Here is a 56201-nt window from a genome sequence, read left to right on the forward strand (position 1 = left end):
CGCATTTCGGTGCGAGCCAATGACTTCGGCACCACCCTATGAACGAAACTAGCGAAAGCAGCTCATGAACGTTTCACCCCTGATTTGGGGCATTACCATTGTGGTTATTTTGGCCCTTCTGGCCTTTGACTACTTCTTCCACATTCGCAAGGCGCATATTCCCACGTTGAAGGAAGCTGCCATCTGGTCGTCGATTTACGTCGGCTTGGCTGTTGTCTTCGGCATCGCTATGTTTGCGTTTGGCGGTGCCACCATGGGTGGCGAGTACTTCGCCGGCTACATCACCGAAAAAGCGCTGAGCGTTGATAACTTGTTTGTCTTCCTGGTCATCATGGCCAGCTTCAAGGTTCCGCGTGAGGACCAGCAGAAGGTTCTGCTGTTCGGCATTGTTTTTGCGCTGATTGCCCGCACGGGCTTCATCTTTGCCGGTGCCGCGCTGATCAACACCTGGTCCTGGATGTTCTACATCTTCGGCATCATCTTGCTGGTCACTGCCGGTAACTTGCTCAAGGGCGAGGACAGCGGCGATGACGATGCTGACAACTTCATCATCAAGTTGGCCAAGCGTTTCTTCAACACTTCCGAGCACTACGACGGCGACAAGCTGGTCACGAAGATTGATGGCAAGAAGGTCCTGACCCCGATGCTGCTGGTCATGGTGGCCATTGGTGGCACCGACCTGCTGTTCGCACTGGATTCCATCCCGGCCATCTTCGGCCTGACCCAGAACGTGTACATCGTGTTCACAGCCACCGCGTTCTCCCTGATGGGCCTGCGCCAGCTGTACTTCCTGCTCGATGGCCTGCTGGACCGTTTGATCTACCTCTCTTACGGCCTGGCTGCGATCCTGGCGTTCATTGGTGTGAAGCTGGTCCTGCACGCTTTGCATGAGAACAACTTGCCGTTCATCAACGGTGGCGAGCATGTCCCGGTCTTTGAGATCTCCACGGGCTTGTCCCTGACGGTCATCATCGGTGTCCTGGTGGTCACGGTTGTGGCCTCCTTGGTGAGCAAGTCCGGCAAGGCGCAGACGGTGCTGAACAATGCCCGTCGCCACGCTGTCAGCTACCTTGACCTGGATTACACCGCAGACAAGGGCGAGCGTGAGCGCGTGTACAACCTGCTCATGGAAGAGGAAAAGGCCATCGCGGTTCTGGAAACCAAGTACCGCGACAAGCACCCGGAATCTGAGGAGATTCTGGAGCAGATCGCCGAAGCGCACCAGGCCCACGCGGACCACCTGAGCGCGTAGTTCGCAACAAAGGGTCTCGCTCCCCACGCCCTCCCAAACGGCGGCTCGCAAGCGAGCCGCCGTTTGGGTCCCTCGGGCGCGTGGGCCCAGGCTCGACCAGCGAGGTCTCGACGGGCTCGACCAGCGGTGGTCGAGCCTGTCGAGACCCTCTTTGCTTAATAGGGGATTGCCAGGAGATCTTCCGGGCACCCGGGGCCGGGCCGGATTTCACTTCCGGAGCGGATCGGATATGCTGGTCAAAGCGTAGGGGAGTATCCCGCAGCGCTGAATCCGTCAACACGTGGGGCAATGAAGCCCCGCCGGGTTCGGTGTACGGCTGTTTTTTCAGCCGGTGGAGAGACTTGCGGCGATAGTCGCTGCCCTCCTACCGAAAGTCTGAATCATGACTGTTTCCCCCCTGATCTGGGGCATTACCATTGTGGTTATTTTGGCCCTTTTGGCCTTTGACTACTTCTTCCACATTCGCAAGGCGCATATTCCCACGTTGAAGGAAGCGGCCGTTTGGTCCTCCATTTATGTGGGTCTGGCTGTTGTGTTTGGCATCGTGGTGTTTGTGTTTGGCGGTGCCACCATGGGTGGCGAGTACTTCGCCGGGTACATCACCGAAAAGGCGCTGAGCGTTGATAACTTGTTTGTGTTCCTGGTCATCATGGCCAGCTTCAAGGTTCCGCGTGAGGACCAGCAGAAGGTTCTGCTGTTCGGCATTGTTTTTGCGCTGATTGCCCGCACGGGCTTCATCTTTGCCGGTGCCGCGTTGATCAACACCTGGTCCTGGATGTTCTACATCTTCGGCATCATCTTGCTGGTCACTGCCGGGAACTTGCTCAAGGGTGAGGACAGTGGCGGGGACGATGCTGACAACTTCATCATCAAGTTGGCCAAGCGTTTCTTCAACACCTCCGAGCACTACGACGGCGACAAGCTGGTCACGAAGATTGATGGCAAGAAGGTCCTGACCCCGATGCTGCTGGTCATGGTGGCCATTGGTGGCACCGACCTGCTGTTCGCACTGGATTCCATCCCGGCCATCTTCGGCCTGACCCAGAACGTGTACATCGTGTTCACGGCCACCGCGTTCTCCCTGATGGGCCTGCGCCAGCTGTACTTCCTGCTCGATGGCCTGCTGGACCGTTTGATCTACCTCTCTTACGGCCTGGCTGCGATCCTGGCGTTCATTGGTGTGAAGCTGGTCCTGCACGCTTTGCATGAGAACAACTTGCCGTTCATCAACGGTGGCGAGCATGTCCCGGTGTTTGAGATTTCCACGGGCTTGTCCCTGACGGTCATCATCGGTGTCCTGGTGGTCACGGTTGTGGCCTCCTTGGTGAGCAAGTCCGGCAAGGCGCAGACGGTGCTGAACAATGCCCGCCGCCACGCGGTGAGCTACCTGGACCTGGACTACACCGCTGACAAGGGCGAGCGTGAGCGCGTGTACGGGATGCTGATGGTGGAGGAGAAGACGATCTCGGCCATGGAGACCAAGTACCGTGACAAGCACCCGGAGTCCGAGGAGATCCTGGAGCAGATCGCACAAGCGCACCAGGCCCACAAGGACCACCTGGGCGCGTAAAAGGTCTCGACAAGCTCGACCAGCGAGGTCTCGACGGGCTCGACCAGCGGTGGTCGAGCCTGTCGAGACCCTCTTTGCTTAATAGGGGATTGCTAGGAGATCTTCCGCGCACCCGGCGCGGGGGAGACGGCGAAGATGTCCGGGGCGGTGAAGCCGGCGTCGGCAAAGGCGGCCAGCACGGCTGCACCCACGGCAGCCTGGCTGGCCACCGGGATGAGGGCAATGGCGGAACCGCCAAAGCCGCCGCCGGTCATGCGGGCACCCAGCGCGCCATGGGCCAGTGCCGTGTCCACGGCCAGGTCCAGCTCGGGGCAGGAGATTTCAAAGTCGTCGCGCATGGAGGCGTGGCTTGCGGTGAGCAGCCCGCCAATGGCGGCCGGGCCGGCGTCGTCCAGCACCGCAACGGTGTCCAGGACGCGCTGGTTCTCGGTCACAATGTGGCGGACCCGGCGGAACGTCTCCTCATCCAGCAGGCCGGCCGCCTCGGGGAGACCCGCTGCATCGACGTCGCGCAGCGAGGCAACGCCCAGCACCTCGGCGCCCAGTTCGCAGGACGCGCGGCGGGCCGCATAGCCGCCCGTGGCGTGCGCGTGGGTGACCTTGGTGTCCACCACCAGGATCAGCAGCCCGGCGGCAGCCAGGTCCAGGGGCACAAGCTTCGATTCCTGTGTGCGGCAGTCCAGGAAGACTGCGTGGCCGTCGGTGGACAGCAGTGAGGCGGACTGGTCCAGGATGCCTGTCGGCGCGCCCACTACCTCGTTCTCGGCACGCTGGCCCACAAGCACCAGCTCGTTCAGGCTCAGCCCTGCACCCTGAAGTTCGTTGAAGGCCGTGGCCACGGCGCACTCAATGGCCGCCGAGGAGGACAGGCCGGCGCCGGAGGGCACGGTTGAGTGCAGGTACAGGTCAAAGCCGCCGATCTCGACGCCCATTTGGCGCAACACCCACACGACGCCCAGCGGGTAGGCCGTCCAGCCGGACATGGTGTCCTGCGAGAGCCCGTCCAGGTCCACGGTCACCACACCCTGGTCGCCGAAGCTGGAGACCAGCCGGGCCGTGCTGCCTTCGCGGCGGCGGATGGCCACGGCGGCGGCCCGGTCAATGGCGAACGGCAGCACAAAGCCCTCGTTGTAGTCCGTGTGCTCACCGATAAGGTTCACGCGACCGGGTGCCGCCCAGACGCCGTCGGGCGTTTCGCCAAAGGTCTTCTCGAAGGAGGCGGCTACGAAGGCCGGGTCAAGGGAGGCGCTCATGCCTGTCCTGCTTTCATTCGTGCAGCGACCTGGCGCAGCATGGCGGCCGTCTGCTCGGGGGTGGTGTCGTTGATGAAGGCGCCCATGGCCGCCTCGGAACCGGCCAGGAACTTCAGCTTGTCCGCGGCGCGGCGCGGGCTGGTCAGCTCCAGGTGGAAGCGGCCGGCAGGGCGCAGCAGCGCATCCAGCGGGGCCTGGTGCCAGGCGGCGATGTACGGGGTGGGGGTGTCGTAAATGTTGTCCAGGGTGCGCAGGATGTCCAGGTACATGACGGACAGTTCGTCGCGCTCGGCGTCGTTCAGGGCGGCGAAGTCCGGAACATGGCGGTGCGGTGCCAGGTGGATTTCCAGCGGCATGTGCGCGGCGAAGGGCACATAGGCGCTGAAGTGCTCGCCCTGGGCCACCATGCGCTCACCTGACTCGGACTCCCGGGCCACGATGCTGCCCATGAGGGTTTCGCGGCCGTCGTGGGCGTCGTAGAAGCTGCGCGCCGCCGTGGCCATGACCTGGCTGCGCGGGGGCACATAGGAGTAGGCGTAGATCTGCCCGTGCGGGTGGTGCAGCGTCACGCCAATGTCCTGGCCGCGATTCTCGAACGGGAACACCTGCTTGACGCCGGGAAGTGCACTGAGCGCCTCGGTCCTGTGCGCCCAGGCGTCAATGACGGTGCGTGCGCGCTCCGTGGACAGCCCGCCGAATGAACCTGTGTGCTCGGGGGTGAACGCCACAACCTCGCAGCGGCCAAACGCGCGGCCCTTGGTGCCCCATGCCGGCGACTCCGGGATGGATCCGGTGGCCGGGCCCAGCGAGGGGAAGCGGTTCTCAAACACCGCCACGTCATAGGCGGAGTCGGGGATTTCCGAGAGGTTGCTGCCAGTGGTGGGGCACAGCGGGCACTGGTCCGCCGGGGGCAGGTAGGTGCGGCTCTGGCGGTGTGCGGCAATGGCAACCCAGTCGCCGGTCAGGGCGTCGAAGCGAAGCTCGCCCGTGTTTTCTTCCGAGCGCGGGTCCAGCGGGCGCGTGTCCGCGGCCGTGTGGGCCTTGGCCGTGCCGCCGTCGTCGAAGTAAATGAGTTCCCGGCCGTCGGCCAGGAGGGTGCTGGTGGCTTTGGTCATGAAGTCTTCCTGTTGGCAATGTTGGCGTCGGATTCCGCGTGGAAGGCGGTCTCCTGCTGGGCCGGTGCCTTGATGAAATGCGGCACGCGGGAGGCGAACAGCTCGCCGGTTGGGGTCTTGATGGAATCGTCAGTGATGATGGTGTCCACCGCGGACAGGGGGGCAATGGAGGCCAGCGAACGGACCTGGAACTTGGTGCTGTCGGCGAGGATGACCAGGCGGGTTGTGGCCTGGACAAACGCGGCGTTGGTTTCGGCCTCGAGCGCGTTGGGGCTCGTGAGTCCCCGCTCGGCGTCGATCCCGTGCACGCCCATGAAGCACACATCTGTGTTGAGGTGGCCCAGGACCAGGCGCGCCACGGGGCCAACGAGTGCCTCCGAGGGTGTGCGCTCCCCGCCCGTGACGATGACCTTCAAATCCGAGGTGCCCTGCTGCAGGTACAGCAGCTCGGCCACCTTCAGGGAGTTGGTGACCACTGTCAGCCCGCGCAGCCGGTCCAGCTCGGGTGCCAGGCGCACGGCCAGCTGGTAGGTGGTGGTGCCGCCCGTCATGGCAAGTGTCATGCCCGGCTGGATAAGTGCAAGGGCCTGTGCGGCGATGGCCAGCTTGTCCTCAAGCTGCTTGTCCGCGTTGAGCAGGAATCCCGGCTCAAGCGCGCTCAGCCGCGCCAGGCGCATGGCGCCGCCGTGGATCTTGCGCGCCAGCCCGCCCTGGTCGAGTGCCTCAATGTCGCGGCGGATGGTCATTTCACTGACATTGAGCGATGATGCAATGTCAGCCACACGCACGGCCTCGTGGAGTTGAAGTTCCTTCAGGATGCGTGCCTGGCGTTCCGGTGCCAACATGGTGGACCCCTGTTCTGGGCGATGGGTTGAAGCAGCTTAAAAGTAACAGTTTCAAACAAAATATTACATTGGGGCTTTCGCGTTTGTCGCCATGTGACGCGCGGCACGGCCTATTTTACGTTCGTGGCAATGTACCCTTGCCCCATGACAAATCCCACCGGGCTTCCCGGCGCACCGGCCACCGGCACCCAGTTCACCCTGCGACGCGGCGACGCCACGGCCGTTGTCACGTCCCTCGCGGCAGGCCTGCGCCACTACGACCGCGGCGGCGTGGAGCTCGTGGAGGGCTACCCCCTGGACGCCATCGCCCCGGGCGCCGCGGGCATCACGCTGGCCCCCTTTGCCAACCGCGTGGACGGCGGGCTGTGGGAGCTTGAGGGCAAGCCGCAGCAGCTGGACATCACGGAGGTGCCGCGCAACAACGCCATCCACGGCCTGCTGCGCAACACCGGCTACCACGCCCTCGAAAGCAGCGAAGAGCATGTGCTCCTCGAGGCCGTCATCCACCCCCAGCACGGCTACCCCTTCCTGGCACGCCACCAGGTCCGCTACGAACTCGGCGCCGACGGTGAACTGCGCGTTGCCCAGACCCTCATCAACGACTCCGCCCGCCCCGCCCCCTTCGTGCTGGGCGCCCACCCCTACTTCACCATTGGCGGGGTGGCCCCGGAGGATCTGGCCATCACGCTCAACGCCGGGCAATACCTGACGGCCAATGAACGCATGATTCCCACCGGCACTGTCCCGGTCACCGGCAAGTTCGACCTCCGCTCCGGCCGCCCCGTGCCCGAGTCCCTCATGGACACGGCGTTCACGGCCCTGGTGACGGACGACGGCGTGGCCCGGCACACGCTGTCGGCCCCCGACGGGCGCAGCGTGGGACTGTGGCACGACGGCAGCGTCAGCTTTGTCCACGTCTACATCACCGATGACTTCCCGGGCCGTTCCCTGGCCGTCGCCATGGAGCCCATGACCGGTCCGGCCAACGCCTTCAACTCAGGCGAGGGCCTGCGCTGGCTGGCACCGGGGGAGAGCTTCACCATGAACTGGGGCATCGACAGCGAAGGCATCTAGGCGGACCGCCGGTGCCGCCCGCGGCCCCACGCGGAAAATGGACTCCGTTTAACGTATTTTTGCCACATGGGGAATTATTGTCTCTATGACGCCAGAGCAGCAGCGCCACGAGCGCGAAGTCCTGAATGATTCTTCAGTGGTGCCATATGGCATGAGGGTTGCCGGCGCCTGGTCGTGGCGCGTGGCGATCGTCCTCGTTGTCTCGGCCATGCTGATCTGGCTGCTGGCCAAGGTCAGCATCCTCATTGTCCCCATCATGATCGCCACGATCCTGGCCACGCTGCTGCGGCCAGTGGTCAAAAAGCTCAAGTCGCTCGGCGTGCCGCAGGGGCTCAGTGTTGCAGCGGCCGAAGGCGGCCTCATCCTCCTGGTGGCCGGTGCCCTGGTCCTGGTGGGCCGCCAGCTGGTGGTCGGCTTCAGCGACCTGAGCGAACAGGCCATCACGGGCCTGATCCAAATCCAGAACTGGCTCAATGACGGCCCGTTCGGCCTGAGCAACGACCAGGTCACCAAGTACCTCAACGAGGCACTCACCGCCCTGCAGAACAACACCGGCACCATTCTCTCCAGCGCCCTGGGCATCGGCACCAGCGTCACCCACTTCGGCGTCGGCCTGCTGCTGACCCTGTTCATCCTGCTGTTCTTCCTGCTCGAGGGCCAGGACATCTGGGCGTTTGTGGTCAAGTTCTTCCCGCGTCGCGCCCGCCCCGCCGTGGACGGTGCCGCCCGCCGCGGCTGGACCTCGCTGGGCAACTACGCCCGCGTGCAGATCCTCGTGGCCGCCGTGGACGCCATCGGCATTGGCGCCGGCGCCGCCATCATCCAGGTCCCGCTGGCCCTGCCGCTGGGCGTGCTGGTGTTCGTGGGCTCGTTCATCCCCGTGGTGGGTGCGCTGGTCACCGGCGCCGTGGCCGTCCTGCTGGCCCTGGTTGCCAACGGCTGGGTCAACGCGCTGATCATGCTCGGCATCGTCCTGCTGGTCCAGCAGCTCGAAAGCCACCTGCTCCAGCCCTTCATCATGGGCCGCGCCGTGTCCCTCCACCCGGTCGCCGTGATCCTGGCCGTGGCCGCCGGCTCCGGCGTTGCCGGCATCCTCGGCGCCCTGTTCGCCGTCCCCATGCTGGCCGTGGCCAACTCCTTCATCCGCTACATTGCCGCCCGCGGCTGGGAGAACGATCCCGGCCTGCCGGACATTTATGGGCTGTCCCCTGCCACGCCCGACGCCGGGCCCGTCACGGACCCGGGTGCCGCCCAGCCCGGCGGGGACGGACAGCCGGGCCCCGGCGTCGAAAGTTAACTTCCCCTGACGGGGCGCGCACGCCGTGCCCTGCAAGTTTTGTTCCGCAGCAGTTCCCAGAGAAAGAGAAATGAACCGTGAACGCAACCAGCGATCTCCCCGTGACCCTTGCCGATGTTGAACAGGCCCGGGAACTGCTGCAGGAGATTATTGCGCTCACGCCCATTGAGAGTTCGCGGGCGCTGGGGCGCACCACCGGCTCCGAGGTCTTTTTCAAGTGCGAAAACCTGCAGCGTGCGGGCTCGTTCAAGGTCCGTGGCGCCTATGTGCGCATGGCCCGGTTGACGGCCGAGGAGCGCTCCCGCGGCGTGGTGGCGGCCTCGGCCGGAAACCACGCGCAGGGTGTTGCCGTGGCGGCCAAGGCGCTGGGCATCAAGGCCCGCATCTACATGCCCGTCGGCGTGGCCCTGCCCAAGCTGGCCGCGACGCGCGGGCACGGCGCCGAGGTGGTGCTGCACGGCTACAACGTTGACGAGTCCCTGGCCGAGGCCGAGCGCTACGCCAACGAATCCGGCGCCGTGTTTGTCCACCCCTTCGACAACGTGGACGTGGTGGCCGGGCAGGGCACCATCGGCCTGGAAATCCTGGACCAGGTCCCCAATGTGGACACCATCATCATGGGTGTCGGCGGCGGCGGACTGCTGGCCGGGGTGGCCGTGGCCGTCAAGGCCCGGGCCAAGGAACTGGGCCGCGAGATCCGCGTCATTGGCGTGCAGGCGGAAAACGCCGCAGCCTACCCGCCCTCGCTGGCCGCCGATGCCCTGGTGCCGCTGAAAAAGGTCTCCACCATGGCCGACGGCATCGCCGTGGGCCGGCCCGGACAGCTGCCGTTCTCGATCATCCGCGAACTCGTTGACGACGTTGTCACCGTCAGCGAGGACTCGCTGGCACGGGCCCTGATCTTCCTGCTGGAACGCGCCAAGATGGTGGTGGAGCCTGCCGGTGCCGTGGGCGTTGCGGCGCTCATGGAAGGCAAGATTGAGAACCCCGGCACCACCGCCGTGATCCTCTCCGGCGGCAACATTGACCCCATGCTCATGCTCAAGGTCATCCAGCGCGGCCTCTCGGCAGCGGGGCGTTTCATGACAGTGCGCATCATGCTCAACGACCGCCCCGGCTCCCTGGCCACCATCTCACGCATCATTGCCGAGAACGACGCCAACGTCACCGGCGTGGACCACACCCGCGTGGGCGGCTCCATCTCCATGGGCGACGTCTCCATCACGGTAAACCTGGAAACCAAGGGCCACGAGCACTGCGAACAGGTCCTCACGGCCCTGCGCGCCGAGGGCTTCCAGCCCATCGTGGTCCACTAGCCACCACCCGGCGGGGCGCTTCCCAGAAGCTGCCCCGCCGTGGATACTTTATGAGGGCCAATCCAGGCCCGCCACAACTGCACAGGGGGACTGCATCACCATGCGTACTGCTTTAAGGAATCTTCGGCGCGCAGGGGCCTGCCTGGCCGTTGCCACCTTGCTGGCCTCGTTGGCCGGGGTGGCGGCGCTGCCGGCGGCCGCCGACCCGGGCCAGGTCCCCGCCATCACCGACCCGTTCGAAGGCGCGGTGTTCCACGACGTTCCGAATATTTCGGGCACGGGCGAACCGGGCACCACTGCCTCGATTGCCGACGGCAACGGCACCCCCGTGTGCTCGGCACCCATTGACGACTTCGGCTACTTCCAGTGCACGGGCACGGAACTGCTTCCCGCCGGGCCGAACGAGCTGACAGTCACCGCCACCACGCCCGACGGCGCCAGCACGGTGGGCAACACGGTCCAGGTCACGGCCGAGTACTCCATCCAGGTGGGCTACCCGCAGGCTGGCGCGCTCGTCTCCGCACGACAGGCGTTTTCAGGCACGGCGCTGCCCGGCGTTCAGGTGCAAATGGTCGCGGCGGGCGGCACCGCCGTCTGCACCACGGTTTCCGATGACTGGGGCGACTTCCAGTGCATTCCGTCCGAGGCCCTTCCGGAGGGGCCGCTGACCCTGGCCCCGTCCATGACTGTGGTGGCGGGGTCCGTGGTGGTGGGCGCAGCCACGTCATGGACGGTCATTGCCGACCCGGTCATCACCAGCCCGGCCAACGGTGCCGTGGTGGGCGACCTGCCCGTATTTTCCGGCACGGCCCACCCGGGCACCGATATTTCCATCAATCACGGACGCAGCGGCCTGGCACTTTGCACCGCAAAGGTGGGTGCCGATGGCACGTTCAGCTGCCCCATGGCACGGAAGTTGTTCGTGGGCAGCCTTGAAGTTTTCCCGGAAACCTCACTCGACGGCGTCGGCTCCGTAATGGGCACAGTCACCACCCTCGCCGTGCAGGTCACCCCTGTCATCGTGCGGCCCGCCACCGGCGGATTTGCCGCGGCCCTGGCGGTCATTGAAGGCACGGCCGGCGCGTTCAGCACCGTTGCCGTGGTGGACGGCAACGGCACAACAGTGTGCACCGCCAAGGCAGACGCCAACGGGGCCTTTGGCTGCGTCGCCACCGCGGCGCTCAGCGCAGGCAAGCACACCCTGACACCCGTGCAGACAAGCTTTGACGGCGTTCCCGTCCGGGGCGCCGCCGTCCACGTCACTGTGCCCGGCACTGTTCCCGGGGAGGTTGTGCCGACAACGCCGGCCACCACGGCACCCGCCGCAACGCAGACACCCGTTGCCACTGTGAATGCCGCGGGCGGAGCAACGCAGCAGCTGGCCAACACGGGCGTGGCCAGCACGGCCCTGCCCGTTGCCGTTGCGGCACTCTTGCTGCTCCTGGGCGGCGCGGCGCTGGCACCAGGCTTCCGGCGTCGTACGCACGGATAAATAGCTCCGAAGGCACAAAAAAGGCCGGGTTTCCAATGGAAACCCGGCCTTTTTGCAGCCCGGAAAGGGGCAGGCGCCTTAGCCCTGGTACGGCTTGGCGGAGATGATCTCCACCGGGATTTCGCGGCCGTTGGGTGCCTGGTAGCTGAGCTTGTCGCCCACCTTGGAACCCATGATGGCGGCACCGAGTGCCGAACGCTCGCTGTAGACCTCAAGGTCTCCGGCGCCAACTTCGCGGCTGCCGAGCAGGAAGGTGGTCTCGTCTCCTGCGATGGTCGCAACCACCACCATGCCCTGCTCCACAATGCCGTCGTCGGCCGGGGCGTCGCCCACGCGGGCGTAGCGCAGCATTTCACTGAGCTGGCGGATGCGGGCCTCGATCTTGCCCTGCTCATCCTTGGCGGCGTGGTAGCCGCCGTTTTCCTTCAAGTCGCCTTCCTGGCGGGCTTGTTCAATCTTGCTGACAATTTCGGCGCGGCCGGGGCCGGAGAGCTGGGTCAGCTCGGCCTGGAGGCGGTCGAACGCTTCCTGGGTCAGCCATGCAGAGGGGGGCGCACTGTTGGTGGTAGCCACGTAGTTCTCCTTGAATGTACAAAAGCAAAGGCCCCGCAGCAGGTGGTCCAGTGGAGTCCGGGGCCCGCACCCTTGTGAACAAGGGCACATGTGGCGCCGGGGATTCCATGGGCCCACCAAGCGGGGCAAATGGTAATAGATGACAGTTTAGTCAATAAGGCGGATAAACCCAAGAATGCGGGTTGCCCGTGTTACGGGGACGGCACGATCCAGCAGTTTTCCACCACGCCTGTCACAGCCAGGGAATCCGTGCGGATCTCGCCGCGGACAGTGGTGGTGCGGCCGTTCTCGCTGCCGGCCTCCTTGCCGTTGGGGCCCACCGTGATGACATTCCAGCCCACCACGGCATAGGCCTCGTTCATGGCCTTCACGGCGCACCTCGCCGTGGCCTCGGGGGCCTTCGTCACAGCCAGGTCAACCGTGGTCATGGTGGCATCCACCACGTTGTAGCTGAGGATTTTCTGGCTGACGCCCGTGTTGCCGCCCACAATGGTCCACAGGATCCAGGTCAGGGACAGCACGGCTGCCACCGCCAGGAGAATTTTCTGCGTTTTTTTGGACACTGCCCGCTTGGGTGTGCCGTAACGATTGGCTAGGCTGGTAGCTGCTGGAGAATCAGAATTTGTCACTGCATCCACTTGTGTCTGTGCCGCGCATGCCGCGGTCTGGCCGCCCCATGGCGGAGGCGTTGGACTCAACGACAAGTTTAGCGTTTATTTGGCCATTGTCTTTTTGCCCGTTCCACAGCAGTTGCAAAGAATTGAAGGTAGCCCGTGAACACCAGCAAGAGCCCCGCAGGCGGAAAGCTGCGACTTTTGGCGGTCCATGCCCACCCCGACGACGAGGCCAGCAAGGGCGCCGCAACGATGGCCTCCTACGCCGCCGCCGGCGTCGAGGTGATGGTTGCCACATGCACGGGCGGGGAACGCGGAGACATCCAGAACCCGGCCCTTATCAACGCACCCCACCCCGCCCGTGACATGGGCGGTGCCCGGCGCCTGGAAATGGCCAAGGCCGCAGAGATACTGGGCATCCAACAGCAATGGCTGGGCTTCACCGACTCCGGCCTGCCCGAGGGCGAGCCGCTGCCCCCGCTGCCGGCGAACTGCTTTGCCCTCAAGCCGCTGGAGATTGCCGCGGCACCCCTGGTGCGCCTGGTGCGCCGCTTCCGCCCGCACGTGATCATCTCCTATGACGAAAACGGCGGCTACCCGCACCCGGACCACATCATGGCCCACAAGGTGGCCGTCGAGGCCTTCCATGCGGCCGGGGACCCGGAAAAGTACCCCGGCACGGGGGAGGCATGGGAGCCGTCCAAGCTGTACTACGACCGCGCCTTCAACCCGCAGCGTTTCCGCGCCCTGCACTTTGCCCTTGAGGAGGCCGGGCTCGCCTCGCCCTACGCCGAGCGCCTCGCCGCCTGGCTTGAGGCCGACAGCGAGGGCCACACCCCCGTGGCCGGCCCGCACGCCACCACCACGCAGATTGACTGTGGCGACTACTTTGAAACCCGCGACGACGCCCTGCGCGCCCACGCAACCCAGGTGGACCCCGAAGGATTCTTCTTCGCCGTGAGCCCGCACATGCAGCGCAAGGTGTGGCCGTGGGAGGACTATTCCCTCATTGAGTCCAGGGTGCCCACCACGCTCCCAGAGAACGACCTGTTTGCTGGCTTACGATAGTCAGTGGACGTTTTCTGGCCGGCACCATGCCGGCCGGTGATGAAACGAAAGACGAATTGTGCACACTTTGATTTTGCTGGCCGCCACCGACCCCGCGATTCCGCCGCAGCCGGGCCTGCGCCCGGGGCTGACGGAGGACCAGATCACCCCCGGCCTGCTCGGCTTCATCATCACCTTCAGCATTGTGGTGGTCATGTTCTTTTTGATCCGCGACATGGTCAAGCGCATCCGCCGTGTCCGCTACCGGGCCCAGGTGGAGGAAGAGCATGCCGGCACCCCGAGCGAATACATGGGCATCCCGATCATGTCCGAGACTGCCATGAAGAACGCCGCGTACACGTTCGACGACGCCCCGTCCGTTCCCGCGCAATCGCCGGCGCCCGCCGGGGACGCCGAAGCTCCTGGCGCGCCGGACGCCAAGTAGCACCCTGCCATGAACAGGCTGGCGGGGGAACCGAGCGCGTACCTCCGCCAGCATGCCCACAACCCCGTCAACTGGCAGCCGTTTGACGACGCCGCCTTCGCCGAGGCGGCCGAACGCGGCGTCCCCATTTTTCTGTCGGTGGGGTACGCCGCGTGCCACTGGTGCCACGTCATGGCCGGGGAATCCTTTGAGGACCCGGCCATTGGCGCGTTCCTGAACGAGCACTTCGTCCCCATCAAGGTGGACCGCGAGGAACGCCCCGACGTGGACGATGCCTATATGGCGGCCACCCAGGCCCTGAGCGGCCAGGGCGGCTGGCCCATGAGTGTCTTTCTGACCCCCGACGGCCGCGCCTTCTACGCCGGAACATACTTCCCGCCCGCGCCCGCCCCGGGGCAGCCCTCCTTCCGGCAGGTCCTGGAGGCCGTCGGGGAGGCCTGGACCCTGCGCCGTGGCGAGGTGGAGGACACGGCCAACGCCCTCGCGGATGCCCTGTCCAAGCCCATGTGGCAGCTGCACACGGACGCCGCCGTCGAGCCCGCCGTGGAGCCGGGCGTGGAGCAGGGCCCGGACCTTGCCGCCGCGGCGCAGCAGGCCGTCTCCGCCCTGGCCCGGGCGGAGGACCCCGTCCACGGCGGATTCGGCACGGCGCCGAAGTTCCCGCCCACCCCGGCCCTGGAATTCCTGCTGCGCCATGCCGCCTCGGACGCCCCCACTGCGGGGATTGCCCACGGGCTGGCCGGCCGGACACTGGGCGCCATGGTGCGATCGGCCCTGTTTGACCGTCTGGGCGGCGGCTTTGCCCGCTACAGTGTCACGGCCGACTGGTCAGAGCCGCACTACGAGAAAATGCTGTACGACAACGCCGGCCTGCTGCAGGTTCTGGTGCACTGGATCCGGCTCACGGGGCAGGATGCCGCCGCTGCCCTTTCGCCGGACGACGGCGTTGCCTCCCCGGGCGGGCCCGCGCCGCTGGGTGCCGAGGAGGCAAGGGAGGCCGTGGCCGCCACGGTTGCGTGGCTGCTGGCCGAGTTGCGCCTGCCCGGTGGCGCCTTCGCCTCCTCCCTGGACGCGGACACAGTGGTCGACGGCGTGCACCACGAGGGTGCCAGCTACACCTGGACACTGGATCAACTCGTAGCTGCGGCTCAGGATGTGGCCGGTGACGGGCCGCAGGCACAGGCCCAGGAGCTGGGCGCAGCCGTGGCCAGCTTCATGGGCGTCGCCGGCCACCCGCCCCGGCCGCTGCATGCGGCACGTCCGCTGACGGCAGCCGAGCGTGGGCAATGGGATCGCATAGAACCTGCCCTGCTGCGGAGGCGGGCGGCCCGGGCCATGCCGGCCCGCGATGACAAGGTGGTGGCCGGCTGGAACGGCATGCTCATGGCGGCCCTGGCCGAGGCCGGGACGGTCCTGGCGGAGCCCGCCTGGGTGGCGGCCGCCGTCGAACTGGGCAACTATATCCACACTGTTCACTGGGACGGCCAGCTGCGGCGCGTCTCTCATGCGGGCCGCGCCCGCGGCATCAAGGGGCTGCTGGAGGACTACGCGGCCTGCGCCAACGGCTACCTGGCACTGTATGCAGCCACGGGCGAGCGCCGCTGGCTTGATTTTGCCGGGGAGCTCATCGACGCCATGGAACGGGATTTCATTGCCGGCGGGACGGTGTTCAACCACGGGGCGCACGCCGATGCTGCCTCAGGCGGTGCCCTGGGTGCCGGTGCCCGGGCCGGTTCACGCTTTGCCGACCCCTTCGACAACGCAACCGCCGGGGGAGCGGCGCTGCTTGCCGCGGCGTTCACCTCATGGGCCGGGTACACGGGATCGGGCCGCCACCGCAGAATCGTTGCGGGCATGCTGGCCACGTTGCCGGATCTCGCACTCAGGGCACCGCGCTCGGCCGGCGGGATGCTGGCCGTGGCCGAGGCCCTCGCGGCGGGCCCGCTGGAGGTCGCCGTCGTGGGAGCGGCGGGTCCGGAGCGGGAGGCCCTGCTGGAAGTTGTCCGGGCCTCGGCCTCGCCGGGCATGGTGGTTGCCGTGTGGGACGGCGAAGGTTCCCCGCCCGCGCCGCTGCTGGAGGGCCGCGGCATGTCCGGGCGGCCGGCGGGATCCCCGCCCGTGCTGGCCCACGTGTGCCGCAACATGGTGTGCGCCCGCCCCGTCTCCGCTCCGGAGGAATTGCGGCAGCTCCTGGACCGGCCCGGCCGCGGCCTCCACGGAAGCTCCACCCCCGTCGGTTAGATTGTTTGAGTGCACTTCTCCGTCCGGGGACTTGTGGGGGAATCCGGAAGGAATCAGCAATGCGAATTTTGCGACGTGTAGTTTTTCCAATCATCTGGCTGTTGATCTTCAGCATCATTGCCGCGGCGCTGGTCAAGCTAGCCTTCATTGACGGGCTGGCGGATGAGGGCCAGCTGCCCGAGCCGCAGGCCAGGGTCCAGGCACCGGTCATCGAGGCCGGACGCGCCACGGTCACCAACACCGTGGACTTGGCCGGCACCGTCCAGAGCGACCCCGCCGTTCCGGTCCGTGCCACCGCCGCCGGCAAGGTGGTGTTCTTCTTCGTCGAAAAGGGTGCAACCGTCGGTGCCGGCGCGCCGCTCTTCCAGGTCCGCAGTGAGGTGGCGCCCGACCCCGCCGCCCAGGCCCCCGCCCCCGCGTCCGGCGCGGATGGCGAAGACGCCGCCCCGCCCGCCGCTCCCGCCCCGGTCTATGCCTTCACCGACGTCCTGGCACCCGCCGCGGGCACCCTGGACACGCTCTCGGTGTTGCTGAACCAGGAGGTCGGCGTGGGGGACCAGGCCGGGACCATCGCCCCGGGCACCTTCTCCATCACGGGCTCGCTCAGCACGGCCCAGCAGTTCCGGCTCATGGGCAAGCCCGCCACGGCCACCGGCTCCATCGCCAACGGGCCCGCACCCTTCGCCTGCCAGGACGTCCAGTTGAGCAACAAGACCGCGACCGAAGGCACAGGAACGGGCGCCGCCGCCATCCCGGGCGGCCCGGGCGGCCCCGCGCCGGCCGAGACCGGCACCGGCCAGGTCAGCTGTGCAGTTCCGGCGGGCACCACAGTCTTCCCCGGGCTGGGGGCCACCATCACCCTCACCGCCGGCGAGGCCAAGGACGTAGTCACCCTTCCACTGACGGCCGTCAAGGGCTCCGTGCAGAACGGCGTTGTCTGGATCCCGTCGGCCGACGGCGCCGGCGTGCCCGAGGAACGCAAGGTCCTGCTGGGCCTGAACGACGGCAATGTCGTGGAGATTGTTTCCGGCCTGGACGAGGGCCAGCAGGTGCTGGAGTTCGTCCCCGGCGTTGACGCCCCCATGCCCGACGGGCAGATGGCCGGCTTCGGCCCGATGGGCGGCTGAGCATGACAATCTTCCCCAGTGACGAAGGCGACGGCGACAACAGCGACGTGGTCCCCGGCGTCGACCCTGCCACCGCGCCCCTGGTCGACCTGCAAAACGTGACCCGCACGGTGATCCTGCCCGACGACGAGGAGCTGCACATCCTGCGCGGTGTGGACCTGCAGGTGCGGGTGGGCGACCACACGGCCATTGTGGGCCGCTCCGGCTGTGGCAAGTCAACGCTGCTGAACATCCTGGGCCTTCTGGACGTGCCCAGCAGCGGACACATGAGCTTCGAGGGAACCCCCGTGGCGAAGCTGGGCAACAACGCCCGGGCACGGCTGCGCGGCTCCAGCATCGGCTTCGTGTTCCAGCAGTTCAACCTGCTGCCCGGGCGCACGGCCCTGGAGAATGTGGTGACACCGCTGATGTACGGCACCGCCAGGGAATTTTGGCGGCGCAACCAGATCGGCATGGACATGCTTGACCGGGTGGGCCTGTCCGCCCGGGCAGGCACGCAGCCGCACATGCTTTCCGGCGGCGAGCAGCAGCGCGTGGCCATAGCCCGTGCGCTGGTGCGCCGCCCCCGGCTGATCCTGGCCGATGAACCCACCGGCGCCCTGGACGTGGATACCGGGCAGGCCGTCATGGACCTGCTGGATGCCATTGCCACCGAATCTGGTGCGGCCCTGGTGACCATCACGCACGACCTCAACGTGGCGGCCCGCGCACGCAGCCGCTACCGGCTCGACGCCGGCGTGCTCACGCCCGCCGCGGCCCTCGCGGAGGTGGGCGCATGACCGCGTTCATTTCCACCATGGTCGAGGCCTGGTCGGAACTGCGCATCCACAAGACCCGTGTGCTGCTGGCCCTCATTGGGGTGGCCCTGTCCGTTGCCGTGCTCACCACTGTGGTGGGGGTGGGCAACCTGGCCCGCGAGGGAATGCGCGCGGATTCCGAGCGCAACGGCGGCCGCGAGGCCACACTGACCCTTACCGCATCCGCCGATCCCGGCAGCGCCGTGGCCCCCGACGAGGCCAAGACCAGGCGCGTCCTGGACGCCACGGTTGAACGCTACGGCTTCACGCACTACTCGCGCCTGGTGCGTGCCCAGGGCCGCTTCCAGTTCCCGGGCGGTGTGCAAAACGTGGAACTCACGGTGGTGGACCCGCCCTACGGCACCATCCACCGGGTGGACGTCACCCAAGGTGGGTGGTTCGCACCGGACGACGCCGAGCGGCTGGCTCCCGCCGTCGTCGTCAACGAGGCGTTTTACTCCGCCGCCGGACGGCCAAGCCTGGCCACGAACCCGCAGACCACCATCCTGGGATCCACCGCTGCCACAGCCGTGGTCATCGGGGTCATGCCCGACCAGTACCCGGGGGCGATGCCGCAGGCGTTCATCCTCACCGAGGCGGCCGCGGCCGCGGGCATTGGCGCCGATGCCTCCATGGGCCAGGGGCAGGAAATGCGCATCTGGGTGCCGGCGGGCATGGCCGAGGAGCTCGTGCAAAAGCTCAACGCCGACCTGACCCAGCAGCTGCCAGGGGCATATGTGGGGGTGTACCGCAGCGACTTCGCCGCCTATGGGGACCCGTTTGCCATGGTGCAGCTGATGGTCTCCGGCATTGCGGCGTTGATCCTGCTGCTGGGGGCCGTGGGGCTGCTGAACATTTCCATGGTCACCGTGCGGTACCGAGTGCGCGAGATCGGCATCCGGCGCAGCTTTGGCGCCACCTCGGGGCGGATTTTCACCGGCGTCATGATGGAGTCCGTCGTGGCCACCACCGTGGCCGGCGCCCTGGGCGTCATGCTGGCCGTGGCCATCGTGAAGAACCCGTGGGTGGAATCAAAGGTGGCGCCAAGCCTCGACGCCTACCCGGCGTTCCCCGTCGAGGCGGCGCTGCTGGGGCTGGGCGCAGCTGTTGTGGTGGGTGCGCTGGCAGGTGCCATTCCGGCGCTCGTGGCCATCCGGGTCAAGGTCATCGACGCGATCCGCTTCTAACCTCTCCGCCCTCCCCACGCTCCGACGCGGCATCACTTGATGTCCATTTTTCACCGACGCGGCATCACTTGATGTCTGTTTTTTTGCAAACGCTCCATCACCTAATGGCCGTTTTTCGGGGACGCTGCATCACCTAATGGCCGTTTTTCGCGGACGCCTAGTCAAACGGCGGTGGGCCCACAATTTCGATACCGCCGTTGAGCCGTCCGGACTCCATGACCTTGTCGAAATCAACCACGCCGGCGTCGGGCGCGTCCATGGGAATGCTGGCCCCCAGGTAGAACCCCTGCGCATTTCCGGGAGTCTGGAAGCACAGGATGCTGGTGTCCTCGGCCAGTGCCTTGAAGGCGTGCGGCACCCCGCGCAGGGCGACGGCCAGCCCGCCTGCCGCCACCGGCCGTTCAGCGCCGTCGATGTTCATCAGGATTTCGCCGGAGAGGACGAACAACGTTTCGTCCGTCTCCGGATGGATGTGCATGGGTGTCACCTTGCCGCGTTCCATGTCGTCACGGTTGATCAAGAACGCCCCGCCGGTTTCCTCGGCCTTGGCCAGCCACGTGTGGACGCCGCCGCCATAGAACCACCGCCGCTCACCCTCCCCGTTCTGGCGGATGAATGACTGGCCCTGCTTCTTCGTGTCCATGGGACTCGCCTCGTTGTTGAACAAACAGCTTTATGGGACTAATGTCTCATAACAAGACTGCGGTATCATGAGTGTCATGTCAAGGCCTTATATGGAACTCGGACGCAGCGGCCAGAAGCTTCGAACCTTCAACGCCCTGGTTGAGGCGGCCCGGGGAATGGTCGCGGACGGAAAAACCCCAACCGTGGACGATGCCGCACTAGCCGCCGGCGTCGCACGGAGCACGGCATACCGCTATTTTCCCGGCCAGCGCGAGCTGTTGGCTGCGGCCCATCCTGAAACGGGACTGACCTCCATGCTGCCGGAGAACCCGGGTGACAATCCGGCGCAACGGCTGGACGCCGTCGTGGTCAAGTTCATCGGCATGATCATGGAAACGGAAGTCCAGCAACGCACCATGCTGAAACTCTCGCTTGATCCCGAGCTCCCGGGCAACGATCTGCCGTTGCGGCAAGGCCGGGCCATACCGTGGATCACGGAGGCGCTCGAGCCGCTGGCCGGCAAGCTTGGGGACGCGGAAATCCGCCGGCTGGTGCTGGCGATTCGCAGCGCCATCGGCATCGAGTCGCTGGTGTGGCTGACGGACATTGGCGCCTTGTCCCGGGACGAGGCATTTGCGTCCATGCGGTGGAGCGCCCAGGCCTTGCTCCGCCATGCGCTTGAGGCAGGTCCTCCTGCCTATTGATGTGCTGCGGGATGTTTGTGGAGCCTGCCGCGGCTTGGGGGCTGGCTCCGCCGGGCCGGTCAGGCGAAGACCACCAGCACCACGGCGAGGAAGTGGATGGCGAAGCCCGCCACGGTGAGCGCGTGGAACAACTCGTGGAAGCCGAAGTGCCGGTGGCTGAAGTTGGGCTTCTTGATCCCGTAAATGACGGCGCCGGCAATGTACATGGCCCCGCCCAGGCAGATGAGCACGGTGGGCAGGGCCCCGGCGGCCCAGAAATCCGGCAGGAAGAACAGGGCCGTGATGCCCAGCAGCACGTAAATGGGCACGTACAGCCACCGGGGTGCGCCCACCCACAGGACCCGGAACACCACCCCGGCAACGGCGCCAACCCAGATCATCCACAGCAGCAGGGTCGCGGTGGGGCGCGGCAGCATCAGGTAAGACAGGGGCGTGTAGGAGCCGGCAATGACCAGCATGATGTTGCTGTGGTCCAGCCGCTTGAGCAGGGCCCTGGACTTGGGCTGCCAGTTCCCGCGGTGATACAGCGCGCTTGTGCCAAATAGCAGCACGCCCGTGACCACGTAGATGGCACAGGCAATCTTGGCGCCTGTGCCCGGGGCAAGTGCCACCAGGATGGTCCCCGCAACGAGAACCAGCGGTGCGGTTCCGGCGTGCAGCCAGCCGCGCCAGGTGGGCTTGAGTTCCGTGCCGGGAAGGGTGCTCATGGGAAAAGCATAGCGCGGCCGCCGGCTAAGTTACTGTCCAGTAGCGGCAATGGGTGGTTGCCTTGATGAGTTTTTGCGGGCCGGGCGGGTACTCTGTAAGCAGCAAGATTCGCAAGGCCGCAGGGCCATGATTCGCAAAGGTCCGGTGCACTTTCTATGCGGTTGTCCACCGCGTCCATGCGGATGCCCAAGGTTCTCTACAACTTTTATGAGCGCCGATTGGCCAGGGCCCTGGACCTGGGCAGCGTTCCCGGCCACATCGGCGTCATGGTGGACGGCAACCGCCGCTGGGCCAAGCAGTTCAACGCCCCCACGAGCGAGGGCCACCAGGCCGGCGCCGACAAGATCCTGGAATTCCTGGGCTGGTGCCAGGACCTGGGCATCAAGGTCGTCACGCTCTACATGCTCTCCACCGACAACATGAGCCGCTCCGCCGAAGAGCTGGACGAACTCATGGGAATCATCGCCAACACCCTTGACCTGCTGGACGCCGACGCCGACATCAGCGTCCACGCCATGGGGGCGCCGGAGCTGCTGCCTGACTACCTGGCCGCCCGGCTGTCCTCGCTCACGGCCCGCACCCCGGCCAAGGAGCGCATCCACGTGAACATGGCCATCGGCTACGGTGGCCGGCGGGAAATTGTCGACGCCGTCCGCGAGCTCATGCACGACGCCGACGCCGCCGGGCGCAGCATGGCCGAGGTTGCGGACTCCCTGACGGTCGATGACATCTCCAAGTTCCTGTACACCCGCGGCCAGCCCGATCCGGACCTGGTGATCCGCACTTCCGGCGAACAGCGCCTCTCCGGCTTCCTCATGTGGCAAAGCGCCTACAGCGAGTTCTACTTCTGCGAGGCCCTGTGGCCGGCCTTCCGCAAGATCGACTTCCTGCGCGCCCTGCGCGACTACGCGGGCCGCAGCCGCCGCTTCGGCAGCTGACGCCGTCCGGCTTGCCGCCCCAAGCGTTTGCCGAAAATTAACTTCCATCAAGGCGTTTCTAACGCTTTTGACGATTTTCGCGGCGTAGCTTGGAGTCAACGGAGGGCAACTCCGCCCGACGTACCGACTGGAATTCCGGACGCAGCGATGGTCCGGAAGGGCTGGAGCGAAACGTGGTTGAAACCATGAACCTTGGGCAGCATTCGCACGACTCGCACACCGCAACAAAATTGCGCACCTATGTCATTGACACCTCTGTCCTGCTGTCGGACCCGCGGGCGGTCACCCGCTTCGCCGAGCACCATGTGGTGGTGCCGATCGTTGTGGTCTCGGAGCTGGAGGGCAAACGCCACGACCCCGAGCTGGGCTACTTTGCCCGTACCGCCCTGAGGCTCCTGGACGAGATGCGCGAGCGCCACGGCGGCCTGGCCACCCCGGTTCCCTTGGGGAACGACGGCGGGACGTTCCGTGTGGAGCTCAACCACGTTTCTCTGGAGGTGCTTCCGGCGGGCATGCGCGGCATGGACAACGACTCACGCATCCTGGCCGTTGCGCGGAACCTCGCCAACGAGGGACACAATGTCACGGTGGTGTCCAAGGATGTGCCGATGCGGGTCAAGGCCTCTGCCCTGGGCCTGGCGGCGGAGGAGTACCGCAACGAACTCGTCCAGGATTCGGGCTGGACCGGTGTGGACGAGGTGGAGGCCACCGAGGCCGAGATGACGGCGCTGTACAACCACGAACCCGTGCCGATCCCCGACGCCGCCGTGCTGCCCGTGAACACCTCGCTTGTCATCACCAGCAACCGCGGCTCGGCCCTGGGCCGCGTGGGGGAGGACCAGCAGGTGCGCCTGGTGCGCGGCGACAGGGAGGCATTTGGCCTGCACGGGCGCTCGGCCGAGCAGCGCCTGGCCCTTGACCTGCTGATGGACCCGGACGTCGGCATTGTGTCCCTGGGCGGACGGGCCGGAACGGGCAAGAGCGCGCTGGCCCTGTGCGCCGGTCTTGAGGCCGTGCTGGAGCGCAATGAACACCGCAAGGTGGTGGTGTTCCGTCCCCTCTACGCCGTGGGCGGGCAGGAGCTGGGGTACCTGCCCGGCTCCGAGAGCGAGAAGATGAACCCGTGGGCCCAGGCCGTCTTTGACACGCTGGGCTCGGTGGTCTCCGACACCCTCATGGACGAGATCATGGAGCGCGGGCTGCTGGAGGTCCTGCCGCTGACCCACATTCGTGGCCGATCCCTGCACGATTCCTTCGTGATCGTGGATGAGGCCCAGTCACTGGAGAAGAACGTGCTGCTGACGGTCATGAGCCGCATCGGCCAGCGCTCCAAGATTGTCCTGACCCACGACGTCGCCCAGCGCGACAACCTCCGGGTGGGCCGCCACGACGGGATCGTGGCCGTGGTGGAGACGCTCAAGGGGCATCCGCTGTTCGGCCACGTGACGCTGACACGCTCCGAGCGTTCCCCGATTGCCGCGCTCGTCTCGGAAATGCTGGAGCGCGCCGAAATCTAGTCCGTGAGAGTGCAGTTGATGCCGTTGTCCCAGTGGGATAACGGCATCAGCTGCGATCTCGGCGGGCAGGTTCAGGCGTTGGGGCCCAGCTCCCACGGGATGTGGGCCCGCACGTCGGTCAGGCCCATGCTGACCTCCTCAAAGAGATCGTCAAGCATGTACTCATCAAGGCCCAGAAGCACCATGGAGTGCCCTGTGCCTGCTGTGTCCCCGTCCAGGGATTGCGAGGCCACGCAGATGCCCGTCCCAAGGTCTATGCGCACGATGGTGCGCCCGAGGAACAGCAACGGGGCGTCGGCAAACACGGGCCGGTAGCTGGGGTTGGGGCTCAGCACCGCCTGCACGGCGGACCGGCCATGGTGCATCACGCTGGTGATGTCCTCAATCTCGGCCACATTGGCAAAGGGCGCCTCCAGCGGCACGGGGCGGTCGCCCGCCAGTTCCACGGGGTCCAGGGCGGCGGCCGCCCGGCCGGAGCCGTAGGAGGGCTCGCCATAGAGTGCTTCGGGGCGGCGGACCACAAAGCCGTCCCCGTCCTTCACGGGGTTGACCAGGGCGGGCTGCAATAGCCACGGCTTGCGGCTGCCGCTGATGAACAGGGAATCCCGGGACTCGTTGATGTGGGTGGTGCTGGCCAGCAGGGCCCCTTCCTGGGTTTCCACGCGCAGGGCGCCGGGGCGCCGCACCCAGCAGTTCAGCGGGGGATCGGCCGCCGCAGGCCCCGGAACCATCCGGTGCAGCTCAAACCTGACGCTCTGCCAGCGCCATGGGGAAGAGCGGCACAGGTGCCTGAAGGAGTCGATGGGGAAGGATGCGGCGCTCATAGCCACAGCATAGACCCGCCCAGGGAGTAGCATCACGCTATGGTGGCACGCCTTCTGGATCTGTGGGACGCCAGCGCGGTGGCGCTGTCCTGCGCCCTGGCCGCCTGCCTGTACCTGCTCTGGCTGGCCGTGCAGTTGAGCATCATTGACATCCGCACCCACACCCTGCCCCGGCGCCTGGTCCTGCCGGCCTACCCCATCGCCGGATCCCTGCTGCTGGCCGCCGCGCTCGCGGGCGGCACCCCGCTCCATGCGCTCAATGCCGCCGGCGGGGCCCTCTCCATGGCCGGTCTGTATTGGCTGCTATGGGCGGTCTACCCGTCTGGCATGGGTTTTGGCGACGTCAGGCTGGCCGGAGTGCTGGGCCTGTTCCTGGGATACCTGGGCTGGCAGCACGTCCTGCTGGGCGCCGCGGGCGGCTTTGTGGCCGGCGGGCTGTGGGGCATCGTGCTAATTGCCAGCCGCCGCGGCACCGCCAAGTCGGCCATCCCGTTTGGTCCGGCCATGCTTGCCGGCGCCCTCGGCACCATGCTGTTGCTGCCCGCCGCCTGACCGTGGCCCTACTGCGGCGCCACGCTGTAGCGGTGCTCCGGCCGCCCCGTGGCGCCGTACTTCAGCGAGATGGCGACGGCGCCGTCGTCCGCCAGGGAGGACAGGTAGCGCTGGGCCGTGGTCCGGGAAATTCCGACGGCGGACGCCACCTCCGCTGTCGACTGGCCCTCCCGCGCGGCCAGGGCGGCCAGGACCGCCGACTCCGTGGCAGAGGCAGCCTTGGGCCCCGCGGCCGCGGCGCCGGGATGCAGTGCCTGCCAGGCCGTCTCGAGGCGGTCCTGGCCCAGGCTTCCGGTCTCCGCCAGCAGCCGCCGGTACCTGGCGTAGCCACGCAGCCGCGATTCCAGCAGCCCTGCGGCGAAGGGCTTGATGAGGTAGGCCAGGGCGCCGTGGCGCAGTGCCATGCGCACCGTTTCGGGGTCCGATGCGGCGCTGAGCATCATGGCGTCAGCGTCGATGCGCCGCAGCAGGTCCAGGCCGGACGCATCCGGCAGGTAGACATCCAGCAGGACCAGGTCCGGCCGTTCGGCGTCGATGACCTTCAGGCCCTGGGCGGCCGTCGGCGCAGGCGGCAGGGCCCGGAAGCCCGGAACGGCGTCGACAAAGCCGGCGTGCAGCCGCCCCACATGGAAGTCGTCCTCAACGATCAGGACGCTGAAATCACCGGTCACGGGTTCTCCTTGGAAGTGTGCAGGGGCGCCAGGACGCCGGGAAGACGGGCGCAGAAGACGGCGCCGTGGGTTTGGGGTGAACCGTCGTCGGCCACCCACACGTCCCCGCCGCGGCGGCGGGCCAGGTGCCGGATGAGTGCCAGGCCCACGCCCTGGCCGGAGGCAACGTCGGGGCCGCCGGGGCTGGGAGCGGTTGAGTAGCCGGCTGCGAAGATCGCCTCGCTCGCCTGGGAGCCGGGGGATGGGACCTGCAGGCCGTCGCCGGAATCGGCCACCACCAGGTGCAGGGTGCCGCCGGAGCCGGTGAGCTCGTCGAGCAGTTCCACCTCGACCCACTTGTTCTCCGATGCCCCGGCCACGGCGGCGCTGATGGCGTTGTCCATGAGGTTGCCCAGCACCGCCGTGACATCCTGGGGGTCGGTGATGTGCCCGCGGACCAGGGTTTCGGCGCCGATCCGGACCTCCACGCCGCGCTCATGGGCCTCGATGCTCTTGGCGCCAATGAAAGCCTCAAGGTATGGATCCGTGAGCAGGGCAAGATCCCTGGCCGGGTACTGCAGCGGGCCTCCTGCCATGATCTCCCCGATGTAGCCGCGGGCCTCGGTGGGCCGGCCAATGTCCAGCAGGCCTGCAACGGTGTGGAGCCGGTTGGCGAACTCGTGCCGCTGCGCCCGCAGTGCTGTGCCCAGTGCGTTGACGGCGTCGAGCTGGCGGGTCAGTGCCTGCACCTCGGTGCGGTCCCGAACCATGATGACCCGGCCCAGGCCGCGGCCGCTGGCGCCGAGCCGCACGGGGCGGGCCGTCACAATGACCACCCGTCCGTCGAGCACATGCTCGGCCGGCCCGTACCCGTCGCCTGAGGCACCGGACGCGCGGGAACCAGGGGAATCACTGGAGGCACCGGCCGCAGCGGCGGCGTCGGCAAGAAACGCGGGCAGCCCGCTCGTGGCGAGCGGCAGCCCGCCAAAAGCGCCCTTGGATTCGGGGGCCAGCAGCCGCCGGGCGCCGTCGTTGAAGACGGTGATGGTTCCTGCCTCGGACACGCCGATGACGCCTTCGTCCACTCCGCGCAGCACAGCCTCCTGGTCCTGTGCCAGCCCGGAGATCTCCTCCGGTTCCAGCCCCAGCGTGAGCTTGCGCAGCCGGGCGCCCATGATGGCCGAGGCAAGTGCGCCGAGGGCCAGCGACAGCCCGGCAACCAGGGCAACGGGAGGCAGGTTGCGCAGCAGCCCGGCCAGGAGGTCGTCGGTGGAGAAGCCCACGCCCACCTCACCGACCACAACTGAGTCGGACCCCGGTGCAAAAACCGGCACCTTGGCCCGCACCGAGCGCCCCAGGGTCCCGTGCTCCTGGGACGTCACTTCGCCCCCGCCCAGCGCCACCGAGGGATCGGTCGACACCATTTGCCCCAGCAGGGCCGGGTTCGGGTGCGCCAGCCGCAGCCCGGCGTCGTCGGTCACCAGGACATACAGGGCATCGGTGCGGACCCGGACGGCTTCCGCATACTGCTGCAGCGGGCCGCCGGCGAGGCTCGCCGGGGTCAGCGCCGATTCGGGCCCGGCAGCCAGCGCCGCCGTCTCATGCCGCACGTCCTCGGAGGAAGCCACCGTGCGCGCCACGGACAGGGCGCGGGCCTCGGCCTGTTCGCCGAGCCACTGGTACGTGAGCGCGGCAAAGGTTCCGGCGGAGATGAGGACCACGGCCGCCACCACGGCCAACTGCAGCAGCAGCACGCGGGTGGCGAAGCGCAGCCTGGGGCCGGAACGTGCCTGCTTCAACGAAGGTCTCCTCTGCTTCCGGCCCTGCGGCCGGGGCGCCCGGTTGGCCATGGGCCGGGGCAATGTCCCGCCGCGAAAACGGTGGGTTTTATGGGCTAAACGTATTCAACGGGCAGTACTTGGGTCAAGTGGACTAAACCCGGCCCGTGATCCAGATCACTATAAGTTCATCGGTAGGGCCACGACTGCGGCCGTTGTACAAAGGAGTTCACATGTTGGTAATCCTCGGATTCGCCATGATAGCGGTGTTCATGGCGCTCATCATGACAAAGAAATTGACGCCCGTCGTGGCGCTCATCGTAGTCCCCACCATCTTCGGCCTGTTCGCCGGCGCCGGTCTGGGCATTGGCGACATGGTCATGGACTCGATGAAGAGCCTGACCTCAACGGCCGCACTGCTCATGTTCGCAATTGTCTTCTTCGGCATGATGATCGATGTTGGCCTGTTCGACCCACTGGTCAAGCTCATCCTGCGCACGCTCGGCAACGACCCCGCCAAGGTGGTTGTGGGCACGGCAGTGCTGGCCGCCGTCGTGTCCCTGGACGGCGACGGCTCCACCACCTTCATCCTGACCACGGCGGCCATGCTGCCCATCTACCTGCGCCTGGGCATGAGCCCTGTGGTCCTGACGTGCGTGGCCGGCCTGGCCAACGGCACCATGAACATCCTGCCGTGGGGCGGCCCCACCGCCCGCGCCGCCGCAGCGCTGAAGGTCACACCCAGCGAGGTGTTTGTCCCCATGATCCCCTCGCTCATCGCCGGCATGATCGTCATCTTCTTCTTCGCCTGGCACCTTGGCATCCGCGAACGCCGCCGCCTGGCCCTGGCCGGCAGCCTGTGGAGCGGCAATTCCACGCACGACGCCGGCAGCCCGGAAGGCGGCAGCGGCAGCAAGGCTGCGGCCGGCAATGCGACGGGCGGAAAGGGTTCCGCAGGCACCACCACCCTGCTGACCGTGGAGAAGCCGCGCTCTGCAGCGCAGGAACGCTTCGACGCCCAGGTCCTCGCCGTGGCGAACCAGGATGCGGCGGCGGTCAACACCTCGCTGGCCGACTCGCAGTTGGACCCCAACCGGGACACGCTGCGGCCCAAGTTGTTCTGGTTCAACCTGGCCCTGACAGTGACGCTCATGGTGGTCTTGGTCATGGACATCCTGCCCCTGCCGTACGTGTTCATGGTGGGCTCCGCGATTGCCCTGGTGGTCAACTTCCCCAGGGTCAAGGACCAGGCCAAGGCGCTGGTGTCCCACGCCGGCAGCATCGTGGCCGTGGTCTCCATGGTCATGGCTGCGGCCGTCCTGACCGGCGTGCTGAGCGGCACCGGCATGGTGGATGCCATGGCGGCCTGGCTGGTCAGCGTCATCCCCACCTCCATGGGCCCCTACATGGCAGTCATCACAGGACTGCTGAGCATCCCCATGACGTTCTTCATGAGCAACGACGCCTTCTACTTCGGCGTGCTGCCCGTGCTCAGCGAGACCGCGGCCCACTTCGGCATCGACCCGGCGGCCATGGCCCGGGCCTCCATCGCCGGCCAGCCCGTCCACATGCAGAGCCCCCTGGTGCCGGCCATCCTGCTGCTGGTCTCGCTGTCCCGCGTGGACCTGGGCGACCACCACAAGAAGGTCCTCTGGCGAGCACTCGTGGTGTCGCTCGTGATGCTGGCCGTGGCCATCGGCATCGGCGTCATCCCCTTCGGCTGATCCGGTGTCCTGACGCTAGGCTGGCACCATGGGATCACCGGAATTCATTCTCAAGCTCCGTGAAAAGATCGGCCACGACCCCCTGTGGCTGCCCGGCGTACGCGGCGTGGTGGTGGACGACGCCGGACGCGTGCTGCTGGGTGAACGCTCCGACACCGGCGGCTGGGCGCTCATCACCGGCATCCTGGAGCCGGGGGAGGAGCCCGGGCCCGGCCTGCTGCGCGAAATCTTCGAGGAGACGGCCGTGGTGGCCAGGATCGAGCATCTGCTGGGCGTCTATGCCGTGGGACCTGTGACGTTCCCCAACGGCGATGTCTGCGACTTCCTGAATGTGGAGTTCATTGCCCGCCACGTGAGCGGCACGGCCCGCGTGAACGACGACGAATCCCTCGCTGTGGGCTGGTTCGCCATCGACGAGTTGCCGCCGCTGCGCCCCGGCCACCTCGAATGTATCCAGCGCGCCCTCGCGTACAACGGTGAGGCCGGCTTCCAGCACTAGCGTTGCCTCTTCGAGTCAGCAGCTATGGCTGTACTCGGAGCGCCAATACAGCCACAGCTGCTGACTCGAGGAGTGGCGTCGGTCCGCCCAACGCAAAAGGCGCGTGCCGCCGTCGTACATGAAATCAGTACGACGGCGGCACGCGCCTTTCTTGCGAACCTTACGGCTGGTCCGGGGTGTCCTTCGTGGCAAGGAGCGTGTCCGTACCTTCGGCCACGGGGGCGGCCGCGGCGGTCTTGCCCGCAGCTCGCTCGGCCTCGAGGCGCTCGGCCTCCTCGCCGCCCACGGCCTCGCCGCGGGCCACCATGCCGGAGGTGTCAGAGAGCGGGATGACCTTCATGAAGATGGCCAACACCAGGGCAATGACCATGAACGGGATGAGGTACCAGAACACCGGTGCCAGCGAGTTGGCGTAGGCGTTGATGATGCCGTCCTGGATGGCCTGCGGGAGCTGGTGCAGCGCCTGCGGGTCCAGGGAAGACATGGCACTGCCGGCCTGCTCGGGGGTGGCGCCGCCGGCTGTGAAGACGTCCTTGAGGGACTCGGCCAGGCGGGTGGTGAACATGGCACCGAACACGGCCACACCCAGGGCCGAACCCACTTCGCGGAAGTAGTTGTTGGTGCTGGTTGCGGTTCCCAGCTGCGCCGGCGGAACCGAGTTCTGCACAACAATCACAACGATCTGCATGATCAGGCCCAGGCCGGCACCGAACACAAACAGCTGGGCGCAGATGACCCAGATGGGGGTTTCGGCGGACAGGGTTGTCATCCACAGCATGGCAATGATGGTCAGGATGGAACCGGCAATGGGAAACGCCTTGTACTTGCCGGTCTTGGTCATGCGGATACCTGACCAGATGGACGTGCCCATCAGGCCCACCATCATGGGCAGCATGAGCAGGCCGGACTCGGCGGCGGAGGTCCCGGAGGACATCTGCAGGAACGTGGGAACGAACGCCAGGGCGGCGAACATGCCCATGCCCAGCACAAAGCCGATCGCTGTGGAGTTCAGGAAGATCGGGTTCTTGAACAGGCTCAGCGGGATGATCGGGTCTGCGGCGCGGCTCTCGGTGAAGATGAACAGTGCAACCGCGGCGATCAGGCCCGCACCCCAGGTCCAGGTGACCATGGAGGTCCAGCCGTCGGTCTTGCCGCCAAAGTCGGTGAAGAAGATCAGGCAGGTGGTGGCGATGGACAGGAAGACCACGCCCATGATGTCGATCTTCTTCTCGGCCTTCTTGGAGGGCAGCGTCAGGGTGAAGAAGGCGATGATGAAGGCGGCAATGCCGATGGGGATGTTGATGTAGAAAGCCCATTCCCACGTCAGGTGGTCAACAAAGTAACCGCCCAGCAGCGGGCCGGCAACGGCGGCAAGGCCGAAGATGGCGCCCAGCGGGCCCATGTACTTGCCGCGGTCCTTGGCGGGAACAATGTCGGCGATGATGGCCTGCGAGAGGATCATTAAGCCGCCGCCGCCCAGGCCCTGGATGGCGCGGAAGATCACGAAGCCCCAGAAGTCAGTGGCGAACGCGCAGCCAATGGAGGCGAGCGTAAAGATGGCAATGGCGGCCAGGAACAAGTTCCGGCGGCCCAGCACGTCACCGAACTTGCCGTAGATGGGCATCACGATGGTGGTGGCCAACAGGTAGGCCGTGGTGATCCAGGTCTGGTGCTCCACGCCGCCGAGCTTTCCCACGATGGTGGGCATGGCGGTGGAGACAATGGTTTGGTCGAGGCTCGAGAGCAGCATTCCGGCGATCAGCGCGGAGAAGATGATCCAGATCCTCTTTTGGGTCAGCAGGAGCGGTTCGCCTGCCTTGAGTGCGGTACTCATGATGTCCCTTCGAAGGTCATGTGCGAAAAGGTGAAAAGTTGTTGGGCCGTGCGCAGGTTTGCCGCCAGCAGCTCGGGGTAGCCGGCGATGTTGTCCTCGGAGAAGAAGGCCTTGCTGGCGCGTTGTGAACAAGTGCCAAAGAGTGCCGCCGCCATGAGGGCCACGGGATCATCGGCGGCAAGCTGCTCACGCTGGGCAATGAGGTCGGCGAACTCGCGCTCGCGCTCGTGGGCGCTGCCCATCATTTTCATCATGACGGCCGGCTCCTTCTTCATGGCCGCGATGAGCTGGTGGATGTGCTCGCGGGTGAAGTTCATTTGCTCCGCCATGGCGCAGGTGAGCCTGAACAGGTCCTCCAGCAGGGTGGTGGTCACACCGGCGGGGCCGCGCTCGGCACCCTCCGCGCCGGCGAGGAACGCTGCCATGGCCTCGGCCGGGAACTCGTCCAGCAGGTGGCCGATGATGGCATCTTCCTTGGACGGAAAGTAGTTGAAAAAGGTGCGGCGCGAGACCCCCACGTCCTCGCACAGCTGCTCGATCGTGAAGCCGTTCAGGCCCTGCTCGGCCGTGAGCACCCGGGCCCGCGCGGTAATGGCGGAACGGGTTGCCTCACGCTTGCGGGCACGCAGCCCCTGGGGCCGGCAGAAATTTGCACTCTCAGTCACAAAGTAAAAGTTTGCACTATGTATCCCAAAGTGCAAAATGTTTTGGGAGTGGAATTAATCACATAAGGCACCTCCGCGGGTGGTCGCGGAAGGCTGTTAAAGCGGAATGCCCGGGCCTCGACAGGCTCGGCCACCGGTGGTCGTGCCTGTCGAGGCCCGGGCATTCTTGCTGGTGTTACTTGGGTGCGACAGTCATGGCCATGACGTCCAGGCCCGAATCCAGCTGCTCCATGGTCAGTTCGCCGCGGTCAACGAAGCCCAGGGCCAGGACGGCTTCACGGATGGTGAGGCCTTCCTTGATGGCGTGCTTGGCGATCTTCGCGGCGTTCTCGTAGCCGATGTACTTGTTCAGCGGCGTGACGATGGACGGGGAAGCCTCGGCCAGGAAGCGGGCGCGCTCCACGTTTGCGGTCAGGCCGTCGATCATCTTGTCGGCCATGACGCGGGAGGTGTTGGCCAGCAGGCGGATGGACTGCAGCAGGTTCGAGGCCATGACCGGGATGCCCACGTTCAGCTCAAACGCGCCGTTGGTGGAGGACAGGGCAATCGTGGTGTCGTTGCCGATGACCTGTGCGGCAACCATGATGGCGGCCTCGCAGATGACAGGGTTGACCTTGCCGGGCATGATCGAGGAGCCGGGCTGCAGGTCGGGGATGTTGATTTCGCCCAGGCCCGTGTTGGGGCCGGAGCCCAACCAGCGCAGATCGTTGTTGATCTTCATGATGGAGTAGGCGATGTTGCGCAGCTGGCCGGATGCCTCGATGAGGCCGTCGCGGTTGGCCTGGGCCTCGAAGTGGTTGCGGGCCTCGGTCAGCGGCAGGCCGGTGTCGGCGGCGAGCAGTGCGATCACGCGCTGCGGGAAGCCGGCGGGGGTGTTGATGCCCGTGCCAACAGCGGTGCCGCCCAAGGGGACCTCGGCCACGCGGGGGAGTGCGGACTCGACGCGCTCAATGCCGTAGCGGATCTGGGCTGCGTAGCCGCCAAATTCCTGGCCGAGCGTGACGGGGGTGGCATCCATCAAGTGGGTGCGGCCGGACTTCACAACGGTGGCGAATTCGGCTTCCTTGCGCTCCAGCGACTCGGCCAGGTGGGCCAGTGCGGGGACGAGGTCGTTGATCAGGGCCGAGGTGGCTGCAACGTGGACGGAGGTGGGGAACACGTCGTTGGAGGACTGCGAGGCGTTGACGTGGTCGTTGGGGTGGACCACCTTTTCGGAGCCGGCAGCCACCAGGGCGCGGTTCGCCAGGGTCGCCAGGACCTCGTTCATGTTCATGTTGGAGGACGTGCCGGAACCGGTCTGGAACACGTCAATCGGGAAGTCGCCGTCGAACGAGCCTGCGGCAACCTGGTCGGCTGCACCCTCGATTGCGCGGGCCAGCTCAGCGTCGAGCACACCCAGTTCGGCGTTCGTGGTGGCGGCGGCCTTCTTGATGCGGGCCAGCGCTGCAATGTGGGCCGTTTCCAGCGTCATGCCGGAAATCGGGAAGTTTTCAACGGCGCGCTGGGTCTGCGCGCTGTACAGGGCGTTGGCCGGAACCCGGACCTCGCCCATGGTGTCGTGTTCAATGCGGAATTCTTGTGCGGAGGCCGCGGCAGTTTCAGTCATGCCTACACCATATCGCCGCGGCCCCTGCAGCTAAAAACCGCGGGTCAGCGTCCCAGGGAGCCGTTGCTGTAGACGAGGTCGGCGCTGCCGTCGGAGAGACGGTAGGTCAGGCCCACCACGGCGGTGCGCTGGCGGGCCACGGCGTCGGCGATGATGGGGGAGTTTTCCACCAGGCGCGCGGCCGTCTGCTTGACGTGCTCCTCCACCATGGCGTTGACGTCGCTGTCCTTGTCCTTGCGCAGGCTGGCCAGCACTGACGGAGTGATGCGTTCCACGAGGTCCCGGACAAAACCGGCCGGCATCTCGCCGGTGGCCACTGCGCCCTTGGTGGCGGTCACGGCGCCGCAGTTGTCGTGCCCCAGGACAACGATGAGCGGCACCTTCAGGTACTCCACGCCGTACTCGAGCGAGCCCAGTGCGGTGTTGTCCAGGACGTGTCCGGCGGTGCGGACCACGAAGGCGTCGCCCAAGCCCAGGTCAAAGATGATCTCGGCGGCCAGGCGCGAGTCGGAGCAGCCAAAGATCATGACGAACGGGTTCTGGGCCGACATCAGCGAGGTGCGTCGGGCGGAATCCTGGTTCGGGTGGGATGAGGTGCCCTCGACAAAGCGGGCATTGCCCTCCATGAGCTTCGCCCAGGCCTCGGGAGGGGAGCTGGGCAAGTCCACGACCACGCCGGTGCTGCTGCTGTCTTCTTCACCGCTCATTATTTGCTGTCCTTCGCTGTGCTGCTTGGCCCGGTGCTTGCTTCCCCCGCGCCGTTCCCGGCGTCAAGGTGCCTGGTGGATTCGGTGGCAAGGACGTCAAAATCCTTGAAGTCGGCGGCACCGGTCAAAACAATGGTGGTGTCGCCGCTGGTGAGCACCAGGCTGCGGTCACCCTTAGGTCTATCACGGAGTTCCCACTCGTGGCCGTCCACGGTGCGGGTGCCCGTCACGGGGGCGTCATGCGCCTGGTCCGAAATCCAGGTGGGATTGGCGGTGATGGACTGGCGCAGCGCAATGAAAGTGTTGCTTGAGGTTACGTAGCCAACGTCCCAGAACGCCACGCCGTCGGCGCCAGCCGGGTTCCAGCGCGCATAGTTGGCCGACCAGCCCTTGGGCATGGGCGCTACGGGGTCAAAGCCGGCCGTGTCGGCTGCGTGGCCGGCCACGGCGGCAACGTCCACAGTGTGGCGGTAGGCATCGGCCTTGGGCTCGGGGTTCAGCCACACGATGGTCACCACAATGGCCACGGTGGAGAACATGGCCAGCAGCATGCCGATCACGGAGGCGTTGGCGCGCTTGGCCGCCCCGGCGGCAATGACGGGCTTGACGGGAGGGGTGGAACTGGATTCACTCACCCTCCCATCTTCCCAGATCCCGGAGGCCAAGCCGCCATCGGGGCCCGGACGTGGCGCAGCTCACGGTGGCCCGTGCCGCCGGGTCGCCTATGATTGGCCCTGTAGGCAATAACACGGCAGGCTGCGCACCGTCGCGCACCACAAATTCTGCGCCTACCCGAACAATGGGGTTTTTACGTGGCTGAAAAAGCATCACAAGCTGACTATTCGCAATTGTCGCGCTCTCTCGCCGTGGGCGACAGTGAGCCGGACCGCAACCTGGCCCTTGAGCTGGTGCGTGTCACGGAAGCCGCGGCCATTGCCGGCGGCCACTGGGTAGGTTTCGGCGAGAAAAACCTGGCCGACGGCGCGGCCGTTGACGCCATGCGCTCCCTCCTTTCCACCGTCCACTTCAACGGCGTGGTTGTCATTGGCGAGGGCGAAAAGGATGAAGCCCCCATGCTGTTCAACGGCGAGGTTGTGGGCGACGGCTCCGGCCCCGAGTGCGACGTTGCCGTTGACCCGATCGACGGCACCCGCCTGACCGCCATGGGCATCAACAACGCCCTGGCCGTGCTGGCCGTGGCCGAACGCGGCACCATGTTCGACCCTTCCGCAGTGTTCTACATGGAAAAGCTCGTCACGGGCCCCGAGGCCGCCGACATGGTCGACCTGCGCCTGCCCGTCAAGCAGAACCTGCACCTCATCGCCAAGGCCAAGGGCGTGAAGGTCAACCAGCTCACCGTCATGGTCCTGGACCGCGACCGCCACACCAAGCTCATCGGCGAAATCCGCGAGGCCGGCGCCCGCACCAAGATCATTCTCGACGGCGACGTGGCCGGCGCCATTGCCGCCGCCCGCTCCGGCACCGGCGTGGACGCGCTCATGGGCATCGGCGGCACGCCCGAGGGCATTGTCGCGGCCTGCGCCATCAAGACACTGGGCGGCGTCATCCAGGGCCGTCTCTGGCCCACCTCCGATGAGGAAAAGCAGAAGGCGATCGACGCCGGGCACGACCTTGACCGCGTGCTGTCCACCAACGACCTCGTCACGAGCGACAACTGCTACTTCGCCGCCACCGGCATCACCGACGGTGATTTGCTGCGCGGCGTGCGCTACGACAAGGGCCGGGTCATGACCCAATCAATCGTGATGCGCTCCAAGTCCGGCACCATCCGCTTCGTGGACGGCGAGCACCAGGCAGCCAAGTGGGAGACGTACGCCCGCCGCAACTAGGTACGCCGGTGGCCGCCTGTCCCCGGTGGTCGAGTCTGTCGCCGGTGGTCGAGCCTGTCGAGACCCGGCAGCCGGTAGGGTTGAAGCATGACTTTGAGTGTTGTGCCTTGCCATGTCCGTGACGAGTGGGATGCCGCCGTTGATTCGCAGCAGGGGCATCCCATGCAGCTGTGGGGCTGGGGCGAGACGAAGGCCGCGCACAACTGGCGCGTGGACCGGGTGCTCGTGAAGGACGGCGACCGGCTGGTGGGCTCGGCCCAGCTGCTGCTGCGCCCCCTGCCCTTCCCGTTCCGCTCCCTGGCGTACCTCGCAAGGGGACCCCAGGCAGAGGCGGGCCGGGAGAACGAGGTGCTGGACGCCGTCGGCCGCTATGTGAAGACCACCCACAAGTCCGTTGCGCTCACCGCCGAGCCGGACTGGGACGAGGGCTCCGTGGCCGTGGCAACCCTGCCGGCCACGGGCTGGACGCGCAGCGCCTCCACAATCCTGATCCCTCGCACGCTCATCCTGGACTTGACCCGCAGCGAGGATGAGCTGCTGGGTGCCATGTCCAAGAAGACGCGCCAGTACATCCGCAAATCCAGCCGCGAGGCCCTGGAATACCGCGCGGTGACTGCGGCCGAGCTTCCGCAGGTCATGGCCGTGTACAAGGACACCGCCGAGCGCGCCGATTTCGGCATCCACCAGGACGGCTACTACGCCGACATCCTGGCGAACCTTGGCACTGCCTCGCCCATCTACGGCGCGTTCGAGGGCGACAAGCTCGTCTCGTTCCTGTGGCTGGCAGCCAGCGGGTCCACGGCGTTTGAGCTTTATGGCGGCATGACGGAGCAGGGCAGCGTGCTGCGTGCCAACTTCTCGCTGAAGTGGCTGGCCATCTGTGAGATGAAGGCCCGCGGCATCACGCGCTACGACTTCAATGGGCTGCTCAATGACGGCGTCTCCAAGTTCAAGTTCGGCTTTGCCGACCACGAGAACATGCTGGCCGGAACCTGGGACCTGGGCCTGTCCCCGCTGTACCCCGTGTTTGCCAAGGCGCTGCCGCTGGCCCGCCGCTCGCTGCGCAAGGTCAAGGGCCTGCTCAAGCGCTGACTTCCGCGAGTCCGCAGCACTTGACGCTTTGAAACGTCTAAGCGTCAAGTGCTGCGGGTTCGGCGTCAGTCGAAGTCCTTGCGGGTGTTCAGGAGCCCACCCATCGAGCGTCCCGCAAGGTTCTGCGGGTCCGGCCAGCCGCCCAGCTTCAGTGCCCGGGCAATCTTGGTCACGACCACTTGTTCCCCCGCACGGATGTCTTCGTTGTTGATCAGTACTTGGTGCCAACCCAAGGACCTGGTGATGTAGTCCCTGTCGTGGTCCTTGGCTTGCTGGGCCGCGGTGAAATGGTGCAGGCCGTCATACTCGGCACACGTCCTGTATTTCTCGTTGGCCAGGTCTGGCCCCACCTTGCCCCTGCCGGCGGCGTCCCGGATCTCCACGTTGTGTTCAAAGTCCGGCAACGGGGAGCGGACAATGATGAGCCGCAGCATCGTTTCGCGGGCGGAATCCGAGCCCACCCTTGCCAGGTCCAGGGCGGCCCGCAGTTTTCGCACTCCCCGGCTGCCGGAATGCTTGGCCACGTAGGCGCGGAGCTCGTCCATGGGAACCCACGGGTGGATCTGCCGTCCAAAGGAACGGTGGTGTTCGCTCACCAGCTGGTCCGCGATCGCCACCAGCTCGTCTACGGTCAGCACGGGGGCAATGTCCAGCAGCGTCCGGAGCTTGGAGGTGGCAGGGACGCCGTCGCAGACCACCACGTCAGCGGGGTCAAGGGCCAGCTCATGTCCCCGGACGTCGTTTCTGCGGGGAGAGTCCTGGCCCGCAGGCCTCGCCACATCGAAAGGGCCATGCTGCAACCGGGCCGGAAGGTAAAAGCCGTGGATCCGGGCCGCGGTCAGGTGGCTTATGACGCCATTCGGTGTCACCTCCGCGAGCGTCCGGCAACAGTCCAGGAGTCCCGGTTCAATGTCCCGGGGCACCCGGATGCCCCGGCTGGGGATCCAGAGATCAGATGCCCGGGTGCGGCGCTCGGAAACCCCGTTCCGCAGGGCCGACTCCAACGCAAAGGGAACCCCGGAGATGGGTGGTGGCAGCGGCTTGGGCCTTCTCATGCCTCCATTAGGGCAGGATTCGCGGCGCCCGGAGGCTGGGATTGGCTGTTTTGGGCGAATCTGTGGACAACAGTTTTCAGTATCCACAGTCCAGGGGGTTCGGTGCCGCCCGTGAACGCAACGCGAGTCCGCAGCTCATGACGCATTGAATGGTGAAAGCGTCATGTGCTGCGGTCTCGGCGTACCCAAGGCTGCCAGGGGCTGGACCCGAGGAGATGGCCGAAGCGGTTAGCCGGCCACCGTCACGGCGAAGACCACTGCGGGCCCGTCGGAGTGGGCCGCGTCGACGTGCGGGTGCACCATGACGGGGTTCTCGGCGGCGGGGACAAACACTGATCCGCCGCGGGAGAGGGCCATGTCGCCACGGGGGGAGTCCAGCAGCACGGAACCGGACACTGCCAGGACCAGCAGCGGCCCGTTCTGCACCAGGGGCACGGGATCGGAATCCGCGGAGATTTCCACGCGCTGCAGAGAGAATTCCGCGAACGGCGGCTCCCACATGTGCTGGTCAAGGTCGGTGGTGCGGGTGGGCACCACGGGCACGCCGCTCGGGGCAAAGTCAACGGTTTCCAGGAGTTCCGGCACGTCAACGTGCTTGCCAGTCAGGCCGCCGCGCATCACGTTGTCCGAGGACGCCATGACCTCCAGGCCCAGGCCCTTCAGGTAGGCGTGGATGTTGCCGGCCGGCAGGTAGATTGATTCGCCCGGCTGCAGCGAGACACGGTTCAGCAGCAGCGAGACCAGCACACCGGCGTCGCCCGGGTACTGCGCGGCAAGGTCAACCACGGTTTCCAGGGACGACAATGCGTTGGCGGGCAGCCCTGAAGCTGCAGAAGCAACGGCGGCGCCGCCATCGGCCAGTGCCGAGGCGGCCAGCTCCACGAGGGCAGTGGTTTCGTCTCCGCCGCCCAGCAGAGCCTCAAAGGCGCGGCGCACCACCATGGGCTCTGCCATGCGGGAGTTCAACGCCATTTCCACGGCGCCCAGCAGCGCGGGGACCTCGGCACCGGAGGCGGCAATGGCGGTGCCCACGGCCCGGAACAGTGCGGCCGACTCCGCGCACGGGCGGAAGCCGCACAGTGCCTCGAACGGCGTCAGGGCCAGGATCATCTCAGGCTTGTGGTTCGCATCCTTGTAGTTGCGGTGCGCGGCGTCGCGGGGGACACCGGCGGCTTCCTCGTCGGCAAACCGCTCGCGGGCGCGCTCCAGCGTGGGGTGCACCTGCAGGGACAGCGCCTTGTCGGCGGCGAGCAGCTTGGCCAGGAACGGCAGTTTCGCCCCGAACGCGGCATGCACGCCACTGCCCAGGGTGGATTCCGGGTGCTCGGCAATGAGGCGGTCCAGCGGCATGGGGCCGTCCGGCGTCGCGGCGACTGAGGGAGAGTCCGGGTGCGCGCCCATCCACAGCTCCGCCTCGGGGCCGCCACTGGGTTCCTTGCCCAACAGCTCGGCAATGGCGGTGCTGGACCCCCAGGGGTAGTCGCGCATGACGTTGGTGAGTGCAAACATGTGGGGATTCTCCTGGTCCAGGCAAGCGGGTTTGCATCCCAGCCTATCCATAAAAATCCCCGCCGGGTGGCAGTTGCGCCTATCCGGGGGAGCACGTCCCGTTGTTGTCCAAAAGGGCTGTGAGCATGGCGTCGTCGCCGTTGATGGCGAGCTGCTGGAGGTAGTCCGCGGTGATCTGCGGACCGGCCGACGGCGTCTGCTCGGCGGGTGCCTCCGGGGCCGGCACCGGTGCCGCTGGTGCCTCGGGTGCGGGAGCCTGCGGAGCGGCACCTGTGCCCGGGTCCGCGGGGGCGGGGGCCGGGGTGGTCGCGGCCGGTGCGGCAGGAGCCGGGTTGAGCAGCGCCTTGACGCGCTGGTGCACCGCATCGAAGTCGGGGTAGGTGGAGAATTCCGTGGGGAAGTCCGGCGGGCCAATGGTCAGGCGCGCAAGCGGGTGGCCCTTGGATTTCAGCGCCAGGGACACAAAGCTGCCCAGCTGGCCGGCGGGCAGGTCGGATTCAATGACCTTGGAACCGGCGTCGGCAATGGCATTGAACTTGGTCAGCACGGTGGCCGGGTCCATCTGGGCCAGCATGGCGGCCTGGATGCACTGCTGGCGCTGGCTGCGGTTGTATTCCAGCACCCACTGCCGGGAGCGGGCGTACCAAAGCGCGTGGTAGCCATCCAGCGTCTGCACGCCGGGGGCGATCCAGCCCGTGGGCGGCAGGTGGTCGCCGGTGCCGTTGACGTCGTCGCCGCTGATGGGCACCCAGCCGCCAACGTTGACCTTGACCCCGCCCAGGGCGTCGATGAGCGTGGAGAAGCCGGCCATGTCCACCAGGACGTAGCCCTGGATTTTCAGGCCCAGGATGCCGCCAGCGGCGTCCATCATGGCCGCGGCCCCCACGTCGGGAGCACCGGGGTACAGGCCCGGGTGGTTGTTCGTGACGTCCGTGTACAGGAAGTTGATGATGCAGTCGTCCCCGCAGTTGTAGCCGTCGGGGTACACGCCCCACAGCGGCGAATTGGGGGAGAACGGCGCGTTCTGCAGGTTGCGCGGGATGCTGATGGTTGCGGCGGCGCCTGTCTTGGCATCGACGCTGACCACGATGATCGAGTCAGGGCGCCGGCCGCTGCGGTCCTCGCCGGCGTCACCGCCCATGACCAGGAAGTTGTAGCGGCCATCCACGGGCTTCATGTCCGGGCCGGCCTGGAAGATGGAGGTGATGGCGTTGCGCCCGGAATTGATCAGGAACGCCCCGTAGCCCAATGTGCCGCTGGTCAGCACCATGAGCACCACAAGCGCCCCGCCCACCATGCCGCGCATGCCCGGCGCCAGCAGGCCCGGGCGGATGATGCGCAGCGTGTTCAGGAACATGACGGCCCAGCCCACGGCGGCGGCCACCATGGCCACGATGACCAGCAGCGAGGTGACGGGGTTGGTGAACAGGTTCAGCAGGGTTTCGCGCTGCACCAGGGCAAGCACGACGGCGGCAATCACCAGTGCCCACACCGTGAAGGTCACGCGCAGGGCCAGCCGGCCAAGGCGCTTGTTCCCGGCCACCACCTGGGCGGAACCGGGCAGGACGAGGGTCAGCAGCAAAAGGAACCAGGCCCGCTTTGAGCGCACGGGGGCCGACGCCGATTCGGGGTACCGGACCGGGTTGGTCAACACTGGCGGGCGGTTGGAGGCCCTGGACACCTTGGGGCTGCTGAAGCTCATGCTGTTGGGATCACGCCCCTGCCGGGCCGGAACCGGGCCGGGCAACGGCCAGCGGGTACTGTGCCCCCGCGGCGGCGCGCAGCGCCGCACCCTTGGCGGAGGCCTGGTCGTTCAGGGACTGGGCAAATTCGGCCAGCTGGGCCGCAAGCGAGGCGGCCAGCTCGTCGGTGCCGGAGGCCAGCATGCGCACGGCCAGCAGTCCTGCGTTGCGGGCCCCGCCGATCGAGACGGTGGCGACGGGGACGCCGGCGGGCATCTGCACGATCGACAGCAGGGAGTCCATGCCGTCCAGGGTCTTCAGCGGCACGGGCACGCCCACCACGGGCAGCGTGGTGACGGAGGCGAGCATGCCGGGCAGGTGGGCGGCGCCGCCGGCCCCGGCAATGATGACGCGGATGCCGCGGGCGGCAGCGTTCTGGCCGTAGGCAATCATCTCGGTGGGCATGCGGTGCGCGGAGACAACATCGGTCTCAAACGGGATGCCGAATTCGCTCAGGGCGGCGGCGGCCAGCTCCATGACGGGCCAGTCCGAGTCCGAGCCCATGACGATGCCGACAAGCGGGGTGGTGCTGTTCATAGGATTTATGCTCCGTCTTTGATGATGTTGGCCGCGGTGGTGGCGCGGGCGCGCACGGCGGCGACGTCGTCGTTCGGGGAACCGATCACGTTGACGTGGCCGATCTTGCGGCCCGGGCGCACGGACTTGCCGTAGCTGTGCACCTTGGCGGTGGGCTCGGCTGCCAGGGCGGCGGGGTAGGCGCTGAACAGGTCCTGGTTGGCGCCGCCCAGGAAGTTCTTCATGACCACGATCGAGCCCAGCGCGGACGTGGCGCCCAGCGGCAGGTCCAGGACGGCGCGCAGGTGCTGCTCGAACTGGCCGGTGACCGACCCGTCCATGGTCCAGTGGCCCGTGTTGTGCGGGCGCATGGCCAGCTCGTTGATGAGGAAGCCGGGGGCGCGTCCGGGGGTCTCGAAGAGCTCGGCGGCCATGACGCCTGTGACGCCGAGTTCATTGGCGATCCGCAGGGCGGCGGCCTCGGCGGCAGCCTCGACCTCGGTCGGCAGGCCCGGTGCCGGGGCGATGACCTCGTCGCAAACGCCATCCACCTGGACGGACTCGGCCACGGGCCAGGCGCGCGCCTCGCCGGAGGGGGTGCGGGCCACGAGGGCGGAGAGTTCACGCGAGAACGCGACCATTTCCTCCACGAGCAGCGGGCTCATGGCCTCAAACCAGTCGGCTGCGGCGTCGGCGTCGGCGGCGGAGCGCAGCACCTTGACACCCTTGCCGTCGTAGCCGCCACGCGGCATTTTCAACACCACGGGCCAGCCGTGGGTGTCGCCAAAGGCAGCAATTTCCGCCGGGGAGGAAACAGCGGCCCAGGCCGGGTTGGGCAGGCCCAGGCGCTCAATGGCCGCTCGCATCACGAGCTTGTCCTGGGCGTTGACCAGGGCGTCCGGGCGCGGCTGGACGTTGACGCCCTCGGCGATGAGCGCCTGCAGGTGCCCGTTCGGGACGTGTTCGTGGTCGAAGGTCAGGACGTCAACGCCGCGGGCAAAGCTGCGCAGTGTCTCCAGGTCCTTGTAGTCGCCCACGGGTGCCGTGGCCACCACGGGCACGGCACACACATCGGGGGCTTCCGCCAAAACACGCAATTCAAAACCAAGGGCCACGGCTGCGGGGGCCATCATGCGGGCCAGCTGTCCGCCGCCCACCACACCGATTACAGGAAAAGTCACAGTCCCCAGAGTACCGAATGACTCGCCGGTTCTTGGCTTTTGGGCCTGCTTCACCGGCTGTTAACCGGCAAGTGTGGGCCAATTCCCAGCGTGCAGGGCCTGTTCCCGTGCGGTCTGGGACGCCAAAGGGCTTAGAATTTCCTAGAGCCTGCAGCGTGATTCATCCGTTTCTGGCCGGACGCCGACGGAGGACCATGTACCAAAAAACAGTTGACCGCATCAAGGGCCTGATGGGCCTTTTTTGGCGTGAAGTCGCCAAGTTCGGCGTCGTGGGCGGTGCTGCCTTCGTCATTGACACCGGCATTTACCTGTGGCTTTTGGGCGGCAGCATGGGCGGGCACCCGACCAAGGCAAAGATCATCTCCGCCGCCGTGGCCACCATCTTCTCCTGGCTGGCCAACCGCTACTGGACGTTCCGCCACCGCCGCCAGGCCAACATGCTCCGCGAAGTGCTGCTGTTCATCGTCATGAACGGCGTCGGCATGGGCATTGCCGCCGCGTGTGTGTACATCTCCCACTGGGTGCTCGGCTTCGAATCCACCACGGCCGACTTCATCTCAGGCTCCGTGGTGGGCCTGGTCCTGGGCACCGTCTTCCGCTTCTTCGCCTACCGCTTCTGGGTCTTCACCGATGAGCTCGACGCCGAACCCGGCTTTGAGCAGGACCACAAGCTCATCGAGGCCGACCACAGCCGCTAGCCGGTGATGTTTTCGGTGCTGCGCAGGTGTTCGCTGGCTTCCACGCCCTCACCGAGCAGCACCACGGAGCCGCCGCCCGCCCACGTTGCCAGTGCCACGGGCACGACGGCGTCCCAACCGTGACGCACCTCAAGCAGCATCCGCCGGGGTGCTTCGGGCGCGGGCGCCTGGGCCAACAGCTCCGCATAGCTCGTGTCCTTGCCGCCGTGGCTCCAGGCCGTGTCGGCGGGGGAGGGTTCTGCGTCCGGGAAGAAAACGTCTGCATGCGAGCGGACGTCCCCGGAGTAGTCAAGGGTGCGCGGCGGCAGTTCGCCCATCCACCGCATGGCCAGGGCCGGCAGTGCCACGGCAACCACCAGCGGGGCCGGCTTGGCCGCAGCCGCGCGTTCCCAGGCTGCTGCCGGATCAGAGGTGGCAACGATGTCGGCGGAAGCCCCCACGGCGGTCTCGCCCGTCACGGCCGTTGCGCCCACGCCCCAGCTGGCCAGCAGCCACACGAGCGAACGCCAGTGCAGCGGCAGGTCGACGGCAACCACAGTGCCGGGTTCGCCGTCGAGCTCGTCCACCAGGTAGTTGGCGGTCTTGGCCACCCAGTTCTCCAGGACGCGGCCGGAGAATTCCACGCGCTCGGAATCCGGCCCGTACCAGGTCAGCCTCGGCGAGGTGGCCTCGCGGGTGCGGAAGGCATTGAACAATTCTGCGGGGGTGCTGGGGAGCTGGTCCATGCGCCCATCTTTCCACGTCCGCTCCGGGGCCGCACCGGTACCACTGTCCATCGAATGGAGCAATTGCGGTCCGTGATGTGACGTCCGCTACATGAATGTGTCTGAACAATGCACAAATTCTCAGGAAACACCCAGATCCACGCGGAATCCGGTGATTTAGGAGCTTCGATGGCGAAAATAGGCGGCTGTATTGGTATGTAGTTGCCGGGCGTGGCGTGCAGGATGTTCCCGGTCGGCACTGGTTATCATTCAGCGCCGCTTGACGCGGGAGACTTACATGGATGTAATTAGACCCACGAACCGCCGCGAACGGCACTGCAGCAACCGCACATGGGGGTCCCGGTTCACGGGGTCAGTGCCAGCGGCAACATTCAGGAGGACAGTTATGGGGCAAGCGCGTCTGAGTGTGACAGAGGTCCAGGGCAATGCAACGGCAGCAGCATCCACGCCGGGCGCAGCGCAGGGGACAGAATCAATGGCGGCACAGGCTGCCGCCGCCTACCATTCACGTGGGGTTCCCACTGACTGGTATGTGGACCCGGCAGATCCCGGGGCCGCCGCGTTCCACGAACGCGAAAGCCGCAAGTCCCTGGAGGACGCCGCAACGGCATTTTTGGAATTGCACCAGGACGACGAGCCTGCGGCACTGCATCCCCAGGACGTTGAAACAGGCACCAGCCAGGCCATCTGGATTGGACTGGGCACCGCGCCTGATGATTTCTCCGACGAAGGTGAACTAGGCTGGCAGACTGATGCGCTGTGCGCGCAGACCGATCCCGAGGCGTTCTTCCCCGAAAAGGGCGGGTCCACCCGGGATGCAAAAAAGGTCTGCGGTGCGTGCAACGTCAAGGCTCAGTGCCTTGAGTACGCTCTCGCCAATGACGAGCGGTTTGGAATCTGGGGCGGCCTGTCCGAGCGTGAACGCCGGCGGCTGCGGAAGCGAGCGGTCTAATTCTTGAAGCAGTAAAGGTCACGGCCGTTCTGGTTGCCCACAACGGCGGTGCCTATCTCCCCACGGTCTTGGCCGCACTGGCCGCACAAACCCGGCCGGCCGACCAGGTGGTGGCCGCCGACGCAGCCTCCACGGACAATTCGGGGGAGCTGCTGCGCCAGAATCTGGGCGAGCGCAACGTCATTTCGCTGGAGGGCCGCAAGGGCTACGGCGCCGCCGTGGACGCCGTGCTGGCCCACCAGGGCCGCTTGGCACTGTCGGGACGCCAGAGTGCGGCTGCGCCGGCAGCCCCTGGCGGCCGGGCCCGCTCCGGCGGTGTGGCTGTGCTCGAGGACGAGCGCCCCGGCAACAATGAATGGATTTGGCTGCTGCACGACGACGCCGCACCCGCGCCGGACGCACTGCAGAGATTGCTGGAGGCCACCGAGCGTGCCACCACGGCCACGGTGGTTGGCTGCAAGCAGCTGGACTGGGACCACCGCCGCCGCCTGGTGGACGTGGGCCTGTGGGCCAACAAGTCATTTGACCGTTTCACCCTGGTGGGCCTGGACGAGCAGGACCAGGGCCAATACGACCACAAGTCCGACGTGTTTGCCGTCAACACGGCCGGCATGCTGGTGCGCCGGGACGTTTTTGAAAAGCTGGGCGGACTTGACCCCGCACTCCCGGGCCCCGGCGACGACCTGGACTTTTGCGCCCGCGTCCGCCTGACCGGTGACCGGGTGGTTGTGGTTCCGGACGCCCACATGTTCCACGTGGCGCACCGGCCCGACACCCTCGGCTCGGCCGCGGCCGCCCGCAAGTCCGCCATCTTCCTGCGCCTGAAGCACGCCCCCGCCTGGGCCGTGCCGCTGCTGGCCGCGGGAACCTTCCTGGCCTCCTTCTACTGGCTCATCGCCGGATTTGTGCTCAAGGCCCCGGGCCACGCCATCCGCATGTTTGCCGCCACCATGGCCGGCCTTCTGCGACCCGCCGCGCTGGCCCGCAGCCGCAGGGCGCTGGCCGCCCAGCGCACCATGCCCCGCTCCGTCCACAAGGGTGTCCTGGTGGACAACCGCACGGCCCGGGCACACCTGAAGATGCTGCGTGAATCAGTGGGGCCGGACACCGAGGCCCCGCAGGAAATTCCGGCCGGACCCTCCATCCTGGAACCCACTGGTGAAACCCACCAGGAAACCGTCACGCCGCTGGCCCTGGGCCGCACCGCTCCCATTGTCAGTGCACTGGGGCTCGTTGCCCTGCTGGCCATTCTCTCCCTCGTGGCACTGGGCCGATTCATGGGTGTGCCTGCGCTGACCGGAGGGGCCCTGCTTCCCGTGTCGGAACAGCTTGACGGCATCTGGCGGCACGCCACCGACTGGTGGGTCTCCCTCGGTTCCGGCCTGCCCGGACGCGGCAACCCCTTCAATTTTGTGCTGGCCCTGCTGGCATCGGCCGGCGGCAACGGCTCAATCTCCGTGCTGTGGCTCGTGTTGCTGGCGCTGCCGTTGTCAGGCTTCACGGCCTGGCTCGCAGCCGGCGCCTTCACCCGGCAGCGCTGGACGCGCATTGTGGCCGGCCTGGCCTGGGCCGGCGCCCCCGCACTCCTGGTGGCCATGGGACAGGGCCGTGTCGGCGCACTCCTGGCGCACGTGCTCATCCCCGTGGTGGTCCTGGGACTGGTGCGGGCCGTGGGTGGCGCCGTGGGCGCCGAGGCTGCGGCCGCGGTGGTTCCCGGCGCACCAGCCCCGGCGGCCGGCGTCGCCAAGCTGGGCCGACCGGGCGTTGACGGCAACTCCTCCTGGACGGCTGCTGCCGCGGCCGGCCTGGCCTTGGCTGTCGTGACAGCCGCGGCGCCAAGCCTGCTGCCCGTTGCGGTGGTCGGCATCCTGGCCACCGCCCTGCTCATGGGCCGCCGAGGCCGGACCGTGTGGTGGGCGCTGGTGCCCCCGCTGGCCCTGTTCATGCCGTTCGCACTCTCCGCCTGGAACAACCCGCGGGCCCTGCTGGCCGATCCCGGCCTGCCCCTGGCCTCCAACGCCGGCCCCGCCTGGCAGCAGCTGCTGGGCTTCCCGGAGCAGGTTTCCGCTACCGAGGGCCTGCTGGGCTTGGGCCCCGTGCTCTCCGCACCGTGGTGGACCTGGGTGGCCGTGCTGCTCATCGGTGTGCCCGTGGTTGCCGCCGCCGTCGTGGCGCTGGTGCTCCCGCTGCGCCGCGCCGCCACCGTGCGCGCCATGTGGCTCACGGCCCTGCTGGCCCTGGCCGGCGCCTGGGCCGCCAAGTTCATTGCCGTGGCGTTCGACGGCGCCACGCTGGTGGCGCCGTTCAGCGGACCTGCCGTCTCGCTTGCCTTCTTTGCGCTCCTGGCGGCGGCCCTGCTCGGCTTCGACGCCGTGTACCGCCGCGCCTACTCGGACGGCCACCACACCCTGTTCCACAAGGCAGGCGCCACCGCGCCGGCCACCATGAAGCACCGCACAGCCAAGACAACCTCGGCCGTGCTGTCGGTGGTGCTCGTGGCCGCGCCGCTGGCAAGCCTGGGCCTGTGGACCGCCCAGCAGTTCTCCGGCCAGCCGGCGCAGCCCGCACTGACAGGCTCGTTTGCGCTCAACGGCGTCACGGCCGGAACCATCCCCGCCACGGCTGCCGACCGCGGCACTGGCCCCGAGGCCACCCGCACCATTGTGCTGGCCATCGCGCCCGACGGCGGCGTGCACGCAACGCTCATGCAGGGTGCCGGAACCACGCTGGACGCTACGAGCACCATCGCGGCAGCCGCCCGCATCGCCGGGGACCCCGGCACGGAGTTCGTGCAGGATCCCGACGCCGCAACCACTGCCTTCCAGGACAGCGTGGCCGCCATCCTATCCAAGTCGGGCCTTGACCCGCGGGCCGGCCTGGTTGACCTGGGCGTGGGCTTCGTGGTCCTGCGCGAGGGCGACACAGCCGCCGAACTGCTGGCCAGTGAACTGGAGGCCGTCCCCGGCCTGGACACCGTGGGACCCACCGAATCCGGCTGGCTGTGGCGCGTGAAGCCCAGCTACGCGGCTGCCGGACAAAGCGATGTGGTCAACCGGGTGCGCCTGGTCGACGCCGCCGGCAAGGCCCTGGCACCTGTCCCCTCGCAGGGGCAAAACGTTGACACCGCCATCCCCGCGGGCGACGCCGGGCGGCTGGTGGTTCTCGCCGAGCGGGCCGATCCCGGCTGGCAGGCATGGCTCAACGGCAAACCCCTGAAGGCAGCCGGCTCCGGCTGGGCCCAGGCCTTCGAACTGCCCGCAGATGCGGGACGACTTGAAATCCGCTACGTCCAGCCGCTCGACGCGGTCCTGGGCCTGACCCAGCTGGTCCTGTTCGGCCTGACGCTCCTGCTGGCACTGCCGGTGAGGGCGCGCCGCGGACGCACGGGTGCCTACAGGGACGAAGCTTCATTGCAAAAGGTTGGTAGAGGTGCCTGAGATCGAGAACAACAGCGCGGAGGAAACCCCTTCCCCCGCAACAGAGGCAAAGGCTCCCAAGACCGCCAAGGAGCCCAAGGAGCCCAAGGCTGCCAAGGCTCCGCGCCGCACCCGGCGCACGGTGAAGCGGCGGTGGCCTGCCGTGGTGGGCGGCGCATCAACCCTGCTGGTGGCAGCCGCGCTCGTGGGCGCCGCAACAGTGTTCCCGGGCAGCGACGCCACCAAGGCAGTGGCCCCTGTGCCGCATCCGCTGCCCGTGGGGGAGGCGCTGGCCAACTGCCAGGGCCCCACCCAACTGCTGGCAGGCTCGGCCGCCGGCGCGGACCCCGAGTTCTCGGCGAACTCCTCGTCCACGAAAACGCAACTCAACGCCGTCGTGCTCAGCAGTTCAGGCGGCGAGATCCCCGGTGCGGGCGTGCAGGCGCTCGACGGCAAGTTCTCCCCGCTGTTCACCATTTCCGAACCGCCCGCCGCCACGGCGGAGTCCGGCACCAAGGAATTGACGGGCAAGCCCAAGATGCGGGCCGAGGTGGAGCAGGGCCGTGACGCCGCGGGTGCCTCGGTGCTGCGGGTGCTGCCGCTTGGCGGTGAACCGTCCCAGGGCGCCGGCTCCGTGGTGGTGTCCTCCGGCGACGGCGACCTCAAGGGCCTCGCCGCGGCCACCTGCCAGACGCCGTCCAATGAAATGTGGCTCGCCGGCGCAAGCACCACCGTGGGACGTTCCGCCGTGCTCATGGTGTCCAATTCCTCGGCCAGCCCGGCCACTGTTTCCTTTGAGCTGTTCAGCACGGCAGGTCCCGTGCAGGCCGCCGGCAGCAAGGGCCTGGTGGTTCCGCCCGGCACCGTGCGTTCGGTGGTGCTGGCCGGCCTGGCGCCCGACCAGGAACTGCTCAGCGTCCACCTCAAGAGCACGGGTGGCGCCGTCAGTGCCGTGGTCCAGCAGTCAGTTCTGCGCGGGCTGACCCCCGGCGGCGTCGACTACCTGGCACCCGTCCAGGCCCCGTCGTCAACGCTTGTGGTGCCGGGCGTGCGCGTCCAGGCGCCGGCCACCGCCGCCAAGATCTCCGGGCAGTCCGGCTACGCCGACGCCGCCACGGCGCTGGCCATCACGGTCCCCGGTGTCCGGGACGCGGTGGTGGAGGTCAAGGCCTTCGGCCCCGACGGCCAGGCGGCGCTGCCCAACGGCGGAGTCTTCACGGCCAAGGCGGGCGCCGTCAGCGGATTCGCGCTGGCGGGGCTGCCGGAAGGCACATATTCGCTGAGCCTCAGTTCCGACGCCCCGGTTGCGGCGGCTGTGCGGCTGTCCAACTCCACCAAGCCCGGCGAGGCCGTGGACCTGGCCTGGGCGCCGTCGGCCGAACGACTCGGCGACACCCACCTTGCCACCGTCCCGAAGGACGCCGGGTCCCGGCTGGTCTTCACGGCGCCCGGGGGTGCGGCAACCGTGCAGCTCGTACCGGTCACGGCCGGCGGGGTCCTCGGCGAGGCAAAGGTAGTTGACGTGAAATCCGGGTTCACCGCCACAGTGGATCCCGCGTCGCTGGGCAAGGACACGGCCGCCGTGCTCATCTCGGCCTCCGGTTCCCCTGCCTTCGGCACGCAGCTTCTGTCCGACGGCGGTTCGGCCGGCATCGCCGTGCTGCCCATCGCCGGGACCAACGCAGGCACGCAGGCCATCAAGATCACCAGCGGCTACTGAGCCTTGGCTGCTGAGCCGCGGCACCCGGGGGTGCGGTGAGTCAGTGCCCCCGGAACCGCCGGAATCCCGGATCCACGGTTTCGGGTTCCACGTTCATGAGCCCGGCCGCCTGCTCGATCAGCACCTCGTGGACAAGTTCACGGACCTGCCCCGGGGTGTCGCACAAGGCCTCAACGGGGTGCCGGTAGATCGCAATCACCGCGGGTTCGCCGGGTGAGTCTGCCCTTCCCGGGATGGCCGGGGTGAACTTGCCCAGGGGTGCCTGGGTGCCGGCTGCGATGAGCGCCTCCAGCTTGCCCGGAACCTCCTCAACCAGGTACTCCACGGGTTCCAGGGCCTCGGGCCACAGGGAGCGGAGCCGGTCGGCGGAGTCCACCACCAGGTCCTCGAATTTTTCGCTGCGCGTGCGGTAGGCGGGCAGTGTGGACGGGATGAGCTCCCCGCGCAGCCCGCGGCCGTGCCTGTCGCGGCGCCGGCGCGAAAAGGGCCGGGCATTGGCCGGGGCCTTGGCGGCATCCCCCGGTTCCAGCGAAATGGTGAGCGGCTGCCCGCTGCTTCCGGCGTTGAACTCCATGGATTCACTGTAGGCGCGGGGCCGCCCAAGGGGAAATAATGCGGCAGTGGGGGTAGTCTTGGGGATCGTGGGAACCCTTCGTCAATGCACCCGATCCGCCTGCCGTGAAGCGGCCGTGGCCACTTTGACGTACGTGTACGCCGATTCAACCGCCGTTTTGGGCCCGCTGGCCACCTTTGCCGAGCCGCACTGCTACGACCTGTGCGCCAAGCATTCCGAACGCCTGACGGCGCCCCTGGGCTGGGAAGTCATCCACCTGGCCCGCTCAGACAAGCCGCCCGTGCCCGGCCCCGACGACCTCCTGGCCCTGGCCGACGCCGTGCGCGAGGCCGCCAACGCAGGCCAGGAAGCCGAGACCGAACCCGCAGGCGCCCCGGCCCGGCGGGAATTCCGCGGCACGCTGGAACCTCCTGCGCACGCACCCGGAACAGGAACCGGACGCCGCGCGCACCTGCGCATCCTGCGGGACTGACCCTCCGGGCACCCGCAGCGCCCCAACAGCAACGGCCCACAGGCCACACCACCGCTGGCCACAGCCGGCCCGGAAGCGAAACGGAAGACCATGGCGAAACTGAGCGAGAACCTGATGGCAGTGCTGCGCTGCCCCGTGACAGGATCCACCCTGGTGCAGGAGAACGGCGAGCTGGTCAGCACGGCCAACGGCCCCGACGGCACCCCGCTGCACTACGCCATTGACGAGGGCATCGCCCTCCTGCTGCGTCCGGAGCAAATCACCGCGTAGAGGTTTTATCCCGCCCCACCGAAGGAGATATTCCATGAGCCCGTCAACTTCAGCGGCCCTGGCGCCGTCGGACTACAAGGTTGCCAACATTTCCCTGGCGGCCGCGGGGCGGCACCAGATCCGCCTGGCGGAGTTTGAAATGCCGGGGCTCATGAGCCTTCGCACGGAATATCGGGACAGCCAGCCGCTCAAGGGCGCCCGCATTGCCGGCTCACTGCACATGACGGTTCAAACTGCTGTGCTCATCGAGACGCTGACGGCGCTGGGCGCCGAGGTCCGCTGGGCCTCGTGCAACATCTTCTCCACGCAGGACGAGGCCGCCGCGGCGGTCGTGGTGGGCTCCGGCACCCCCGAGAACCCCACAGGCGTTCCCGTGTTCGCCTGGAAGGGCGAGACCCTGGCGGAATACTGGTGGACGGCCCAGCAGATCCTCAGCTGGCCCGGGGCGGACACGGATCTGGCCAAGGGCCCCAACATGATCCTGGACGACGGCGGCGACGCCACCATGCTGGTCCACAAGGGCGCAGAGTTTGAGGCGGCAGGGGCAGTCCCGGACGCCACCGATGCCGACTCCGAGGAAGGCACCATTTTCCTCTCCGTGCTGCGTGAGTCCCTGGCGCAGGACCCGCAGAAGTGGACGCGCATCGCGGCGGAAATCCTCGGCGTCACCGAGGAAACCACCACGGGTGTGCACCGCCTGTACCAGCTCGCGGCAGAGGGCAAGCTGCTGTTCCCGGCCATCAACGTCAACGACTCCGTCACGAAGTCCAAGTTCGACAACAAGTACGGCATCCGCCATTCCCTGCCCGACGGGATCATGCGCGCCACTGATGTGCTCATTGGCGGCAAGGTGGCCGTGGTCTGCGGCTACGGCGACGTGGGCAAGGGCTCGGCGGAGGCGCTGCGCGGCCAGGGGGCCCGGGTCATCGTCACCGAGATCGACCCCATCTGCGCCCTGCAGGCCGCCATGGACGGCTACCAGGTGGCGAAGCTGGAAACCGTGCTGGAGCAGGGCGACATCTTTGTCACCACCACGGGCGGCCTGGGCATCATTTCCGCCGCCAACATGCTCAAGATGAAGAACAAGGCCATTGTGGGCAACGTGGGCCACTTCGACAACGAGATCGACATGGCGGGGCTGGCCAAGCTCGACGGCGCGGTGAAGGTTGAGATCAAGCCGCAGGTCCACGAGTGGGTCTTCGATCAGGGAACAGCCAACGAGCGTTCCATCATCGTGCTCTCGGAGGGCCGCCTGCTGAACCTGGGCAACGCCACGGGGCACCCGTCGTTTGTCATGTCCAACTCCTTCACCAACCAGGTGATTGCGCAGATCGAGATCTTCACCAAGGTGGGCAACGGTGAATACGGCAAGTCCGTGTACGTGCTGCCGAAGATCCTGGACGAGAAGGTGGCCCGCCTGCACCTGGATGCGCTGGGCGTGGAGCTGACCGAGCTCAGTGCCGAGCAGGCCGCCTATCTGGACCTTGACCCGGCTGGCCCGTACAAGCCCAGCCACTACCGCTACTAGGGCCCGGCCATGACCGAGCCCTGGGAGCAGACCGGCACGTTTGTCCGGCGCCGCCGCGCCGAGAACCCGGGCCCCATGACCCTGGACGGCACCAACTCGTACGTGTTGCGTGCGCCGGGTTCCGCTGGCGTGGTGGTGGTTGACCCCGGGCCGCTGCTGGAGGGGCACCTCGCTACATTGGCCGCGGCCGGCGCCGTGGAGCTCATCCTCATCACGCACCTGCACGCGGACCACACCGGCGGCAGCGCCCGGTTGCACGAGCTGACGGGCGCGCCCGTGCGGGCTGCCCTGCCGGAGTTCTGCCACGGCGGGGAACCCCTTGGCGACGGCGAACTCATCCATGCGGGCGGCCTCACCGTCACGGTGCTGGCCACGCCCGGCCACACGAGCGACTCACTGTGCTTCGCCGTCTCGGCGGCCGGCCCCGATGGCTCGGTGGAGCACGTGGTGTTCACGGGTGACACCATCCTGGGCAGTGGCAGCACGGTGCTCGACTACCCTGACGGGAAGCTGGGGGACTATCTGGACTCGCTCGCCGCGCTGCGCCGCTGGGGGATCACGCACGGGACGGCAGGGAACCCGGTTGCGGCGCTGCCCGGGCACGGGCCGGTGCTGGCGGACCTGGCCGCGGCAGCGCAGGCCTATGAGGCGCACCGGGCCGAGCGGATCGCACAGGTGCGGGCCGCCGTCGAACATTTGGAAAAGGCCGGCGCGGGGGAGCCAACTGCCGAGCAGGTGACGGCGGCCGTGTACGGCGACGTGCCGGCGAATTTGCAGGGCGCGGCGCGGCTTTCGGTCGAGGCGCAGCTGCAGTACCTGCGCGGCTGAAACAATCCGCGCGGCCCCGAACCGGACTCCATAACAACCCCGTAACGGCGGGGATGTTTGCCTTACGGCGGCGGAAGCGTGGCCGAACGTGACGTAAAATAAGTAGGTGGTGCACTTCGCGCCGACGCCAAGGACCTTGAATAAGTCCACCGATTGGGGAGTTCGCATGGCTGAGTTGCAAGAGACCAAGAAGCGCCGCAAAGGGTTGCGGGTCGCGCTGATTTCCTTGGTCGCTCTCGGTATGGCCGTCACGGGCACCGGCTGCAGCGTCGTCGCCAACAACGCAGCCCCGGGTCCGGCCACCTCCACGGCGGCACCTTCCACCACCCCGCCGGCCGTCCCGGCCACCATCGCCGTCAACACCAAGGACGGCGCCACCTCCGTCAACCCGGCAGGCGAGATTGCCGCCGAGGTCACCAACGGAACAGTGGCCACCGCCATCCTGAAGGAAACCACCAGCGGCGAAAACGTTGCCGGCGACCTTGTGGTCAGCGGCCGGAAGTGGATCAGCAAGGCTCCGTTGAAGTTCGACACCGCCTACACCTTCGACGTCACGGCGGCCGACGCCGGCGGCACCAAGACCACCAAAACCACCAAGTTCCACACAGTTCCCGCCTCGCATGAGGCCGACGCCGTCATGTACCCGGGCGCCGATGAAACCGTGGGCGTTGCCCAGCCCCTGCAGTTCGTCTTCAGCGAGCCGGTGGTGAACAAGGAGGCCGTGGAAAAGGCCATCAAGATCACCACCAGCACGGGCCAGCCCGGCGCGTTCCGCTGGTACTCCGACACGCTGCTGCGCTACCGTGGCGCCGAATACTGGCCGGCCAACTCCAAGATCAACGTGGACATGAAGCTGTTTGGCATGGACATCGGCAACGGCATGATCGGCAACTTCAACAAGAACTACAACATCAACATTGGCAACAAGGTTGTGATGGAGGCCGACGCCGCCGCGCACAGCGTGAGCATCCTGGTCAACGACGTTGTAGCCCAGACATTCCCGGCCACCATGGGCGACGAGGCGTTCCCCTCGGCCTCCGGCTTCATGGTGGTGACCAACGACAAGCAGCGCTACGCCACGTTCAAGGCCTCCACGATCGGCCTCAAGCCGGGCGACCCCGGCGACTACGGCTCGGTAGACGTCGAATTTGCCACCCGCATGGCCAACAGCGGCATCTTCATCCACCAGGCCACGCCGTCGGCCATGCCCTACCTGGGTGTCGCCAACCTGTCCCACGGCTGCATTGGGCTTTCCGCCGAAGGTGCCGGCTGGGTGTTCAACAACATGCGTCCCGGCGACATCGTCCACACAGTGGGCACCCCCAACGAGACCATCGCCCCCACCGACGGTTTCGGCGACTGGAACATCCCGTTCGAGCAGTACGCTTCGCGGTAACGAACACGGGAAATTGCCGGTCCCTCACGTAGCATCAGCCGTATGATCACTGTGCTGCGGGAACTCTGGACTGACACGCCCATTGCCTTTTGGCTGGTGCTC

At 67.1% G+C, this 56201-nt stretch carries 52 protein-coding genes (1 of these 52 cut by a window edge); 30 read left to right on the top strand and 22 right to left on the bottom strand.

Translation table 11 applies throughout. The features are described 5' to 3' along the window. Positions 1 to 64: 64 nt before the first annotated feature. A complete protein-coding gene (locus PCK14_RS09120) occupies positions 65 to 1252 on the top strand; it encodes a TerC family protein (RefSeq protein WP_269938162.1) in 1188 nt (395 codons plus the stop codon). A gap of 382 nt (positions 1253 to 1634) precedes the next feature. Further along, positions 1635 to 2822: a TerC family protein gene (locus PCK14_RS09125; protein ID WP_269938163.1), complete on the top strand. Its 1188-nt coding sequence runs from the start codon at positions 1635 to 1637 to the stop codon at positions 2820 to 2822. Positions 2823 to 2914: 92 nt separating this feature from the next. On the opposite strand, the gene galK is transcribed toward PCK14_RS09125, so the two are convergent. The 3 genes from galK to PCK14_RS09140 are packed head-to-tail and all read right to left on the bottom strand — an operon-like array spanning position 2915 to position 6035. Then, positions 2915 to 4075, bottom strand: coding sequence for a galactokinase (galK, locus tag PCK14_RS09130; RefSeq protein WP_269938164.1), 1161 nt, complete (start codon positions 4073 to 4075; stop codon positions 2915 to 2917). Next, the gene (gene galT, locus PCK14_RS09135; RefSeq protein ID WP_269938165.1) at positions 4072 to 5190 is read right to left on the bottom strand and encodes a galactose-1-phosphate uridylyltransferase; all 1119 of its coding nucleotides are present in this window, start codon (positions 5188 to 5190) and stop codon (positions 4072 to 4074) included. The genes galK and galT overlap by 4 nt, the downstream gene beginning before the upstream one ends. Continuing rightward, positions 5187 to 6035, bottom strand: a complete 849-nt coding sequence (locus tag PCK14_RS09140) for a DeoR/GlpR family DNA-binding transcription regulator (protein WP_269938166.1) — start codon at positions 6033 to 6035, stop codon at positions 5187 to 5189. Before PCK14_RS09140 ends, galT begins: the two co-directional genes overlap by 4 nt. A gap of 144 nt (positions 6036 to 6179) precedes the next feature. Between PCK14_RS09140 and PCK14_RS09145 the strand changes: the two genes are divergently transcribed. The 4 genes from PCK14_RS09145 (at position 6180) to PCK14_RS09160 (ending at position 11214) form a co-directional block, all read left to right on the top strand. Beyond that, a complete protein-coding gene (locus tag PCK14_RS09145) occupies positions 6180 to 7109 on the top strand; it encodes an aldose 1-epimerase family protein (RefSeq protein WP_269938167.1) in 930 nt (309 codons plus the stop codon). 85 nt (positions 7110 to 7194) lie between these two features. Further along, complete coding sequence (locus tag PCK14_RS09150; RefSeq protein ID WP_269938168.1) at positions 7195 to 8406, top strand: AI-2E family transporter; 1212 nt, start codon at positions 7195 to 7197, stop codon at positions 8404 to 8406. 77 nt (positions 8407 to 8483) lie between these two features. Beyond that, on the top strand, positions 8484 to 9722 hold the full coding sequence (gene ilvA / locus PCK14_RS09155; RefSeq protein ID WP_269938169.1) for a threonine ammonia-lyase: 1239 nt from the start codon (positions 8484 to 8486) through the stop codon (positions 9720 to 9722). 100 nt (positions 9723 to 9822) lie between these two features. Beyond that, positions 9823 to 11214 carry a hypothetical protein gene (locus tag PCK14_RS09160; protein ID WP_269938170.1) on the top strand — a complete coding sequence of 464 codons (1392 nt, stop codon included), beginning with the start codon at positions 9823 to 9825 and terminating at the stop codon, positions 11212 to 11214. A gap of 78 nt (positions 11215 to 11292) precedes the next feature. On the opposite strand, the gene greA is transcribed toward PCK14_RS09160, so the two are convergent. Further along, positions 11293 to 11787 carry a transcription elongation factor GreA gene (gene greA / locus PCK14_RS09165; protein WP_269938171.1) on the bottom strand — a complete coding sequence of 165 codons (495 nt, stop codon included), beginning with the start codon at positions 11785 to 11787 and terminating at the stop codon, positions 11293 to 11295. A 191-nt stretch (positions 11788 to 11978) separates the two neighbouring features. After that, positions 11979 to 12350 carry a DUF4307 domain-containing protein gene (locus PCK14_RS09170; protein ID WP_269938172.1) on the bottom strand — a complete coding sequence of 124 codons (372 nt, stop codon included), beginning with the start codon at positions 12348 to 12350 and terminating at the stop codon, positions 11979 to 11981. Between the two features lie 210 nt (positions 12351 to 12560). Here PCK14_RS09170 and mca point away from each other — a divergent pair, with 210 nt between their 5' ends. The 6 genes from mca to PCK14_RS09200 are packed head-to-tail and all read left to right on the top strand — an operon-like array spanning position 12561 to position 19245. Continuing rightward, positions 12561 to 13469 (top strand): mycothiol conjugate amidase Mca, encoded by a 909-nt coding sequence (gene mca, locus PCK14_RS09175; RefSeq protein ID WP_269938173.1) that lies wholly within the window; start codon positions 12561 to 12563, stop codon positions 13467 to 13469. Between the two features lie 58 nt (positions 13470 to 13527). Then, entirely contained in the window at positions 13528 to 13893 is a 366-nt protein-coding gene (locus PCK14_RS09180; RefSeq protein ID WP_269938174.1) for a hypothetical protein, read from the top strand. Positions 13894 to 13902: 9 nt separating this feature from the next. Further along, positions 13903 to 16134: a thioredoxin domain-containing protein gene (locus PCK14_RS09185; protein WP_269938175.1), complete on the top strand. Its 2232-nt coding sequence runs from the start codon at positions 13903 to 13905 to the stop codon at positions 16132 to 16134. A 59-nt stretch (positions 16135 to 16193) separates the two neighbouring features. Then, entirely contained in the window at positions 16194 to 17261 is a 1068-nt protein-coding gene (locus PCK14_RS09190) for an efflux RND transporter periplasmic adaptor subunit (RefSeq protein ID WP_269938176.1), read from the top strand. A 2-nt stretch (positions 17262 to 17263) separates the two neighbouring features. Next, positions 17264 to 18040 (top strand): ABC transporter ATP-binding protein, encoded by a 777-nt coding sequence (locus tag PCK14_RS09195; RefSeq protein ID WP_269938177.1) that lies wholly within the window; start codon positions 17264 to 17266, stop codon positions 18038 to 18040. Beyond that, entirely contained in the window at positions 18037 to 19245 is a 1209-nt protein-coding gene (locus tag PCK14_RS09200; protein ID WP_269938178.1) for an ABC transporter permease, read from the top strand. The genes PCK14_RS09195 and PCK14_RS09200 overlap by 4 nt, the downstream gene beginning before the upstream one ends. A 157-nt stretch (positions 19246 to 19402) precedes the next feature. On the opposite strand, the gene PCK14_RS09205 is transcribed toward PCK14_RS09200, so the two are convergent. Next, positions 19403 to 19888: a cupin domain-containing protein gene (locus tag PCK14_RS09205; protein ID WP_269938179.1), complete on the bottom strand. Its 486-nt coding sequence runs from the start codon at positions 19886 to 19888 to the stop codon at positions 19403 to 19405. 76 nt (positions 19889 to 19964) lie between these two features. Here PCK14_RS09205 and PCK14_RS09210 point away from each other — a divergent pair, with 76 nt between their 5' ends. Continuing rightward, entirely contained in the window at positions 19965 to 20573 is a 609-nt protein-coding gene (locus PCK14_RS09210) for a TetR/AcrR family transcriptional regulator (RefSeq protein ID WP_269938180.1), read from the top strand. 59 nt (positions 20574 to 20632) lie between these two features. On the opposite strand, the gene trhA is transcribed toward PCK14_RS09210, so the two are convergent. Beyond that, positions 20633 to 21280, bottom strand: a complete 648-nt coding sequence (gene trhA, locus PCK14_RS09215; RefSeq protein WP_269938181.1) for a PAQR family membrane homeostasis protein TrhA — start codon at positions 21278 to 21280, stop codon at positions 20633 to 20635. A gap of 177 nt (positions 21281 to 21457) precedes the next feature. Here trhA and PCK14_RS09220 point away from each other — a divergent pair, with 177 nt between their 5' ends. Both PCK14_RS09220 and PCK14_RS09225 read left to right on the top strand, forming a co-directional pair. Next, positions 21458 to 22219 carry an isoprenyl transferase gene (locus PCK14_RS09220; RefSeq protein WP_269938316.1) on the top strand — a complete coding sequence of 254 codons (762 nt, stop codon included), beginning with the start codon at positions 21458 to 21460 and terminating at the stop codon, positions 22217 to 22219. Between the two features lie 185 nt (positions 22220 to 22404). Further along, positions 22405 to 23736, top strand: a complete 1332-nt coding sequence (locus PCK14_RS09225; protein ID WP_269938317.1) for a PhoH family protein — start codon at positions 22405 to 22407, stop codon at positions 23734 to 23736. Between the two features lie 71 nt (positions 23737 to 23807). On the opposite strand, the gene PCK14_RS09230 is transcribed toward PCK14_RS09225, so the two are convergent. After that, positions 23808 to 24560: a hypothetical protein gene (locus PCK14_RS09230; RefSeq protein ID WP_269938182.1), complete on the bottom strand. Its 753-nt coding sequence runs from the start codon at positions 24558 to 24560 to the stop codon at positions 23808 to 23810. Positions 24561 to 24599: 39 nt separating this feature from the next. Here PCK14_RS09230 and PCK14_RS09235 point away from each other — a divergent pair, with 39 nt between their 5' ends. Beyond that, complete coding sequence (locus PCK14_RS09235) at positions 24600 to 25112, top strand: prepilin peptidase (protein ID WP_269938183.1); 513 nt, start codon at positions 24600 to 24602, stop codon at positions 25110 to 25112. An 8-nt stretch (positions 25113 to 25120) separates the two neighbouring features. Here PCK14_RS09235 and PCK14_RS09240 read toward each other — a convergent pair whose 3' ends face one another. Together PCK14_RS09240 and PCK14_RS09245 are read right to left on the bottom strand one after the other, a co-directional pair. After that, complete coding sequence (locus PCK14_RS09240) at positions 25121 to 25783, bottom strand: response regulator (RefSeq protein ID WP_269938184.1); 663 nt, start codon at positions 25781 to 25783, stop codon at positions 25121 to 25123. After that, positions 25780 to 27561, bottom strand: coding sequence for a sensor histidine kinase (locus tag PCK14_RS09245; protein ID WP_269938185.1), 1782 nt, complete (start codon positions 27559 to 27561; stop codon positions 25780 to 25782). Before PCK14_RS09245 ends, PCK14_RS09240 begins: the two co-directional genes overlap by 4 nt. A gap of 212 nt (positions 27562 to 27773) precedes the next feature. Between PCK14_RS09245 and PCK14_RS09250 the strand changes: the two genes are divergently transcribed. Then, entirely contained in the window at positions 27774 to 29264 is a 1491-nt protein-coding gene (locus tag PCK14_RS09250; RefSeq protein ID WP_269938186.1) for a CitMHS family transporter, read from the top strand. Positions 29265 to 29292: 28 nt separating this feature from the next. Then, positions 29293 to 29763 (top strand): NUDIX hydrolase, encoded by a 471-nt coding sequence (locus PCK14_RS09255; RefSeq protein WP_269938187.1) that lies wholly within the window; start codon positions 29293 to 29295, stop codon positions 29761 to 29763. A gap of 160 nt (positions 29764 to 29923) precedes the next feature. Here PCK14_RS09255 and PCK14_RS09260 read toward each other — a convergent pair whose 3' ends face one another. The 5 genes from PCK14_RS09260 to PCK14_RS09280 form a co-directional block, all read right to left on the bottom strand. Next, positions 29924 to 31597, bottom strand: a complete 1674-nt coding sequence (locus PCK14_RS09260; RefSeq protein WP_269938188.1) for an MDR family MFS transporter — start codon at positions 31595 to 31597, stop codon at positions 29924 to 29926. Next, positions 31594 to 32262, bottom strand: coding sequence for a TetR/AcrR family transcriptional regulator (locus tag PCK14_RS09265; protein WP_269938189.1), 669 nt, complete (start codon positions 32260 to 32262; stop codon positions 31594 to 31596). Before PCK14_RS09265 ends, PCK14_RS09260 begins: the two co-directional genes overlap by 4 nt. 175 nt (positions 32263 to 32437) lie before the next feature. After that, the gene (locus PCK14_RS09270; protein ID WP_269938190.1) at positions 32438 to 33868 is read right to left on the bottom strand and encodes a class II fumarate hydratase; all 1431 of its coding nucleotides are present in this window, start codon (positions 33866 to 33868) and stop codon (positions 32438 to 32440) included. Positions 33869 to 33912: 44 nt separating this feature from the next. Beyond that, the gene (locus PCK14_RS09275; protein WP_269938191.1) at positions 33913 to 34575 is read right to left on the bottom strand and encodes a carbonic anhydrase; all 663 of its coding nucleotides are present in this window, start codon (positions 34573 to 34575) and stop codon (positions 33913 to 33915) included. Next, the gene (locus PCK14_RS09280) at positions 34575 to 35210 is read right to left on the bottom strand and encodes a DUF4245 domain-containing protein (protein WP_269938192.1); all 636 of its coding nucleotides are present in this window, start codon (positions 35208 to 35210) and stop codon (positions 34575 to 34577) included. The genes PCK14_RS09275 and PCK14_RS09280 overlap by 1 nt, the downstream gene beginning before the upstream one ends. A gap of 177 nt (positions 35211 to 35387) precedes the next feature. Between PCK14_RS09280 and glpX the strand changes: the two genes are divergently transcribed. Both glpX and PCK14_RS09290 read left to right on the top strand, forming a co-directional pair. Continuing rightward, a complete protein-coding gene (gene glpX / locus PCK14_RS09285) occupies positions 35388 to 36425 on the top strand; it encodes a class II fructose-bisphosphatase (RefSeq protein ID WP_269938193.1) in 1038 nt (345 codons plus the stop codon). An 87-nt stretch (positions 36426 to 36512) separates the two neighbouring features. Continuing rightward, complete coding sequence (locus PCK14_RS09290) at positions 36513 to 37517, top strand: lipid II:glycine glycyltransferase FemX (RefSeq protein WP_269938194.1); 1005 nt, start codon at positions 36513 to 36515, stop codon at positions 37515 to 37517. A 65-nt stretch (positions 37518 to 37582) separates the two neighbouring features. Here PCK14_RS09290 and PCK14_RS09295 read toward each other — a convergent pair whose 3' ends face one another. The 5 genes from PCK14_RS09295 to PCK14_RS09315 all read right to left on the bottom strand — a co-directional run bounded on the left by PCK14_RS09295 (position 37583) and on the right by PCK14_RS09315 (position 43520). Next, positions 37583 to 38572 (bottom strand): DUF559 domain-containing protein, encoded by a 990-nt coding sequence (locus tag PCK14_RS09295; protein WP_269938195.1) that lies wholly within the window; start codon positions 38570 to 38572, stop codon positions 37583 to 37585. 228 nt (positions 38573 to 38800) lie between these two features. Further along, positions 38801 to 40081: a mannose-6-phosphate isomerase, class I gene (gene manA / locus PCK14_RS09300; RefSeq protein WP_269938196.1), complete on the bottom strand. Its 1281-nt coding sequence runs from the start codon at positions 40079 to 40081 to the stop codon at positions 38801 to 38803. Positions 40082 to 40160: 79 nt separating this feature from the next. Then, entirely contained in the window at positions 40161 to 41783 is a 1623-nt protein-coding gene (locus tag PCK14_RS09305; RefSeq protein WP_269938197.1) for an LCP family protein, read from the bottom strand. Between the two features lie 10 nt (positions 41784 to 41793). Beyond that, the gene (gene purE, locus PCK14_RS09310; RefSeq protein WP_269938198.1) at positions 41794 to 42360 is read right to left on the bottom strand and encodes a 5-(carboxyamino)imidazole ribonucleotide mutase; all 567 of its coding nucleotides are present in this window, start codon (positions 42358 to 42360) and stop codon (positions 41794 to 41796) included. 5 nt (positions 42361 to 42365) lie between these two features. Further along, a complete protein-coding gene (locus PCK14_RS09315; RefSeq protein WP_269938199.1) occupies positions 42366 to 43520 on the bottom strand; it encodes a 5-(carboxyamino)imidazole ribonucleotide synthase in 1155 nt (384 codons plus the stop codon). A 194-nt stretch (positions 43521 to 43714) separates the two neighbouring features. Between PCK14_RS09315 and PCK14_RS09320 the strand changes: the two genes are divergently transcribed. Beyond that, positions 43715 to 44218 carry a GtrA family protein gene (locus PCK14_RS09320; RefSeq protein WP_269938200.1) on the top strand — a complete coding sequence of 168 codons (504 nt, stop codon included), beginning with the start codon at positions 43715 to 43717 and terminating at the stop codon, positions 44216 to 44218. Here PCK14_RS09320 and PCK14_RS09325 read toward each other — a convergent pair. Continuing rightward, positions 44215 to 44943, bottom strand: a complete 729-nt coding sequence (locus PCK14_RS09325) for a TIGR03089 family protein (protein WP_269938201.1) — start codon at positions 44941 to 44943, stop codon at positions 44215 to 44217. The two genes, PCK14_RS09320 and PCK14_RS09325, sit on opposite strands and share 4 nt — an antisense overlap. Positions 44944 to 45418: 475 nt before the next feature. On the opposite strand from PCK14_RS09325, the gene PCK14_RS09330 reads away from it, so the two are divergent. From PCK14_RS09330 to PCK14_RS09340, 3 genes are read left to right on the top strand one after another with little or no spacing between them, the layout of a single operon-like run. Further along, the gene (locus tag PCK14_RS09330) at positions 45419 to 45895 is read left to right on the top strand and encodes a WhiB family transcriptional regulator (RefSeq protein ID WP_269938318.1); all 477 of its coding nucleotides are present in this window, start codon (positions 45419 to 45421) and stop codon (positions 45893 to 45895) included. 29 nt (positions 45896 to 45924) lie between these two features. Beyond that, on the top strand, positions 45925 to 49332 hold the full coding sequence (locus tag PCK14_RS09335) for a glycosyltransferase family 2 protein (protein ID WP_269938319.1): 3408 nt from the start codon (positions 45925 to 45927) through the stop codon (positions 49330 to 49332). Further along, on the top strand, positions 49325 to 51031 hold the full coding sequence (locus PCK14_RS09340) for a DUF5719 family protein (RefSeq protein ID WP_269938202.1): 1707 nt from the start codon (positions 49325 to 49327) through the stop codon (positions 51029 to 51031). The genes PCK14_RS09335 and PCK14_RS09340 overlap by 8 nt, the downstream gene beginning before the upstream one ends. Positions 51032 to 51071: 40 nt before the next feature. Here PCK14_RS09340 and PCK14_RS09345 read toward each other — a convergent pair whose 3' ends face one another. Next, positions 51072 to 51605: a metallopeptidase family protein gene (locus PCK14_RS09345; RefSeq protein WP_269938203.1), complete on the bottom strand. Its 534-nt coding sequence runs from the start codon at positions 51603 to 51605 to the stop codon at positions 51072 to 51074. A 67-nt stretch (positions 51606 to 51672) separates the two neighbouring features. On the opposite strand from PCK14_RS09345, the gene PCK14_RS09350 reads away from it, so the two are divergent. From PCK14_RS09350 to PCK14_RS09375, 6 genes are all read left to right on the top strand, one after another. Further along, the gene (locus PCK14_RS09350) at positions 51673 to 52077 is read left to right on the top strand and encodes a DUF3499 domain-containing protein (protein WP_269938320.1); all 405 of its coding nucleotides are present in this window, start codon (positions 51673 to 51675) and stop codon (positions 52075 to 52077) included. Positions 52078 to 52167: 90 nt separating this feature from the next. Then, on the top strand, positions 52168 to 52347 hold the full coding sequence (locus PCK14_RS09355; RefSeq protein ID WP_269938204.1) for a hypothetical protein: 180 nt from the start codon (positions 52168 to 52170) through the stop codon (positions 52345 to 52347). 34 nt (positions 52348 to 52381) lie between these two features. Then, on the top strand, positions 52382 to 53875 hold the full coding sequence (ahcY, locus tag PCK14_RS09360; protein WP_269938205.1) for an adenosylhomocysteinase: 1494 nt from the start codon (positions 52382 to 52384) through the stop codon (positions 53873 to 53875). A gap of 9 nt (positions 53876 to 53884) precedes the next feature. After that, positions 53885 to 54703, top strand: a complete 819-nt coding sequence (locus PCK14_RS09365) for an MBL fold metallo-hydrolase (RefSeq protein WP_269938206.1) — start codon at positions 53885 to 53887, stop codon at positions 54701 to 54703. Between the two features lie 166 nt (positions 54704 to 54869). Next, on the top strand, positions 54870 to 56099 hold the full coding sequence (locus tag PCK14_RS09370; RefSeq protein WP_269938207.1) for a L,D-transpeptidase: 1230 nt from the start codon (positions 54870 to 54872) through the stop codon (positions 56097 to 56099). A gap of 42 nt (positions 56100 to 56141) precedes the next feature. Next, positions 56142 to 56201: the beginning of a prepilin peptidase gene (locus tag PCK14_RS09375; protein WP_269938208.1), read on the top strand. It continues 444 nt past the right edge of the window; 60 of the gene's 504 nt are visible here — the first part of the coding sequence; the start codon lies at positions 56142 to 56144; its stop codon lies off the right edge, out of view.

Origin of the sequence: Arthrobacter sp. HY1533 (assembly GCF_027568515.1) — a bacterium.
Taxonomy (GTDB): Bacteria; Actinomycetota; Actinomycetes; order Actinomycetales; family Micrococcaceae; genus Specibacter.

Excerpts from the sequence above, each read along its gene's own strand:
- PCK14_RS09305 (WP_269938197.1), bottom strand. The coding sequence starts at position 41,783 with ATGAGCTTCAGCAGCCCCAAGGTGTCCAGGGCCTCCAACCGCCCGCCA.
- PCK14_RS09220 (WP_269938316.1), top strand. The coding sequence starts at position 21,458 with ATGCGGATGCCCAAGGTTCTCTACAACTTTTATGAGCGCCGATTGGCC.
- PCK14_RS09235 (WP_269938183.1), top strand. The coding sequence starts at position 24,600 with ATGGTGGCACGCCTTCTGGATCTGTGGGACGCCAGCGCGGTGGCGCTG.
- PCK14_RS09330 (WP_269938318.1), top strand. The coding sequence starts at position 45,419 with ATGGCGGCACAGGCTGCCGCCGCCTACCATTCACGTGGGGTTCCCACT.
- PCK14_RS09355 (WP_269938204.1), top strand. The coding sequence starts at position 52,168 with ATGGCGAAACTGAGCGAGAACCTGATGGCAGTGCTGCGCTGCCCCGTG.
- PCK14_RS09370 (WP_269938207.1), top strand. The coding sequence starts at position 54,870 with ATGGCTGAGTTGCAAGAGACCAAGAAGCGCCGCAAAGGGTTGCGGGTC.
- ahcY (WP_269938205.1), top strand. The coding sequence starts at position 52,382 with ATGAGCCCGTCAACTTCAGCGGCCCTGGCGCCGTCGGACTACAAGGTT.
- PCK14_RS09345 (WP_269938203.1), bottom strand. The coding sequence starts at position 51,605 with ATGGAGTTCAACGCCGGAAGCAGCGGGCAGCCGCTCACCATTTCGCTG.
- manA (WP_269938196.1), bottom strand. The coding sequence starts at position 40,081 with ATGTTTGCACTCACCAACGTCATGCGCGACTACCCCTGGGGGTCCAGC.
- PCK14_RS09225 (WP_269938317.1), top strand. The coding sequence starts at position 22,405 with ATGAACCTTGGGCAGCATTCGCACGACTCGCACACCGCAACAAAATTG.
- PCK14_RS09260 (WP_269938188.1), bottom strand. The coding sequence starts at position 31,597 with ATGAGTACCGCACTCAAGGCAGGCGAACCGCTCCTGCTGACCCAAAAG.
- PCK14_RS09200 (WP_269938178.1), top strand. The coding sequence starts at position 18,037 with ATGACCGCGTTCATTTCCACCATGGTCGAGGCCTGGTCGGAACTGCGC.
- PCK14_RS09145 (WP_269938167.1), top strand. The coding sequence starts at position 6,180 with ATGACAAATCCCACCGGGCTTCCCGGCGCACCGGCCACCGGCACCCAG.
- PCK14_RS09120 (WP_269938162.1), top strand. The coding sequence starts at position 65 with ATGAACGTTTCACCCCTGATTTGGGGCATTACCATTGTGGTTATTTTG.
- PCK14_RS09250 (WP_269938186.1), top strand. The coding sequence starts at position 27,774 with ATGTTGGTAATCCTCGGATTCGCCATGATAGCGGTGTTCATGGCGCTC.
- PCK14_RS09295 (WP_269938195.1), bottom strand. The coding sequence starts at position 38,572 with ATGAGAAGGCCCAAGCCGCTGCCACCACCCATCTCCGGGGTTCCCTTT.
- galK (WP_269938164.1), bottom strand. The coding sequence starts at position 4,075 with ATGAGCGCCTCCCTTGACCCGGCCTTCGTAGCCGCCTCCTTCGAGAAG.
- PCK14_RS09230 (WP_269938182.1), bottom strand. The coding sequence starts at position 24,560 with ATGAGCGCCGCATCCTTCCCCATCGACTCCTTCAGGCACCTGTGCCGC.
- PCK14_RS09140 (WP_269938166.1), bottom strand. The coding sequence starts at position 6,035 with ATGTTGGCACCGGAACGCCAGGCACGCATCCTGAAGGAACTTCAACTC.
- galT (WP_269938165.1), bottom strand. The coding sequence starts at position 5,190 with ATGACCAAAGCCACCAGCACCCTCCTGGCCGACGGCCGGGAACTCATT.
- PCK14_RS09325 (WP_269938201.1), bottom strand. The coding sequence starts at position 44,943 with ATGGACCAGCTCCCCAGCACCCCCGCAGAATTGTTCAATGCCTTCCGC.
- trhA (WP_269938181.1), bottom strand. The coding sequence starts at position 21,280 with ATGAGCACCCTTCCCGGCACGGAACTCAAGCCCACCTGGCGCGGCTGG.
- PCK14_RS09205 (WP_269938179.1), bottom strand. The coding sequence starts at position 19,888 with ATGGACACGAAGAAGCAGGGCCAGTCATTCATCCGCCAGAACGGGGAG.
- PCK14_RS09185 (WP_269938175.1), top strand. The coding sequence starts at position 13,903 with ATGAACAGGCTGGCGGGGGAACCGAGCGCGTACCTCCGCCAGCATGCC.
- PCK14_RS09210 (WP_269938180.1), top strand. The coding sequence starts at position 19,965 with ATGTCAAGGCCTTATATGGAACTCGGACGCAGCGGCCAGAAGCTTCGA.
- PCK14_RS09150 (WP_269938168.1), top strand. The coding sequence starts at position 7,195 with ATGACGCCAGAGCAGCAGCGCCACGAGCGCGAAGTCCTGAATGATTCT.
- PCK14_RS09160 (WP_269938170.1), top strand. The coding sequence starts at position 9,823 with ATGCGTACTGCTTTAAGGAATCTTCGGCGCGCAGGGGCCTGCCTGGCC.
- PCK14_RS09320 (WP_269938200.1), top strand. The coding sequence starts at position 43,715 with ATGTACCAAAAAACAGTTGACCGCATCAAGGGCCTGATGGGCCTTTTT.
- PCK14_RS09125 (WP_269938163.1), top strand. The coding sequence starts at position 1,635 with ATGACTGTTTCCCCCCTGATCTGGGGCATTACCATTGTGGTTATTTTG.
- purE (WP_269938198.1), bottom strand. The coding sequence starts at position 42,360 with ATGAACAGCACCACCCCGCTTGTCGGCATCGTCATGGGCTCGGACTCG.
- PCK14_RS09365 (WP_269938206.1), top strand. The coding sequence starts at position 53,885 with ATGACCGAGCCCTGGGAGCAGACCGGCACGTTTGTCCGGCGCCGCCGC.
- PCK14_RS09270 (WP_269938190.1), bottom strand. The coding sequence starts at position 33,868 with ATGACTGAAACTGCCGCGGCCTCCGCACAAGAATTCCGCATTGAACAC.
- PCK14_RS09255 (WP_269938187.1), top strand. The coding sequence starts at position 29,293 with ATGGGATCACCGGAATTCATTCTCAAGCTCCGTGAAAAGATCGGCCAC.
- PCK14_RS09195 (WP_269938177.1), top strand. The coding sequence starts at position 17,264 with ATGACAATCTTCCCCAGTGACGAAGGCGACGGCGACAACAGCGACGTG.
- PCK14_RS09190 (WP_269938176.1), top strand. The coding sequence starts at position 16,194 with ATGCGAATTTTGCGACGTGTAGTTTTTCCAATCATCTGGCTGTTGATC.
- PCK14_RS09275 (WP_269938191.1), bottom strand. The coding sequence starts at position 34,575 with ATGAGCGGTGAAGAAGACAGCAGCAGCACCGGCGTGGTCGTGGACTTG.
- PCK14_RS09290 (WP_269938194.1), top strand. The coding sequence starts at position 36,513 with ATGACTTTGAGTGTTGTGCCTTGCCATGTCCGTGACGAGTGGGATGCC.